Raw genomic sequence first — 57,671 nt, 5'->3', positions numbered from 1 at the left:
ATTGATTTTGATACACTGATTTTAGGGGTCTCGGTTGCCTCTCTTGAACACGTTGCCTCTGAGCTTTTAGCTGTAGATTACGCGCTTTCTCAACAAGCAACAAAAGTGCAAAGTGTGGCGACTCAGGCTTGCCAAGTATGGTTGAATAAAACCGACCCACAACTTGGCTTTACGCAAACTAATGCTGCTCATGAAGGGCCTATTTTAAGTGGCTTTGTAGAGCCGTTTGATACTTGGGCTGCAATGGGCAACTTGCTCGATAAAGAAGATTGGCCAAGTGACAACTCACCAGTTAATGTTGCCTATTTTTGCAGTGCGTTTAGCTGCGAAAACTACCCACCTGCCAGTGCACATCAATTCCCAGAGCAAATGAAAGCCGAAGTAAAATTGAATATGCATAATTTGTTTAGCTCAGATATGCGGCCACTTTGGCCTGAAGCCTATACTGATAACAAGTTTGATTGGCAGGTTTTTTACAGTGATCCGCATAGCATTTTACCTGTACTAGAGCAGCAATATTGGCGCGTAAATGTCGATCCCAGTGAGCGCTATGTCTTATCTGTGGTTGATTCGAGTAAATACCGCCTGGCTACAGATGGCAGTCAGTTTGTTAATTTGCGCATCACTGGCGACTGGATAAAAACCGGCGTTAATGCAGGCTGTGTTGAGGCTGCTGTGATGGCCGGTATGCAAACAGCGCGGGCAATATGTGGTTGGCCAAGCGAAATCAGCGGAGAGCATGCATTCGAAAAAGGTTAGTGTGAATAAAGTTGTAAAAAAGTATGCGTATAAGTCATGAAATTACATGATTTATATGCGACTTTAATCTATTGTTTGGTCTATACTTACCACTAAATTACAACAATTTAACAAGTTTCCCTCTTTTAAGGTCTAAAAGCCAATGAAGCGTCCTTTTCTTAAAGATCCTAAGTTTATGATGTTGTCGAGCACCAGCTTGGCGGCATGTGTAATGGCAAGCGCTGTTGCACAAGGAGCTGAGACTGAAAAAGACATGGAAGTTATTAGCGTTTATGCACAAAAGCGTCCTCAAGCAATTGAAGACGTAAGTGTGGCGGTAAGCCAAGTGAATGGCGAAATTTTAAAAGCTCAGCATTTTAAAGATTCAACTGAAATTGGTTTGTTTGCGCCAAACGTTAAAATTACCCAAAACGCTGCAGAGGGGACGCCTCCCGCTGTGAGTATCCGTGGGGTGGGGTTACTTGATTATAATACGGCGAATACTTCACCTGTTGCCATGTATCTTGACGGCGTTGCGGTGGGGTCTGCTAATAATCAAATTGTTAACTTGTACGATATTGAACAGCTCGATATTTTACGGGGCCCGCAGGGTACCTTGTTTGGTCGTAATTCTACCGGTGGTGCAATACTTATACGCTCAAATCGCCCTGAGTTTGATAGCTATGGCGCGTTGACATTAGGTGTTGCCAATAACAACGCCACCAGCGTTGATGGTATGTGGAACCAACAACTATCAGATTCTAGTGCATTGCGAATTGCGGTTAACTATCAAGACTACGAATACTCAACAAATAATATCTATGCAGACTCGCCAACAGCAGGCATGGAGCAAAAAAATGCCCGTGTGTCTTTTTTGTCTGAGTGGGATGACGTTGATCTTTACCTGCAAGCGCATATTGAAGATTGGGATGGTATTGCCCAGCCAGTTGGTAGTATTGGTATTGTCGCGAACCCTTTAACGGGTGAGCTGTGTTCACCAGCAGATGCGGGCTCAACACGCTGTTTTGATAACTTTGGTTTTAATGATGGCAGTGATGACTTCTTTGCTGTGAGTGTCAATAACGACTCACCTCATAAATCTGATGGCTACGGTTTTATCGCCGAAGTGAATTGGCATTTAAACGAGCAAAGTACATTCACTTCTCTCTCGAGCTTTAACGATTTAGAAAGAAGCCATGCTTTTAACTGCGATGGCTCGCCAGCTCGTTTGTGCGAAGGAGTATTAGGGCTAGATACCCAACTATTAAGCCAAGAATTCAGGTTATTAAACGAATTTGCTGATTACACACTCACCAGTGGTGTTTATTTTGCCGATGAGACGATTGAGCAAGATAATCTAAATGATATTTTGCGTGATTTCCGGGGTATTTTACCGACAAATTTAACCGCGACCTTTATCTACGATAACGAAATCAAGATGCAAAATTTGGCTGTATTTAGCCAAATTGAAGTGCCTGTCGCAGATAGATGGATGATCACAGCCGGTCTTAGATATGACTATGAGTCACTTGAATATGACTCAATCGCCACGTTAAATGCGGTGGTTGATGTGAATGACTTAGACGGAGTGCTTGTACCATTTTATCGCGTTACCGATGAGCAATCAGACAATGGCTTTACTGGTCAATTTGCCGTTAATTATCGCTATTCAGATGCAAGCAATCTTTATTATCGTTTTGCTAATGGTAGTAAAAGTGGTGGCTACAACGGCGGCTTTTTGTCATCTGAAGAACAAGCAATCTTAGCAAACTACGGTAAAGAGCGCTTAAATGCCCATGAAGTTGGCTTAAAGTCGTTCTGGCCTGGCAAGCAACTTAGAATGAGTTGGGCGGCGTTTTACTATGACTATAACGACCAACAAGTGTTTATGAACCAAGCGTCAGAAACACCGCAAATGCCTCCTGTGCAGTTGCTTGAAAATGTCGCTGATTCAACTATTTACGGTCTTGAAACTGAAATCAATTACCAAGCAACTAAGCAATTAGCCATGCTACTTTCAGTTGGCTATATCCCTCATGCTGAGTTTGAAGAATATGTTGACCCACTTGGCAATAGTATTACCGATAACCAACTACCATTTACTTCTAAATGGAATGTATCAGCGGGATTAAAATATGATACCAGCTTGGCGTCATATCCGTTATCGGCCAACATTATTTATGATTATCAGTCTGAGTTTTATTTTGATCAGAACATGAGCCCTTATGCCCGCCAAGACGGCTTTAGCATTGTTAATGCGCATCTAAAATATGATGTTGATAATTGGTCATTTACTTTATGGGGCAAAAATTTATTTGATACTGAATACAGTCAGTTAAAGTTCGATTTAAGTTCGTTCCTAGGCATGCTTGAAGACTTTAAAGGGGAAGGGCGTCGCTATGGCTTTGATGTTTCACTGCAGTTCTAGTCGTTGCCAACTCCACGATGGTACAGGGGTTTTGTGAATGCGGTTAAAGCTGTATTTAAGTACTCTGCTTTTTTTATTGCTATTGAGTGTTTCGGCTAATGCACAACAGACGTTTGTCTACACCGACGCTGTGGCTGAGCAAAACCTTCATGATGTTGGTGAAGTGTTTACGGCAAACGATAATATGTTTCCGCAATCGGTGGCTGCGATTGATGCTTGGCGAGCAAGCAAAAAACCGCAATCTCGAATAAGCTCGGTTGGCGGTAGTTATTGGTTAATTGTTGAAATTGAAAATTTAAGTGATATCGAAGATTTAGTGCTCTATCCGTATAACACCTTGGTTTCGAAAATAGAAAGCCGCATTTACGATATAACTGATCCAACTGCCCCGATACAGCACTTTGTAACCGGTGGGGTCGAGCCGAATCAATTTGCTTTTCACTATGGTAATCGCTTATCTCTTGAAAAAGGTAAGCACTATACGCTTATCACTTATTTTGAGAGTGACTACTTTTATACTCCCGCAAAGCTGGTATTAACGCCTTATCAAGATTATTTTCAAAACATAACCATTGAAAATATGATCATGATGCTTTGCTTTGGGGTGGGGATTGCACTTGGTTTATATAATTTATTAATTTACTTGGTTTCTCGTGATGTCACACACCTTTACTACGCGCTATTTACTGCATCCTGGGTGTTTGCTTGGAGCCATTTTTTCCATATTTCTGATCAGCTGTTTGGTTACTATAACCCTCATCTTCACTGGCTCGGCTTTGCCCTCACACCATTAACCAATATATTGTTTTACAACAACTTACTTAAACTCAAAGAAACATTTCCTAAACTGGCGCAATTATCACTCACGGTGGGTGTAATCGCCACTTTAGGTATTCCGTTTTGTATTTTATGGCCAAGCTTTGGTTTTTATTGGTCAACGTTAGTAACGGGTGTTGCTTTATGTTTAGGCTTATACATAGGTATTCGCTGTATGCTCATTGGCTTTAAGCCAGCACGCTATTTTGTGCTGGCTTACATTGCCATGATGCTACCGAATATGGTCGGTAATTTAACTAATTTAGGCTTGCTGCCAGCTACCTCCATTAATTTATATTTATTGGGTTTGATAGGCACAGCCATGGACGCCATGTTGCTGGCGTTTGCTGTGGCCGATAAGTTTAGGCTGCTTCACGATGACAACGTAGAGCTCAACAAGAATTTAGAAGAAAAAGTACATCTAAGAACTTTGGAGCTTGAAGAACTTGCCTCTGAGCTTCGCGATGCGAATGAAGCTAAAAGCCGCTTTTTAGCGAATATCAGTCATGAAATTCGCACCCCAATGACATCAATCATTGGCTATGCAGATGGCATTATGCTCGGGGATATTAAGCCTCATGAGCGCAACCATGGGATTGGCGTTATATTGCAAAATAGCCGCCATGTTCTTGGATTAATAAACGATATTCTCGATATGTCGAAGATTGAAGCCAACAAGCTAGAAATAGATTTAGTCGAAACAGACTTGTTTGCCACGATTGCCAATATTGAGTCACTTATTGGCAAGCAAATCCGTGATAAGGGCTTAAAGTTCAGTGTTGATTATCAGTTCCCGTTGCCAGACTACCTAATTACCGATCCGAGTCGTTTAAGGCAAATTTTATTAAACCTAACAACCAACGCCCTTAAGTTCACTCAAGTGGGGCGTATCACTTTAACGGTGAGCTGTCATAACGATAAGTTGTCGATAAGCGTAAAAGACACCGGTATTGGCATGACAGACAAAGAGCAACAAGCCCTGTTTAGTGCCTTTTATCAAGCGGATTCAAGTATTTCTAGGCAATATGGTGGCACGGGTCTTGGCCTTAATATTTCAAAGAGCCTTGCGCAGAAATTGGATGGGGATATCAGCGTTAAAAGTAATGTCGGCTCTGGCAGTGAGTTTATTTTCACCATGTCGGTGTATACCACAGATAACACACGTTGGCTTAATGATATGAGCGAAGTGAAGCTCGTTGAAACCTCACCGTTTAGTAAGCTTGATGCACCAGAGAACTTAAAGGGCAGAGTATTACTTGCCGAAGACCACCCAGACAACCGACGTTTAATTGCGCGAATATTAGAGCGTATGGGGCTGACAGTGACCACCGTTGAAAATGGTAAAGACGCAGTGCAAGCAACCCTCGAAGACAGCTTTGACCTTATTTTACTCGATATTCAAATGCCGATTATGGACGGTCAAGAAGCATTAAAAATGATGCAAGCAACGGGAGTGAGTGCGCCAATCATTGCACTGACAGCGAATACCATGAAGCATGAAATTGCCCGTTATATGAAGCAAGGCTTCAATGATTTAATCGCTAAACCAATTGATAGAAACGCGTTTAGCCATAAAATTGCCAGTTACTTAGATTGCGATGAGTTAGCCGATATCAAATTACCTGAAAAAGAGTTTCAGGCGCTTAAAGATGACTACATAAAAGGTCTTGAAGAACAATATAGAGAAATGCGCGGGCAATACAAAAAGATGGACATTGATGGCTTAAGCAGAAATGTTCATATGCTTAAAGGCGCTGCGAACATGTTCGAATGTGAAACGCTTTATGTTAAAGCGGTTGCCGTTGATGCTGCGCTTAAAAAAGATACCGTCACGCTCGATACGCAGCTTATTGCATCCTTATTTTGTGCCATGCAAGACGAGATAACCAAGGTAACGCATTGATTGCTTGAATAGCGGCTATTTCTTTGTAAGCACAGACAAATTAGCTATTTCTTGATATTAATATTATTAAAACACCTTGCTGGGAAGGCATGATGCAGTATCAACATATTTCAGTACCCTCGAATGGCGCGCAAATTACTATCGATAGAAAGGGTCAATGGCATATTCCTGATAACCCGGTTATTGCTTACATTGAAGGCGATGGTGTTGGTCAAGATATCAGCCCGGTGATGCGAGATATTGTTGATGCTGCAGTGAATCATGCTTATCAAGGCGATAAACAAATACATTGGATGGAAGTGTTCAATGGCGAAAAAGCAGCTGCGCTATACGATGGCGACTGGTTCCCGCAAGAAACCCTGCATGCGGTTAGGCAGTATAAAATTGCCATAAAAGGGCCATTAACAACCCCCCTCGGCGGTGGTTTTCGCTCTTTAAATGTAGCCCTTCGTCATGAGATGGATTTATTCGTTAACATGCGGCCTATTCGCAGTTATCCGCATTTACCATCCCCCTTAAAAGAGCCTGAAAAAACTCAAATCACAGTAATACGCGACAGCTCTGAAGATGTTTACTCAGGCATTGAGTGGCAGGCTGGCAGTATTGACAACGAGCGTATGCTTGATTTTCTGTGCCAAGAAATGGGTGTCACCCGACTTCGTTTTGATAACCAATGCGGTATTGGTATTAAAAATAGCTCGAAAGAGGCGGCAGAGCGACTAATGCGTTACGCTCTAAACTTTGCCCTCAAAGAGCACAGTGAATCACTGACTGTGGTGCACAAAGGTAATGTACTTAAATTTACCGATGGCGCCTTTAAACGCTGGGCATTTGCCCTAGCAGAGCAAGAGTTTAACGCTGTAGCGCATGAAAATGGTCGTTGGTTAGTGATCAAACGTGACGAGCAAGATGATTTAATTATCAAAGAAGTCATTGCCGATAACATGCTACAACAAGCGCTGCTCACCCCAGAGCAATTTGATGTGGTGGTAACAACCAATCAAAACGGCGATTACTTAGCTGATATGCTAACCGCACAAGTCGGTGGGGTAGGTATTATGCCTGCGGCAAACTTAAATAATGAAGTGGCCTTTTTTGAACCGACTCATGGCACATTTAATCGCATAGCCGGGGAAGACAGTGCAAATCCAACAAGCAGTATTTTAAGTGCGGTTATGATGCTACGCTTTATGGGCTGGCACGAAGCGGCGAATAAAATAGAAAAAGCCCTAGAGCAGACGCTTAGCGCAAATGAAATGACGTTTGATTTGGCTAACCTAGTAGCCGGTGCGACGATGCTTAGTTGCAGTGATTTTGCAACAAGCATCATCGCGCGAATAAGTAACTCAAATAATGAACCATATTAAGCGGCATTGGCGCTTTTAACTGCGTAGACACATGGTTTACCTGTTAACTGTGCTGCACGTTGGTAAATGTGCTCTGCACCAGGTTCGTTGCTTGTCATGCCTGTTAATGTATCCATTAACGCAACCACTAAAATAGCTGGTACTTGGCAGCAGTATTCATCTAACACTGCAGTTGTTGTTTGTGCATCAACATGACAATGCGGGTGAGTACGTACTGTGCTATACGCTTTTAACAGTGTCTCTGCTTGTAAAACATCATCATCTTGATGTTTGGTTTTACGGCATTGGCAACCAAACTCATCAACCATTGTTGCCAGTGTTTGGTAAATCTCATCGCAGGCTAAATCGCTTTTTTTACAAAGCTGCTGCTCGATGAATGAGTGTAATTGACCATTGATGTAAAGGCCGTCCTGTTGAGTGAATTGCGCTGAAGTTTCCATAATCATTTTCTCTTTGTTTATGTGCTTAACTTCACTCTAGCCCTTCACTCATTATTAATGAAATTGTTGTTTTCAATAACTGATATTGATTTTATCAATATTATACTGTTTTTAACGATCAGCTACGGTACTGGCAAAGGCAAGTAGCTCTCTACGCAGCCACTGATGCGGGTTTGCGTGATGTAGCAAAGGGCTCCATAACATTTTTACTTCAATAGGCACGATTTGAAATGGCACTGGACTTATTACCAAATCAGTGTGTTTTGCTAATAACATGGCTTGGCGACGGGGCAGTGTTGCTATGAGTTGAGGTGATTGGCAAAGTAGGCTCGCCACCATGTAATGGCGGGTGAATACGCGAATATTGCGGGTTTGTTCTAGTTGCCATAATGCCTCATCGACCCAGCCGAGTTTTTGGCTGCCTGATTTATTTGTTACTGCCGCTTCTACGCCCCAACCAGCCCGATTCACCCAAATGTGCTCTTGAGCAAGGTAGCCTTCGAGGTTTTGCTGTTGCAAGTAAGGGTTGTCTGGGTGTGTTAAGCAGCAGTAATTGTCTCGCCAGACACTGGCTTGGTGAAATGAGCGGGGCAGGCCGTTAAAGCGATTAATGGCAAGGTCGATGGTGCCTTTTTCCATATCTTGAAGGTTAACATCGCTTGGACTCAAAATATCAAAGTTAAGCCCCGGATTTTTTGCTAGCTGCTGGGTGATAAATGGCGCAATAAGGGTTGATTCAAGGTAGTCGTTTGCCATGATCCGAAACGTAATATTCGCGGTGCTCGGATCGAATACCTCACTTGGCTGAGTAATTTCTTCAGCCATTTTTAACAGTGATTCTATCTCAGGTTTAAGGCTGAGCGCTTTGGCGGTTGGCGTCATTGTGCCTGCGGCTCTCACTAATAATGGATCATCAAACAAATCTCGCAAACGCTTAAGGGCGTTACTCATTGCAGGTTGAGTCAAAGCTAGTTTATTGGCGGCTTTAGACACACTTTGTTCATCAATGAGGACATTTAAATACACCAGTAGGTTGAGGTCGACGTGCCTAATATTCATTTGATCAATCTTATTTATTATCTTTATTAATTACCTAAATTAAAGCGCGCTTGCTATTGTGTGTAAACAAGGCGACTAAAATAATCAGCATAAGCGATAAAAATAATGCCACAGCAAAATTCACATTTGGCTGTTAAATCACACAGCGAACAGTTAAATCAGGTCGTAGCGACTAAGCTTGCCCGTGCGGTGTATGCTGGCTTTGAGGCTATGTTTGCAGAGTTTTTAAATATTACCCTCGGTGCACAAAGTCGTTTTGAACAGCGCCAGTGGCATCAAGTTCAAGGGGCTATGAAATCGCGATTGCAAGTTTACGAAGGGCAAGTAAAAAAGGTAAGCCAAGCGGTAAAAATTATTGCTTATAGCGAAGTAGACGACCCAGCGCTTTGGTTATTAGCCAAACAAATATACGCAGAAATGGTGCAAAGCCATGAAAACCAGCCTATTGCTCATACCTTTTTTAACTCAACCTTCGGTGCAATTTGGGACTCACGAAAAATCCGCAATGTGCACTTGTTTGTACTAAAAGCACGATATCAACTGGGGCCAAGACCCTTTGATTCATTGGTTAGCCGCATTTCCCTGCAAAATGGCTTTGAAAGTGCGATTAGTAGCTTGATCAAGCGCCATGTATTTCGGTCACAATACGCTGATTTTACTGATGATGTTGCCATGTTACAGCGTACCTTGATTGCTGGAGCGAAACAACAATGCCCACAAGTTTATGAGCTGCTTGCTCTCAACGATGGCTATATTGAATACGCTAATTCATTGTTTTTCAGAAATAAAGCGTGCTACATCATAGGTCGTTGTATTGCTAAAAATGGCGATAACATGCCATTTGCGATTGCGCTATTAAACAGTGAAAAAGGTCTTCACATTGATGCTGTGATGATGGGAGCTGATCAACTCAGCTTGTTGTTTGGCTTTGCGCGTACTTATTTTATGGTCGACACTGACCAACCCGCCCGATATGTTGATTACCTCAGTGTTTTAATGCCTCATAAGCAACGTTTTGAGCTGTTTAATGCCATAGGCTTTATCAAACACGCGAAAACCGAGTTTTATCGTTATAAAGTTGATACCACCCGTAATAGCCCCGTTGACGATAAATACACACTTGCGCCGGGTACGCCGGGCATGGTGATGCTGGTATTTACCACCCCAGGCTCAGATTATGTGTACAAGGTAATAAAGGATAAATTTAGTGCGCCAAAAACGGCCACCAAACAACAAGTAATGGCTAAGTACGACTTTGTTAAACAAGCCGACCGAGTAGGACGGCTAGTTGATACCCACGAATTTCGTTATTTAGCGTTTGATTTAAGCCGATTTAGTGATGAGCTTATACAAATAATGCAGCAGCAAATTGGCGATAGCTTAGTGATCTCGGGTAATGCACTTATTTTGCGCCATGTTTATGTAGAGCGAAAAATGACGCCGCTTAATTTGTATATAAACGACTGTGATGAGCGAAAACTGCAGCAAGTAATGGTTGATTACGGTAAAGCGATAAAAGAGCTTGCGGGGGCTAATATTTTCCCCGGTGATATGCTGATGAAAAACTTTGGTGTAACCCGTTGGGGAAGAGTGGTGTTTTATGACTACGATGAAATTTGTCCGATGACAGAGTGTCAATTTAGAGAGCTGCCAAAAACCGATGACTCATTAGATGAGCTCAGCAGCGAAAGCTACTTTGATATCGCAGAAAACGACGTATTTCCGAGCCAGTTTAAAGTATTTTTTAGCGCTAATAAGCGAGCGTTTGATCACTTCAATGCTGCACATCAAGATATTTTCACTGCCACGATGTGGCAGCAATTACAAACTGCGATAAACGATGGGCAATTGCTTGATGTTTATCCTTATAAGCAGTCTTGGCGCTTTTCGTCGATGAGAGCTCAAATGAAAAAAACTCAACCTATAACTGTTTAATAGGAACATAGTGTTAGCGTATGCTATTGAAAAAATTGCTAAGGAACGCACTATGAAAAACACACTGTTATTATCGAGTTTATTTATTTCGTCTATGGTAAGCGCCAATCCGTTATTAGGTAGCTGGCAATTTGTTGAAGGCAAATATGCAACCAATGACGGCTATGTGACGGCAAAAGCGCCAGAAATTACCTCTGTTAAACTGATTACACCCAGTCATTTTAGCTATATCACCCAAAAGCAAGGCAACTTTCATTATGCTGGTGGCGGCAAATATGTTTTGCAAGACCAGCAATTTATCGAAACTTTTTCCTATGGTAATGTTCCTTCACTACTTGGTAAGACCATGGCATTTGATTACAAAATAAAAGGTGACTTGTGGCACCACACCTTGTATGAAAATGGCAAATTAGTCGAAGCTGAGATCTGGCAACGAATTAAATAGAAGGTGATATGCGTTATATTAAGCACGAAGACTCACAGTTACATTTTGCGCAAACAGATAAACCAGCCCTAAAAGATAACGAAGTTCTTATTGCTGTTGCAGCAATCGGCGTTAATCGGGCAGATTGTTTACAGCGACAAGGTAAATATCCTGCGCCCAAAGGTGACAGTGAAATTCTAGGGTTAGAATGCGCCGGTACCATTGTTGAGCAAGGCAGTGCAGTATCGGGAGATTGGCTTAATAAACGCGTTTTTGCCTTGTGTGCGGGCGGTGCTTACAGCGAGTATGTTGCCGTTGATGCTGCACAAGTAATGCCGTTACCAGATGAAATGACAATGGCCCAAGGCGCTGCTATCAGTGAAGTATACTTAACGGCTTTTTCTGCCTTATTTCAATTTGGTCAGCTCAAAGCGGGGCAGACGGCACTGATCCATGCGGGAGCTAGTGGTGTCGGTGGGGCGGCAATTCAAATGGCAAAACGCGCAGGCGCTCAAGTGGTGATCACCGCAGGTAGTGATGAAAAGTGTGAGCATGCCAAACAGCTTGGTGCAGATCACACCATTAATTATAAAACCACTGATTTTGTAGAGTACTTCAAAGCCAATAATTTACAGGCCAATACCATTGTTGATCCTGTCTCAGGAAGCTATTTAAATAAAAATGCTGCCGTTGCAGCAATGGATTGCCAAATTGTGATGTTAGCCTTTTTAGATGCGCGCTTTGCTGAGGTTGACTTTGCAAGGCTGCTTAGCAAACGTATTTCCTTTCATGCATCAACTTTGCGTAATCGTTCAATTGAGTTTAAACGTCATTTAAAAGAGCAGTTTATTTCGCGCTTTTATGATGACTTGGCCAACGGGCTGTTCGATTGCAATATCTATAAAACCTTAAATTGGCAAGAAGCGAATGAGGCTCACCGTATTTTAGATAACAACGAAAACTCGGGAAAAGTGGTGATGTTAGTTGAATAACATCAATTTGCCCATATTATTGGTTTTATTAGTAGTTAAAAGTAAAGGTTAATATGAACCCTATTATTGCAATGCTCAAAGAGCACAATGTAAGTGACGAGAAAGTGCGTGAGCTGTTTCAAGCGTTTATGGAAAACCCAATGATGGCAATGGGTCTAGTCCAACAGTTAGGTATCCCACCAGAAAAGCTTCAACAATTGATGGCATTAGTGATGACGCAGCCACACCTTATTAAAGAAGCGGCTGAATCAGTGGGTATCAGTGATGATGAAGTTGAGCAAGCCAAAGCGCAGTTCAAAAATCAGCAGTCATAAAATTAAATGATACGAATTTAAAAAAGGTTAGCTCTTTGGCTAACCTTTTTTGTTAATTACTGATACGAAAACACGTCGTCTAGTTTCTTATCAAACAGTTGAGCAATCTTAAAAGCCACCTCGAGCGAGGGTGAATATTTACCTTTTTCAATTGCTACTATAGTTTGCCTTGAAACGCCAACTGCCTCTGCCAATGCTTGCTGAGTCATTTCGTTGTGATGAAATCGAAGTTCCCGAATGGTATTACTGAGCTGTTTTGTCATCTAGCTGTCTCTTCGATATAAATACGCTTTGCTGGCAATAGTAATAATTTCACTGGCTAAAAAACCAATAATTAGAAAGTGCATAATATTATATAGATCAGAGACCTCAGGTAACAGCATGCGTCCAGATACGCGCTCAATTTGCGTCGCTAAAAATACACACATTAAGATAGTTGCAGAGCAGAACCAGTGACCAAGTTTGGTGCTTTTTAGCTCAATGAGCTTATCACGCTCATCATCCCCTAAGTCTGCTTCTTTGTGTTTAATGCCTGCAAGCACAGATTGCATAATGATCTCTAAGATCACCGCAACCACGACAACCTTATACAAATAAGACACCATAGTATCTTGGCTAAGATCACCTGCAGCTTGTAGTGAATTAATGCCTAACAGGTAATAGCTTAAAAGGCCTATGGTTACCACCAAGGTGCCCCAAATTGTCATTTCTTTGTAGCTCATTTTCTTCCACCCCATGTAAAAAATATTTGACTTGGTGTTAAGTAAACTACTCATTGCTCGGTATGTCAAATATTTTTAACACCATGTATGGTATTTTTATCATTGACGTATTTCGTTACATTTAGTTGAGAACTAATTCCTACCGCACAGACTCCTAATGAATCAAACAACAAATTAGGAACGAATATGAACTGGCTTTTAAAGGTATGGAAAAATAACCGCTCATTGATTTTATTTATCTGCTTGATGAGTGTGTTCAGAAGTGCAGTGGCTGATTGGTATGAAGTGCCAACAGGTTCTATGAATCCGACCATCATTGAAGGGGACCGTATTTTAACGGATAAAATGGCTTATGATCTGCGTGTGCCATTTAGTCATATTTCGCTAATGCGCACAGATGAGCCAAAAGCCGGTGATATTATTGTATTTGATTCTAAGGCTGCAAATAATCGCTTAATAAAGCGGGTTATTGGTGTGCCGGGCGATACAGTGACTTTAGTCGATAATAAATTGATCATTAACGGTAAAGCACTTGATTACGCATTAACTGATGATGAGCATGAGCAGCAAACACTGATTGAAAATCTTGCCGGTGTTCAGCACGCTATTGTGGTATCAAAAACGCCCTCGGTGATGCAGCATTTTGCCCCTGTCGTAATTCCAAAGGATATGTATCTAGCGATGGGTGATAACCGTGATAATAGTGCAGACTCACGAGTGATTGGTTTAGTGCCTCGCAGTGAGTTATTAGGCAAAGCTAAAAGAGTCATAGTGTCACTTGATTATGATGATTATTACTTACCTCGAAAAGAGCGAGTTTTACATGATTTGTACTTAGCACCCTAGATAAAAAAAGTACAAAATTGGCAATTTATAATTTTATGTTTCAATATTAACGACATAAAAATAATAAGCCAAAAGGTAAAGTATGATAAATGATAAGTTTGCGAGATTAATTCGATGTTATTTTTTACTCGTCTTTTCGATCAGTCTGGTTGCATGTGGTTCGAGCTCAAAAAACGAATCTACAAAAGTTGATGACACTAACAGCTCAACACCGGATACAGGTGTTGAGCTTGTCGATAACAGTGGTAGTGCTGACTATAAAATTATTATTTATGGCAATAGCCATAGTGCTAGATTAGGGGATTTGCTTGAACAGCTTATTTCCAGTGAGCTAACCAACGCTCAAGTTTCAACTCTTACCATCAGTGGTCGTTTTTTAGATGAAATAGTGAACACTTCGGGCAATATTGAAAAGCTACAGCAAGCCAATTGGAGCCATGCTATTTTTCAAGGTCAAAAGTATTCTCAGTCTGGCTCTGTTAATTATTCTACAAGTGAGGCTGAGCGTTTAATTGCCAGTGCAAAAGAGCTGGAAATTACACCTATTTTGTTTCCTGAGCATCCACAGCGAGGTGACAGCAAAGAAGGGGAGCTTGTCTATCAATTACATTTGTCGATTAGCGAAAAAGAGGCAAGTTGTGTTGCACCAATCGGCTTAGTTTGGGATAAAGCAATCGCTGCATTACCTGAGCTTAATTTTTACAGTGCAGATGGCAATCATGCTTCAGATGCAGGGCACTTACTGACCGCGATGACTTTTTATGAAGTCATAACAGGTGAGCTTGCAGATACCCTAGCTTACAATGCTGCTTTTGCTATTACCGAACAACAACACCAGCAGTTTGGGCAAATAATTACTCAAGTACTGACTGAGTATCCTGCATGCCCAAGCTCATAAGCTAACAACATTATCTAAAGCATTCATTAAATACAAAAAAACCGTTGTGTCTGAAACACAACGGTTTTTTATATTAACTTGCAATTGTGTAATTACATTACACGCATGCCAGGCTCTGAGCCTTCATCTGGGTTTAGAATATAAATTTCTTTACCGCCAGGGCCTGCAGCTAATACCATGCCTTCAGACATACCGAAACGCATCTTACGAGGCTTAAGGTTCGCTACCATTACCGTTAGCTTGCCTTCGATATCTTCTGGTGCATACGCCGATTTAATACCTGCGAATACTTGGCGCGTTTCGCCACCTAAATCTAAGGTTAGTTTTAATAGCTTATCTGCGCCTTCAACGTGTTCTGCTTTAGCAATTTTTGCTACGCGTAAATCAACTTTCGCAAAATCATCAAATTCGATTTCTGGGCTGATTGGCTCTTTTGCTAGTGGGCTGTTTGGATCAATCTTGTCTTTTTCAGCAACTAGGCTTTCTTTTGATTCTTCAATCATTTTATTTACTTTATCCATTTCAACACGCTGCATTAGCGGTTTGAACTTATTAATTGCGTGACCAACAAGCGCAGTTTGCGCGCCTTGCCATGTTAAATCGTCGTTTAAGAAAGCTTCAACGTTTGCAGCCATACCTGGAAGAACAGGTTTTAAGTAAGTGATAAGTACACGGAACATATTTAAGCCAAGTGAACAAACATCGTGTGTTTCTTGTTGTTTTGTTTCGTCTTTAATCAATACCCAAGGCGCTTTAGCGTCGATAAATTGGTTTGCTTTATCAGCAAGTGCCATGATTTCACGAATTGCACGGCTGTAATCACGGTTTTCATAGTGATTTGCGATGCTTGCAGAAGCTGCTTGGAACTCACCTAATAGTGCTTCGTCCATTACGGTGTCGCTAAGCTTACCGTCAAACTTCTTGGTGATGAAACTTGCACAACGGCTTGCGATATTAACTACTTTACCTACTAAGTCAGAGTTAACACGTAGTGCAAAGTCTTCAAGGTTTAAATCAAGGTCAGTAATACCGTTGTTTAATTTTGCCGCGTAGTAATAACGAAGATATTCAGGATCTAGGTTATCAAGGTAAGTACGCGCCTTAACAAAGGTGCCTTTTGATTTAGACATCTTCGCGCCATTCACAGTCACAAAACCATGGGCAAATACGTTTGTTGGCTTTCTGAATTTTGCGCCATCTAACATTGCCGGCCAGAATAGACTGTGGAAATAGATGATGTCTTTACCAATGAAGTGGTAAAGCTCTGCATCTGAGTCTTCGCTCCAAAATGCATCAAAATCAATCCCTTTTTTATCACACAGGTTTTTAAAGCTCGCCATGTAGCCAATAGGTGCGTCTAACCACACGTAGAAGTATTTACCTGGTGCACCTGGGATTTCAAAACCAAAGTAAGGTGCGTCACGGCTGATATCCCACTGCTGTAGGCCATCTGCAAACCATTCATCAAGCTTGTTCGCCATTTCTTGTTGAATCGTGCCTGAGTGTAACCACTCTTTAAGCATGTCTTCAAAAGCAGGTAGGTCGAAGAAGTAATGCTCCGAATCTTTTAAGATTGGCTCAGCACCCGACATAACAGAGCGTGGGTTGATAAGTTCAGTTGGGCTGTAAGTTGCACCACAAGAATCACAGCTGTCACCGTTTTGATCTTCTGACTTACACGTTGGGCAAGTACCCGTTACAAAGCGGTCTGGTAAGAAGATACCTTTCTCTGGGTCGAAAAGTTGAGAAATAGTATGTTTTTTAATGTGACCCGCTTCATTCAAACGGTTGTAGATTAACTCGCTGAAATGACGGTTTTCTTCACTGTGCGTGCTGTGATAGTTATCAAATTCAATGTTGAAATCAGCAAAATCGCGTTGACGTTCAACACTCACGTTTTTAACCATCTCTTCTGGCGTGATCCCTTGCTTTTGCGCATTAAGCATAATTGGTGTGCCGTGAGCATCATCCGCGCAAACGTAATAGGTTTCATGACCTTGTTGTTTTTGGAAACGCGCCCAAATATCAGTTTGGATATATTCTAGTAAATGACCTAAGTGAGTCGGGCCATTGGCATAAGGTAATGCGCTAGTAATCAGGATCTTTCGCTGTGCCATAATCATTCCGAATTGAGATTAGTTCGATGCAAATATGCTCGAATATCATTATTTAATTCATTGTGAGTTGCTCATAGACAACTCAAAGCAATGATATTATCTAATTGTCTGGTTTTAATGCCTTGAATGTTACATAATTCCGCAGCACTTTTCATCAAAGAAACGCTAATTTATTGCTATGTTTGGACTGTCAAAACTATTCTCAAGTAAATCGGCTGAAAAAGCACCTATCATTGCAGCCTTAGCCGCCTACCGTAGTAGCGCATTTGCCATTGGTATTGAGCAAGATTGGCTCGAAGAGCTTAATCAAAACAGCGATAAAAGCTGGCAGGTAAAACTAAGCCTACCTTTTGCTGGCGTGGGCGAAATCACTGAGATTGAAAAATTTGTCGCTGATAAACTATCAGTGCCTGTGTCAATTAGTGCTAAAGTGAAATTACCTAGCACATATAGTTTTAAGCAAATTAAACATATTGTGCTCGTTGCTTCAGGTAAGGGCGGCGTAGGAAAGTCAACTACGGCGGTGAATCTTGCCTCGGCTTTAGAACAAGAGGGTGCCAAAGTGGGTATTCTCGATGCTGATATTTATGGCCCGTCTATTCCATTGCTTCTAGGTCTACAAGGGGCAGAGCCGAAAACAGCAGATAATAAAAATTTACTTCCTTTTGAAGCGCATAACCTCAAGGCGCAATCGATCGGCTTTTTAGTGCCAAGTGATGACGCGACCGTTTGGCGCGGACCAATGGCATCGGGAGCACTTAATCAGTTAATGAACGAAACCGCTTGGGGTGAGCTTGATTATCTAATTGTTGATATGCCTCCAGGTACGGGCGATATTCAATTAACCATGAGCCAAAAAGTGCCAGCCAGTGGTGCAGTGATCATTACCACGCCTCAAGATTTAGCGCTAGCCGATGCGCAAAAGGGCATTGCTATGTTCAATAAAGTGAACGTACCTGTGCTTGGTTTAATTGAAAACATGAGCTACTTCTTATGTGGTCACTGTGGTAAGCCTAATCATGTATTTGGTAAAGATGGTGCCGTAAAATTAGCACATCGTCATGGTGTACCAGTGCTGGCTAATATTCCGCTGGCCATTGAAATTCGTGAAAGCTCGGAGCAGGGCGATTTAATTGCCACAGACAACGAGGCTCAAATAAGTGAAACCTACAAAACTGCAGCACGCGTGCTTGCTAGTAGCTTGTATTATCAACAGGCGCACACAAGCGCAGTTGAAATTGTCATTACTGAAGATTGATTGTTGCAAAGATTTTGTTAGTGGGTTTTTCTTGTTAACAAAATCCAGATTGATTATTTTGTACTAAATTTTTCTATCTAACCCCACTTTTAGTCGCATATAGCCTGCATTTTCGTGAAATATGTCGAAAAACAAAGTTGCAGCAAATGTTAATATTTTATTGACGTTTTAATAACCGTGACATACTCTAATGAAAGCGCTTACATTGTTAGGTCTTTTTATTTGTCTGTCAATGTAAGCGCTTACAATTGACTGATTAAAACTATACTCTATATATATCAGTTGAGTACTAACAAACACATAATGTTAGGGTTCAATGCAATGAACAAATTCAAAACACACTTAACACAACTAGCAATGGCGCTTTCTGTAGCGACTTTAGCTGGCTGCGGTGGCTCTGCCACAGATACAAAAATAGATACTGTCGATCCAACTGAACCAGTTTCAGATTGGGTGATGGTTTGGGAAGATAACTTTGACGGCGATGCCATTGATGACAACAAATGGAATTTCGAAATAGACTGTGCAGGTGGCGGTAATAACGAAAAACAATGTTATACCGACAGTGAAGAAAACGCCTTTGTTGCAGACGGTATTCTTAATATCGTTGCATTGCCTGCAGAAGACGGTGCTGCAAAGCCTTATACATCTGCACGTATCAATACTCGCTACAAAGCCGATTTTAAATATGGCCGTTTTGAAGTAAGAGCAAAACTACCTAGCGGTCAAGGTTCTTGGCCTGCGTTTTGGATGATGCCAACCGACGAAGTTTACGGTGAGTGGCCTCGTTCAGGTGAAATCGACATTTTAGAATCAGTGAATTTAAAAGTCGAAAATGATGATGGCTTAGAGTCAAATATCTACGGCACGTTACATTATGGTCAAGCGTGGCCAAATAACGACAGTAGTGGTCAAGCGTACACCTTCGCGCAAGATTCAAATCCAGCCGATGATTTTCATACTTATGCTATTGAATGGCAAGAGGGTGAAATTCGTTGGTACGTAGATGATTATTTATATGCAACACAGCGCCAGTCAGAATTACTTTATAACGCTGACGGTGAAGCACTGGCTCTTAAACATAAGGGTTGGTACACAGAGTACTTTGATCAAACAACTGGTGAGTTAACAACTTTCTGGGACGCTGCGCCATTTAACCAAGAGTTTTATTTAATCTTAAACTTTGCTGTTGGCGGTGATTGGCCTGAAAATGTTAATGCCCTTGGTATTGATGCAACTGCATTCGAAAATGGTCAAACTTTTGAAGTTGACTATGTACGTGTTTATGAATGTGCTCAAGATCCAGACACAGGTAAAGGCTGTGAAACAGTTCGCCCAGGTTATGACAATTTAGAAGATGCACTAGTGCAAGGCGCAGCTCCTGCTCCAACGCCACCAAGTGATGGCACTGTTACGCCGCTGACTATTTTTGATAGCAGTTTTAACCCTAACTGGCCTGCATGGGACTGTTGTGGTGGCACAACGCCAGGATTAGTTGAAGATGAAGACCGTGGTAATGTGGTTGAATTTAGTGTGGGTGCGGAACCTACTGTAAATGGCTTTATTAGCCGTGATGCCTTTATTACCGATGAAAACGGTGAAGCGTCACCTTATGATGCCAGTGCAATGTTAGAAGACGGCTATGTGACTTTTGATATGCAAGTAACGTCTTTACCATCAACGCCAGACGCACCTTGGTTATTTAAAATCGAAAGTGATGAAGGCGCGACAGCCGTTGAGCTAAACCTAAGTGCAAGTACAGAAGGTGTTAGCCCAGTTGCCGGTGAATGGCAAACTTATACCTTCCCACTGCAAACATTAGCTGATGCGGGCTTAAACGTATCACTGATTGATGTAATCATGATTTTCCCTGCATGGGGTCAAGGTGAGGGTGCTGTTTACCGTGTTGATAATGTTGAAATTACCAATGGCGGCACAACAACATTACCTTCATTAACTTTATTCACTGATGAAACTAATCTTGATTGGCCGCTATGGGATTGTTGTGGTGGTTCAACACCTGTTGAAGTAGTCGACGACGAAGAGCATGGTGTTACTGCAGAGTTCTCTATTGGTGCAACTCCTACGGTAATGGGCTTTATTAACCGTACTTCATCTGGTGGCAGTGGTACGCAGTTTGACGCATCAGCATTGGTTGATGACGGCATGCTGCAGTTTGAGATGAAGATCACCTCTTTATCATCAACACCAGATGCGCCTTGGCTATTAAAAGTTGAGTCTAATGAAGGTGCAACAGCAGTAGAAGTTAACCTTAACACAAGCTCAGAAGGTGTTGACCCTGTTGCTGGTGAATGGCAAACATACACGTTCCCAATCAGTACTTTATTAAACGCAGGTTTAGATGTAAGTGCTATTGATGTAATCATGATTTTCCCTGCTTGGGGTCAAGGTGAAGGTGCAGTTTACCGTGTCGACAATGCTCGCATTTATGCACCAGAGCAAGAATCGGCAGCATCAGAGCTGACGCTGTTTGCCGAAAACGTGGCTGATCAGTGGAGCATTTGGGATTGTTGTGCTGGTAGCACGCCAACAGTCGAAACTGACGATGAAACTCATGGCTCTGTGGCAGAGTTTCAAATTGGTTCTACCGCTACGGTAATGGGGTTTTTAGCTGATGATGGCGTGAGCTTTGATGCATCACACTTATTATCTGAAGGTGTGGTTCGTTTTGAGATGAAGATAGTTTCAAACGCCAGCGACCAAGATGCTCAGTGGTTATTCAAAATTGAATCAAACGATGCAGGTCAAGCTGTGGAGCTTGCGTTGAGTGCAAGCCAAGAAGGTGTCGAGCCTGTGGTTGGTGAGTGGCAAACCTATACTTATACACTTGCCGATTTACTAAGTGCAGGTCTTGATATTAGTGCAATCGACGTTGTTATGGTGTTCCCGTCATGGGGTATGGGTGAAGGTGCGGTTTACCGTATTGATAATGCAGTTATTGCAAACCCGTAATTAAGATTGGCAACAAGTGATGGGTGCTGATTACAGCACCCAGTATCCATGACAACATATTGCAAAAGCAGGTATATCATGAAAAGCACAAAATTTATTAAAACACCTCTTGCAGCGTCAGTTGCGATGATTTTAACCGCAGGGCTAGGCACTATGTCGGCTTATGCACAGGATGAGCAAGAGAAAGCTGATAACGATATTGAAGTTATCGAAATTAAAGGTATTCGTGGCAGTATGATCCGCGCCATGGATATGAAACGTGATGCAACAGGTGTTGTTGATGCGATTTCAGCAGAAGAGATGGGTAAATTCCCAGATACTAACTTAGCTGAATCATTACAGCGTATTACCGGTGTATCAGTGAGCCGTTCAAACGGCGAAGGTAGCGAAATTACGGTACGTGGTTTTGGCCCTGAGTTTAACCTAGTAATGTTGAATGGCCGTCAAATGCCAGGCACGGGTTATACACGTTCATACGCCCTTGAGAATATTGCCGCTGATGGTGTAAGTGCACTTGAAGTAGCGAAATCAGGTCAAGCTGATGTTCCAAGTGGTGGTCTAGGCGCTACTGTAAATATTATTACAACTCGCCCATTAAATAGCCCAGGCGAAAAGTTTAGCTCGTCTATTAAAGCTATTCATGACTCGTCAAATGAAAAAGGTGATGATGTAACGCCAGAGTTTTCAGCGATGTACAGCAATACCTATGCTGATGATACATTTGGTTTTGCGGCATCATTCTCTCATCAAGAACGTGATTTTCAACAGCAAAGTGCCAATATTCAAGGTTGGCAGGCCAATGTTGACTTACCAACTCTTGATGAAGGTGACTACATTGACCCACGTGCAGTAGATAGCGAAGGCAACCGTGTCGGTAATCATTTCTTCCCGAAAGACATGAACTACAGTATTGCTGATGTTGAACGTGAGCGTACTAATGGCCAAGTAACTTTACAGTACTCGCCAATTGAAAGCTTTACTGCAACGGTTGATTACACAGCAAGTCGTGCAATCACCGGTGTTGAAACTGCAGGTTGGGGTATTTGGAATGAGTTTGGCAGTAACATCAATAGTTATGAGCTTGATGAAAATGGCACAGCGCTTTATGCCGATATCAGTGGTAATGATGGTTCATTCACCGCAAGCCGTGCCACTACAGAAGTTAAAGCACGTTCAATTGGTTTAAACCTAGAATGGCAAATCAATGACCAGTGGGAAGTTGAGTTCGATTATCATGATTCGAAAAACGAAACAGATAACGGCGCAGATGATGGCTTAGGTTCTGATGGTCAAATCATTCTTGGCTCTGACCAGTTACAGAGCAAAGTATATGACTATCGCACTGGTGAGGTTCCGCATGCCTACGTTAATTGGAACAATGGTACTACAGTACTAGACCCAAGTGAGATAGATTCAAACTTCAGTCAGTTTATTTACTCACCAGGTGAGTCTAATGTTGAGCAAGCTCAGCTTCATGCAACCTGGTTCAATGAAAGCTTTGAAATTCCGCTTGTTAAAGTGAAATTCGGTGCTGCAAATACTAAGCAAACTATGGGTGGATTTACCGCTTGGAGTGGCTTACGTGGGGGCCCTGGTTTTAACCCTTCATTCACCGAAATCTTCCCAGATGGCATGTTCACTTATAATGATACAGGCGACATGCTAGACCAGTTCGCTGGTGGTGGTAGTGCCCTTGAGCCTAATTATTACTACACCTATAGCTTTGAAGAAGCGTTAGCTCGTCAACTTGCTTATTTAAATGAAGACTTATTGGGCGATAATCAATACTCAATTGACCCATTTTATGATGGTATCGACAGTGAAAGCTACGTAGAAGAGAAAACGCAAAGCTTTTATGTGAATAGCTTATGGGAGTTCGATGTAGCTAATTACTTCATACAGATTAACGCAGGTCTTCGTTATGAAGAAACTGATGTGACCAGTACGGTTCGTCAACGTGTTGAAAGTCAAGTTAATTGGGTAAGTGCATCTGAGTGGATCATGCAGTACGAAACTGGCGGTACAGATAACTTTTATCAAGAAGAAGGTAACTACGATATTTGGTTGCCGAACATTGACGTAAAAGTTGAAATTACAGACGAGCTTGTTGGTCGTGTTTCGTGGGGTAAAACCATGGCACGTGCGCCGCTGGGTAATTTGGCTGGTGGTCGTAGCTTAACGGGTAGCCCTAAACCAGGTTCGCGTACAGGTAGCCAAGGTAATACTAACCTATTGCCATTTGAATCAACTAACCTCGATTTATCACTTGAGTACTACTACGGCGAAGGCAGTTATGCGTCAGTTGGTTACTTCAAAAAAGACGTAGATAACTTTATTCAAACGCAAATCACTGAAACAACCATTGAAGGTCTATACGATATCTTAAATGGTCCTCGTTACCTTGAAGCTGTGGCATCTGTAGAAGCACGTGGCGAGCAGGCAACGAGTGACGCTGTGTTCAATGAAATGCTGGCATTAGGTTATGGTAATGCGGACGGTGCCATTGAGCCAACGAGTTCAGATCCACTGATGGTATGGAATATTTCTCAGCCACAAAATACTGATAGCAAATCAGTTGATGGCTTTGAACTTGCTGTTCAACACTTATTTGGTGAAAGTGGCTTTGGTTTAGGTGTCAACGCAACATTTGTAGATGGTGATGTTGAATTTGATGTAGCAAGTTTAACTCAGCAAGCTCCACTATCGGGTTTAAGTGATTCAGCGAACTTCCAAGCCTTCTATGATAAAGATGGCTTATCAGTAAAAGTGACTTACGCATGGCGTGACTCATACTTAATTGGTGTTGGTCAAGCGCAAGGTTCATCTGATGCGCCCCCACAATTTGGCGATACCTACGGTCAATGGGACTTAAGTGTTAACTACGACATCAACGAAAACATGACTGTTTTCTTTGAAGGTATAAACCTTAACAACGAAACTGAGCGTGGCTACGGTCGTTACGAAGAGCAGTTCTTATTTGCTCGTCAATACGGACCACGTTACACAATCGGTGCCCGTTATAGCTTTTAATATGTGATCCCCAAAGGAACAAAAGCCGCTCAATGAGCGGCTTTTTTTATTAAAAAACGTGATTTTCAAAATGTGAAAATAAATAACGGGTTTAGAATGGTTTCTTGCGATAAAAGAAGTAACCCGAAAAATAGCAAAAAATAGCAATGCCAGGATTAATTAATAAATTAGGCATGAACACAATATCGGTTTCACCGAAACAGTAGAAGTAAAAGGCTATAGTGAGTAATGAAGGTAGCGGGAAAAAGAACGTTTCGTTAGCAACTAAGCCCACCACCGACCAGCTAGTTAAAAGTAGTGAACCGACAAAAACGAGAAAGCCATGCCATAAATCGTGCTTTTTAGCGTAGTTTTTGGCTATTAAAATTGCGACAACGCATGCTGGCAATGTTATTACGGATAAAATAACGTAATCCATAACAACTTATCCTCATTCTCCTTATAGACGGGGCATTAAAACAAAACTCAGTACTTCAGATAAATCAGAAAACACTGATCTTATTACCTGAGATGGCTTATCTTATTTTGTTGAGAATTATTCGCGCAACACGCTGATGATTTGTGTAATATATGGCACACTATAGCCACCCCATTTGGCTTTACTGATACACACTCGATTTTTGTTGTGTTTCAACTAGAGCTTAGCGTGTTTTTTCAACTTAAAATCATATGTTTAAGTTGTATTAGGTAGAATAATAAATGAGATTATCAGATACCCATATTCAGCAGTATATTGACGAAGGCCGCATTGTTATTGAGCCTACACCGAGTAAAGAAATGATTTCAGGTGTGACGGTAGACTTGCGGTTGGGCAACAAGTTTCGAGTTTTCCAAGATCATACCGCAGCCTATGTTGACTTAAGTGGTCCAAAAGATCAGTTAAATAAGGCGATGGAATCAATCATGAGTGATGAGATTGTGCTTGCTGAAGAAGAAGCATTTTTCCTCCACCCAGGTGAACTGGCACTGGCTATCACCCATGAAAAAGTCACATTACCAGCAGATATTGTTGGTTGGTTAGATGGTCGTTCATCGTTAGCACGTCTTGGTTTGATGGTTCATGTTACAGCACATCGTATTGATCCGGGCTGGTCTGGTAATATCGTGTTAGAGTTTTATAACTCAGGCAAATTGCCATTGGCTTTACGCCCAATGATGAAAATTGGTGCCATGAGCTTTGAAACCATGACAAGCCCTGCAGAAAACCCATACAACGTTCGTAAAGACGCAAAATATAAAGATCAAAATTCGGCGGTTGCAAGTCGTATCAGTGATGATAATAAATAATTAGAGTTTGTGTGGCTTTCGGGCCACATAACATTTTGTTACTGAACTTTTTACCTAATTAAAGCCTGCATAATTGGCAATTTAAGCGTATTCCTCCCATACTTTTAGCTGGTGTTTAAAGCACGGAGCTAAAATGCACTTTATTGGCAAGCAAGTCCATCGGGTTATAAAAAAATTGCTCGTATTTCTGTGTTGTGTGTTGTTACACAGCGTAAGTACTTTTGCTGCCAGTGATAGTGCATCAGTTTGGCTGCTTGACTCCGCTGAGCCACTTGCCAAATTAAGTGAATCCTTGGAACAATCACTACAAAATGCTAAAAAGCTGAATGCACTCGAAAGCAGTTCTATTCGCCTTGCCCCGCAAACATCTCATTGGTTAATAATCGATTTATTCCAACTACCCGACAATAATAATTACGTTGTTTATCTTGGTGAGCCTAATTTAACCTGGGCTAAATTTTATCTTTTAGATGAAAACTATCAGGCTACCAATAATCAGCGACTCGCTTCACTCGAAAGCTTATCAAATGTTCGACCGCACTGGTTAATAGAGCATAGCCAGGGCCATCGCTGGGCATTGGTTAACTTTGAGCACGATAGGGCACTGACGATAGAAGTTGGGGTGGTTTCAGCCAAAATATTTGAAACCAATTTACATCAAATAATTTTAAGCTATGGCGCAATTTTAGGCGTGCTAGTTTTATGTATGTTTGTATGTGCTGTCTATTTTTTTGTATCGCAGCAACCAAAATACTTAGTGTTGGATGCGTACTTCGTGTTGGTTTGTATCGGATTTTTGATTGATAACGGGTTAATAAACTATCTTGTTGATGGTTTAGACTGGGAAGCAAAATGGCCTGTTAATGAGTTTGCATTATGTTTTATAAGCTATTTTTTATATCACTTTCTAGCGATCCATACCTATAAAGTTACGTTTAAAAAGGCTTGGCAAGCTATGATGGTTTGTTTACTCAGCGCAGCCGTGTTGTCATCACTATTGCCTCAGTTTAATCGTCAGTGGCTTTTTATAGTCAGCTGTTTGGGCTTTTTGTGCTTTGCTTCTGTAATCTTTTATAGTTTGATTAAGCGTAAAAACAACCGTACTCACCTGCGTGTTTTTATGCTTTTAACTATTGTTATTCAAGTGCTGAGTCTATTTATCTGGAATGGCTTTGGCATTGGTTACCATGGTGTTCATAACACCATCTTACTTATGGCATCACTTGCGATATGTTCCGTACTGTTATTAAAAGATCGCCAGCAAATCTCAGCGTTTAGCTACTCCATGTTACATGATGCAGATACTAAGCTACCAAATAAGCAGTTTTTACTCGCGCAAATGGTGAAGAAAGTATCGCAGAAACAACACTTTTCAGTTTTATTATTTAAACCTCATGTACTTTCAAATGCCCGCTCTACATTTGGTTTTGAGCAAGCCAATATTTGTATCAATGAAAGATTAAGTATCTTAAATACTCAGCTACAGAGTATGAGTGCACTAAAGCTTGAAATTCAAGCAAGCAGAAGCGCGTGGCTTGCTCACGTTGATGACAGTACGTTTGGCTGTTTAATTATGGGCGAGCTTGAGCTAAGTCACATAGAGCAGTTTGCATGTTTGATCCATGGGGTCTTTGAAGAAGGGCTCACCCATGAAGATATTAATTTAGTTGATAGTGTTGATATTGGGGTTGCCTATTACCCGATGCATGGCAATACCGCGAAACAAATCTTGCAATGTGCGATACAAGCTATGTCTGAAAAGCGTTTACAAGGTGAACGTTGGCGCATGTTCGATTCAGAAACTGCACGCCTTTCTGAGCAAAGGTTATCGATTGCTGCTGCACTTAAAATTGCGATTGATGAGAACCAACTCAGCTTACACTTTCAGCCGCAGATATGTTTGAAAACAGGCAAAGTAGTGGGCTGTGAAGCATTGCTGCGATGGCAGCATCCTGTATTTGGTGCAGTAAGCCCAGATGTATTTATTCCAATTGCAGAGTCAGCAGGGGTGATCAATCAGCTTACAGAGTGGGTCGTTGAAAGGGGCATTGAATGGCAAGCGAAGTTTTGCAAACTGATACCCGATCACGTTATTTCTATTAATATTTCAGCAAAAGATTTATTAAATAAAGACTTACCCGTGCTTTTAATCACTATTTTAAATGAGCAAAAAGTGCGTGCCGAATCTGTGATGCTGGAGCTTACAGAATCTGCAACTTTGGAGGAAAGTAAAAAGATCAAAGCGACACTTGATGACTATCGTTTAATCGGTTTAAAGCTAGCAATTGATGATTTTGGTACCGGCTACTCATCGCTTGCTTATCTGAGCCAGCTAGGCTTTGATGAGGTGAAAATAGATAAACAATTTGTGTTAAACCTGCCATTTTCAGTGAACGATCAGAGTATTTGCCGGGCAACCTGTGACATCGCCACTACTTTGGGTGCACATGTTGTTGCTGAGGGTATTGAAGATGAGCAAAGCCTAGCAATGCTGCAAAGTTATGGCTGCCAATTTGGACAAGGGTATTATTTTTCAAAACCGCTTTGTGCAGATGATTACTTAACTTGGATAAGCGAGGTGCAGAAAGTTGAAATTAGCCTTGATGCAACAGCGAACCTAACTGATTAAAGTAATTCAGCAGTGCTGAAAAGCAGCGCATTGTATGCTGCTCATCTGGGTAGATTAAGCCACTTGTCGATAACCCACTCACTAAAAAGCTATTTTTTATATCAGGGTGCATGGCAATACACTTTTCAAAACAGCGAGCCGCTAGTTCTTCAGGCATACTCATATAAAGTTGCTTTACTTGCCTATCAAAAGCGATAGATTGCTTCACGAACGCATTTGGATTTTCACCTGAGGTGTCTAAAAATACCTGATGGTAAAACTCATTTAAGTGTTGATTAAGTGGATGACTCAAATCTGGTGACTGTTCGAGCCACAGTGCTGAGCAAAATTGCATACTCTTTCTGCTCTTAAATAAATGCTGACAAATATGGTGATCAAACGCATGAAACCATTCATGTGCCAGAGCGCCACCACCGGCATTTTTTGCTAGCGCAAGGGTTTGACTGTGAGCATTATAATGAGCCTGCACACCTTTTTGGCCACCATGACCAAAGGCAAAATTAAGCTTTCCCCTAAGGCCTATTGCCGTTGGGGGTAAAGTCAGTATTTGCGCTAGATCAGCTAAGGCATCGTAAATTAAATTCGCCGCTAATAGCCGCTCTTGCTTATTAACCCAATTGCCAACCACCATGGTACGAAAACCAAAGGTATCGCGAATATCGTCAAAATCGACCTGATCATCAAAGCGATAATCTGGTCCCTGACGGTGAAAACCGGCACTAAGCCGTTTTGATACACGCATTATAAATAGCGTGCCTTAACATCATCTGGCATATGTTGGGTTTGCTTATCGACCAGTGCTGCTAATAATCTGTATAGCGGTGTTACATCAAGGCCTTCAATCAGTTTAAGGCTATGAGCCACTGCTTCTAAAGTTGATAAGCTATCTGCGCGTGGTGCTTTACGAATGACGTATTTGTTTTGTGGTATTTGCTTAAAACTCACAGCCTGAAACCCCTGAAGGCTTGGAGTTAATTGCAGCATTTTGTAGGCTTTTTTCCACGTACCATCAATCACAATTAAATGAGTTAAAGACTGTTTGAAAGCATCTGTAGTGGCAGTGTGTTCATCTAAACATAATGCATTATCAGCAGGATAGAGTACCGCAGTTGTTGCTTTTGGCAATGTTGCGAGCTGTAAAAAGTCTTGTTCTGACTCACCTGCAATGATTTGGCAGTTATCTAAGCCTAAATTCAGTAAATTAGCGGTGTTCTTAGTAACTTTTTCCTCACTAGGGTGGCGTAATATAATGATTTTTAGTTTATTATTGATTATGCTTATTGAATCACATAAACAGGTTTTAACTGAAAAGCCACAATGTGAGCACAATTCTCTAGCCATACGAACTCAGGTGTAAATCAAAACTATACCTAGTATACATGAGCTTAACTCGCAAAGCAGGTTTGCTTTTTAGCTATGAACGGCTAAAGTTGCGATTTATATAATTACGTTTTTGATTAAGGGATAAAGATGACGACAATCACAATTGATGAGAGTGCACTGGAAGGGATGGAATCACTTTTAGGTGACCAATTTGCCGACACCTTGACCTTTTGTTGTAGTGAATTTCAGCGTTTAGGCTCTGAAGTACTTGCAAATCTTGGTTCAGATAACGAAGCAGCTGCAAGGCATGCACACAGTTTAAAATCAAATGCAGCTCAATTTGGTGCTGCAAGTTTATCATCGCTTGCGCAAGAAATTGAACTGACCTTGAACCAAGGTGATGTAGCCACTGCACAAGAAAAATCACAAACCCTTGATGAACAAGTTTCAGGTTCTGTAGAAAAATTACAAGTTTGGTTCGCTACTCGCTAAAAACTTGAATTTATTTCAGTTATAACCGCAATAATCCTCTGGCGTGGTGGCCCCTTACTGGGTTAGTCTTAAGGCTAATTAGTAGAGGTAACCATGTCACAAATCAAAAAGAGTCACAAACTAGACGGTGTCTGTTATGACATACGTGGGCCTGTGCTTGCACAAGCTCGAAAAATGGAAGACGAAGGGCAAAAAGTATTAAAGCTAAACATTGGCAACCCAGCTGCCTTTGGCTTTGATATGCCTGAAGATATGCACAAAGATATCATTCGTAACTTATATTCAGCCCAAGGCTACTGTGACTCTAAAGGCCTCTACTCAGCCCGTGTGGCTGTCTATCAACACTATCAGCAACGCGGATTATTTAATCTTGATGTCGATAATATTTATATCGGCAATGGGGTCAGCGAATTAATTCAAATGACCACACAAGCATTACTTGATAATGACGATGAAGTGCTTATTCCTGCACCGGATTATCCGCTATGGACTGCATCGGTTAAATTAGCAGGAGGTAACCCTGTGCATTATCTATGTGATGAAGAACAAGATTGGTTCCCTGATATTGCTGATATTAAATCGAAGATCACCTCAAAGACCAAAGCGTTGGTGCTTATAAACCCGAATAACCCAACAGGGGCGGTGTATAGTGATGATCTGTTGATGGAACTTATCAATATTGCTCGCGAGCACAAGTTATTGTTACTGAGCGATGAAATTTACGAGAAAATCTTGTATGACGGTGTCAGCCACAGCTCGATTGGTGCGCTGTGTGATGATGTGCCAATTATCACCTTTAATGGCCTAGCAAAAACGTACCGCGCTGCGGGATTGCGTATGGGCTGGATGGTGTTAAGCGGTCGTACTAGCATGATGGACGACTTAAGCCGTGGCCTAGATATGCTGGCATCAATGCGCTTATGTGCCAATGTGCCTGCTCAGTATGCTATTCAACAAGCTTTAGGCGGTGTGCAGTCAATCGATAACTTGATAAACCCTGGTGGTCGATTGTATGTGCAGCGTGATATTGCATGGCGTGGCTTAAATGCCATTGATGGTATTAGCTGTAAAAAGCCTAAAGGGGCGCTTTACGCTTTTGCGAAAGTGGATACGGCGCACTTTAACATTAAAGATGATGAGCGCATGATTTTAGATTTACTCAAAGCTGAGAAAATCTTATTAGTGCATGGTCGCGCATTTAATTGGCCTGATCCTGATCATTTCAGATTGGTATTTTTACCAAACAAAGATGATTTAACAGAAGCCATGAGCAAGATGCAGCGATTCTTTGCTGATTATCGACAAAGCTAAATAAAGCGAGCCGAGGCTCGCTTTTTTAATAAGCTTTATCAACACGCACCGTGTTATCGGTGAGGTACACCAAACGTACTTTATCACCTTGGTTGAACAGCATTTGGTTGTCTTTATCTTGCACAACCATAAATTGTTCGCCGCTTTCTACTTTGATCATCAATTCAACGAGCTGATACTGTATAACGCGACTGTTTTGTTGGCGGTTGTGGGCAACAGAGCCACCAATCATTGAGCCTAAAATGGTTGCTACAGTACGGCCACTGCCGCCACCAAACTGGTTACCGATAACGCCGCCAATAAGCGCACCACCAAACGTTTCCCAGCCGTTGGTTTTATCTCGGACCAGTTCTTGTTCAGTAATGGTTCGCACTGACTGTACTGAGCCAAACAACACCTGTTGTACAGGTACTGCTTTGTTACGCTGATAGTCAGCATAACTTGGCGAGCTCAGTAATAAACAGCTTGCTAGGATTGCTACTAGGTATTTCATAACCCCTCCTGACTACCAGCCAAAAGTTGATTTCTCACGTGTTTTACGGATTTCAGTTTCATCAGCCCACTCAACTAGGCCGCTTTTTAAATCCATTAAACGCATAGTGAATTTATAATACACATCAGCCTTGTCAGCATTTGATTTAACAATGCTCGATAAGTTGCCGTATAACATATATTGCGCACCCACTTGCTGGCCAAAAGCAATAGCGGTATTTGGGTTTACAAGTGGGTCAACGTTTTGGAAGTTAAGTTGTTCGCGCACAGCTTCAACGCGGGTCATATCAACAAAGCGGAACTTACCACTGCGTAATAACTGTGTTGAGATTGAATCAGTAATTGATTCAGTATCAATGTGCTCGCTCGTTTTGTTTTTAATACGCTCAACAAACACGATAGGGCGGGTATTTGCTGTCATGGTACCAACCACAGGTGAAGCAAGTAACGAGTCTGTCATTTGGCTTGCTACTTTTTGTAAATCCGTTGAACCAAAGTTGATATCTGTGGTTTCTACGGCTTGCGCATCACCATAGCTAACAACGGCTTTGTTAGCACAACCAGACAGCAACAAAGCGCTTGTTATTGCAACGGCCGCAGCCGACTTAACAGAAAGTAATTTCATTGTAGTATCCTTAATCTTCAAATTCTTGTGCTTCTGTTGACACTTCACGCACTGCAAGCGAGAAGGTGACAGCATTTGCTGTCGGGGCTAGGCCCGGTAATTGGGTCTTAGCAAATCCAAATAATGTAATAGGTTGCCAAGGTGAGTGGTTGCCGCGAATAACAAAACCATCAGCGTCATACCAAGTAAATTGATACTGTAAGTATTGAGACTTTTTATACTGGCTTGCCAGTGTCACAACAACATCCGTTAAGCCATTTGTTTGGCGTGTTTTTACATCTGTAATGGCTAATTTCTTGCCAAGTTCAGGGTTATTAACAATCAGTTGTTGGTTATACTGTTGTGATGCCTGCTCAACACCAATGCCAGAAGTGGTAGGGCGTGAGGAGCAAGCCGCAACAAGTAAAATGGTTAATAGTGGCACTAAGTATTTCATCATTGCTCCTAGAGTTGTACAACATGTGTGTCGTAGTAGTTATTTATAGAGGTTAGAAAAATCAAGGTTAACCCTTGCTTACTAACCGTAAAGTCTATTTCGCCATGCCCTGGCACGGTTAAAGCGTGCTGACCTGCTGGCATCGCGTGCTGCGCAATACTCAGTTGACTAGGTAAAGTCGACCAGCTTCGCGTATCAGCCTGCTCTGATGCAATGTTATAAATATTCGCTAAAATATTACCGACATCGCCGCCGCTTCTTGCCAATTCTGCACGCATCTTTTCTTTCGCAACCAAACGCATAATTTGGCGGGTTATTCTGCCAGCACTTTGATCTTTTAACGTCTTTGCTGCCAACGCTTCAAGCCTAACAATGGGCGTCAGTGGCAAATTTTCACCACCAAGACTCACGGTTTTATCACTGCCCGCATAGGGCGCATCGCGATAAACTGGCATCGCAATACTGTAAAAGCGTGCATCACCACGGGAGGTATAAATGGGTAACCGTAAATGAAACTCTTGCCTTGCTGGTATCAAACCTTGCTCTGCAATTACAATTACTTGGCCCGTGTTTGCTTGAGTCTGCTTTAGCTTGCCAAAGCGCTTGCTAAATTCTTCAAAGTCCTGATCAAACCCTTGTTTTTTGGCAAGGCGTAACACTGTCTGCTGTAAGTAGCTATTTTCGCTATTTATTTCGAGTGCTTTCTTATAATCGATATAGGCATCATCAAACAGTTTATCCGCCTCATAAAGTAGGCCAGACAAATAAAACGTAAAGGCATTTTGAAAGCCATTTTTAACATTGCCAATTAACTCGGCCATATCAGGGTAGCCTTCGGCTGCCTGTTCTGCTTGTTCATCAAGTACAGCTTGGTTGTCTTTTAGTGCATCTTCTTGCACTTTATTAGCACGCCTAACTTCAACTAATGCAGATTCAAGTTGTTTATCAAAAACATAACTCAGTGCTTTGTAGCTATGCAGCATGGTCATTTCATAAGCTGCTGGCTCATAACCAATCACTGAGTCATTGGTTAATAATGAATTTGTTTGCTCAAGGCCTGCACTTAGTTGTACTTTGGCTGCTTGACGCTTTTTTTCCATATTTTGATAAACAGCTTCAAAGGTCTCATTGGCCTCGGAATTTTGTTTAGCCAAAAACTCAAGACGGGCCGTTTCAAGCTGATTCAATAAATAGTTACTATGGCCTCGGCTGTTACTTGGCAAAAGCTGCTGAGCACTTGCTATGTTATTTTGAGAAACAGCTTGGCGCACAGGTCTTAGCTGCGTCGCATAATCTTGGAATAGATCAGTAATACCTATGGTACTGCAACCAGATAACAGTAAAGCAGCTCCAATAAATAAACGTCGATGCACTGAACACTCCTTTTAAACAATGTACTGAGATTAGCATACGCGGCTTAACCTTCTATGATAAATTATGTAAAAAATCGTAAGTTAATTGTCTAATTTTAGGTCTTATCTTTTTTAAAACCAAAAGGATAACTCATTTGTTGAGCACCATACTGTATACCTTAATTGCACTTTGTGCGTTTGCAGCCAACTCTTTGCTGTGCCGAATGGCATTACAAAGTGGTGATATAGATCCGTTAAGTTTTACTGCCATTCGCTTAGCAAGTGGAGCGTTTATGTTACTAGGCTTACTTTTATGGCAAACAAAGCTAAAGCAAACAAAATCACAATCAGCTAAACCTTTAACCGATAAAGGTAACAATATCAGTGCCCTTAGTTTATTTGTTTACGCGCTGTGCTTTTCAGTTGCCTATGTTGATCTAAACACAGGCACAGGCGCACTTATCTTATTTTCGGCAGTACAATTAACCATGATAGGCCATAGTGTTTTAAATAAAGAGCCACTCAGTAAAGTACAGTGGGGGGCTTTGTTTGTCGCTTTTGCGGGTTTTATTTACTTAATGCTGCCCTCAGCCACAGTGCCTTCTTTCATGCCAGCAATGCTCATGGCGTTAAGTGGCGTGGCATGGGGTGTTTACAGTATTCGCGGAAAATCATGCAGCTCACCGTTGCAAGCAACCAGCTTTAACTTTCTAAGAAGTTTAATACTTGTGCCAATTTTAGTGATTTTAGCTATGGTTGATTGGCAAGGTATTACTGCGAGTGGGGTTTATTTGGCGATAGCTTCAGGAGCGCTTGCATCTGGGCTTGGCTATAGCATTTGGTACATTGCACTACCTAGGCTTAAAAGTAGCCAAGCAGGGGTGGTGCAGCTAACCGTGCCTGTGCTTGCCACATTAGCTGGGGTGATGGTTTTAGATGAGCAATTAACAGCGCGTTTAGTTGTAGCCAGCGCCTTAATTCTTGGCGCTGTACTGGTATTTTTAATGGCTAAAATTAGGGCGTATTAATATTTAACACGTAGCGTTCATACAGGGTGTTAAGTTCAGCTAGTATCGCTTGCTTGCCGCTAAGCTCATTTTGTTCGATACAGTGCTGTAATGTTTCAACTGACAGATACTGCATCATCTTTGCAGATACACCAATATGACTAATATGCCAAGGCTCAGGGGCAACCCCACCTTTGTACTCTTGGTAAGGGCGATAAAAACCATACTTTTCTAGGTTATCGTCAAGCCATGCAGCAAGCTTGGCAAAGGGCCCTGTGGGTGAATACTCATCAGGCGTTAATTGCAGCTCGTAATCATCGTCAATCGGGCGGGTATCGTAAATGTCGAGGTCGGTACCAAAGTGGTGCCTGCTTGCCCCCGGAAGTGCTGAGTAAAGCATAATAGCGTGGCACTTTTCAGTATCACTTAGGCTTTCTAAATCTACCGTTTGTTGCTTTAGGGTGTAAACCGGTCGAAGGCCCTGAAATTTAGCATTCCAAATAGCACTTTGACGATGAAAATCGCGAAAGCTTGAGGCAATTGTCAGATCAATACCTGCTTCTTTTGCTCCTTGCTGCAGAGCTAAAAAATCATCGACAATATCACGATGCAAGCGATGATTTTGTAGCTCAACTAAATGTGAGCTACTTAACCCCGTGGCACATTGTTTAAGCTCGGTTTGGTTCATGTAAGCAGTTGCTCTAAAATGACTTCGTAAATATCAGCTAGTTGAATTAAATCATCCGTGCTAACACATTCATCTACTTTATGAATGGTTTCATTACGTGGACCAAGCTCAATGACTTTGGCACCCGTTTGCGCAATAAAACGGCCATCAGAAGTACCGCCGGTGGTTTCAAGCGCGGTGTCGCGTCCAGTCACCTGCTTAATAGCATGCACGGTGGCATCAACTAACGGACCATGATCGGTTAAAAACGGCAGTCCATTAACAATCCAATTTAGCTCGTAATTCAGGTTGTGTTTCTCAACAATTTCTACGACTCGCTGTTGTAGTTCTTGGTGAGTCACTTCAGTGCTAAAGCGAAAGTTAAATTGAATTTCAAGCTCACCTGGGATCACATTTCCGGCACCGGTGCCGGCGTTAATATTCGAAACCTGAAAACTCGTTGCAGGGAAAAACTCGTTACCTTGATCCCACTCGGTTTGACTCAGCTCAGTTAACGCAGGAGCAGCTAAATGAATTGGGTTTTGCGCTAGATGCGGGTAAGCAACATGGCCTTGCACACCTTTCACGGTTAAAAAGCCAGTTAATGAACCGCGACGACCATTTTTTACCACATCTCCAAGTACATCACGTGAAGATGGTTCGCCAACTAGGCATAAATCAATCTTCTCACCACGTGCTTCAAGAGTATCGATAACACGGGTTGTGCCGTTGATAAACGGGCCTTCTTCATCAGAAGTAATTAAAAACGAAATTGACCCTTTGTGATCTGGGTGCTTAGCCACAAAACGCTCTGTGGCAACTACCATGGCAGCTAAAGAGCCTTTCATATCGGCTGCACCGCGGCCATGTAACATGCCGTCTTTTACCAGTGCAGAAAAAGGCGGGTGCTGCCAATTTTTTGCAGGGCCTGTTGGTACAACATCTGTGTGACCTGCAAAACAAAAATGCGGTGACGCATCTCCCTTACGAGCCCAAGTATTCAAGGTATCAGTGAAAAACAGTGATTCAATATTAAAGCCTAGTTTTTCAAGGCGTTCGTTCATTAACGCTTGGCAACCAGCATCTTCAGGCGTTACTGATTCACGCTGAATAAGCGCTTGAGCAAGTTCAATAACAGGGTGAGTCATTAGGCAAAAATCTCATCGTATTGAGCTGCTTTAAAACCTAAGTGGTATTGGCCGTTATGCACAAGTACCGGGCGCTTGATCATCGCTGGTTGCTCAACCAGTAATGCTAATGCAGATTCTTTATCTAGGTTTTGCTTTTGCTCATCAGATAATTGGCGATAAGTTGTGCCGCGTTTATTAACTAAATCTTGCCAATCAATATGCGCTGCAAATTCGTTAACTAGCTCAGCACTAATGCCGTCTTTACGGTAATCATGGAAAGTAAACTCTTGATTGTTATCAGTTAAATATTTCTTGGCTTTTTTGATTGTATCGCAATTGCTGATACCGTACATGATAGTCATAAATTCTACTTTTTAGTTACAGTGAGTAATGTGTCTACCCCAGCAGTGACCTGAGATAGTGAATAATATAGGGGTCCAAGGTGTTGGCTATTGAGAACGCACAGTGTGCCAAGCATAGGGCTGCTCAGCTCGCGTAAATCAAAATAGGCTAATCGTTCACCTTTGCTAATTTTACTGCCGTTTAATTTAGCAATATTGGTGTGGTTGATATGTTCTTCAACCGATGAAAACGATAAGTTTAATAAAACTTTTAAACCGTTTTTTGCCTGTAAAATGTATTCTTTACCGGCATTTTTAACTTGTAATAGGGTGCCATCGAATGGCGCGATGATGTTGTGGCTAGTTAGTTCAACACTAATCCCTGGGCCAAGGGTGGCAAAACGAAAAAATGGCTCAGGGTGTTCGCTAATGCTTTTTACACGCCCAGTAAATGGGCTTTTAATGGCCATGCAGCGTGCTTTTCTGAGGCTGCGTTCGGGTAAGTATTGAACTTCGTTAGTCATGGCTTATTTAACATCACCTAGCACATGGTAACCGTCTTTTTTCAGGGCTGTAATAGCTTTGGCCATACTTTGCTTTTTCACCAATACATAATCTGTATCGTAGGTTGATAAAGCAAAAATCGAGATCGACGCTTTTGCTAACACGCCAGAAATATTCGCCATAATACCAGTTAACGAAAAACCAAGTGGGCCAATAACTTCAAGTGCTTGCCAGTCGGTTTCTTGATCAAGACTGTCGAGCTGAAAACTACTAGGGCAAACAATAGACAGCTCATCAGCCGTTTTTGCAATAAAGAAAATAGCTTGTTGGAGTAAGGCAGGATCAATCGTCGCATCGACATCTAAACTATGAATGGTAAGTTCTTCACTATGAAGTTGTAACGTTTGTTTTGACATCTGCGATCCTATCTTTGAAGCCTTTGAATTTATAGTATAGGTAAACAAAGTTAAGATAAAGCGCAATAATTTTGATTGCTGAGGTTTTACTCAATATCGCTGTTGAGGTTGTCCACAGAATCTGTGGATAAATATGGGAATAGGTCAGTATAAAGAAGTTAATAGGCTAATTTATAAGGGTTTTATAAATTAGCCTAAATTTTGAAGGGTTAATTTTCTAAGCTTTCAACTTGCTTAGCTTGAATCGCTGTAAGGGCAATGGTGTAAACAATATCGTCTACTAATGCACCACGACTCAAGTCATTTACCGGCTTACGCATACCTTGAAGCATTGGGCCAATACTAATTAAATCGGCACTACGTTGTACGGCTTTATAGGTTGTATTACCCGTATTTAAATCAGGGAATACAAACACTGTTGCTTTACCTGCAACCGGGCTGTCTGGTGCTTTCTTAAGTGCTACGTTTTCCATAATTGCAGCGTCGTACTGAAGCGGGCCATCAATTACTAAATCAGGGCGCTTTTGCTGGGCAAGCTTAGTGGCTTCACGCACTTTTTCTACGTCAGCGCCTGAACCCGAAGTACCCGTACTGTAGCTGATCATTGCAACACGAGGTTCAATACCAAACGCAGCCGCTGAATCCGCTGATTGAATCGCGATATCGGCCAGTTGCTCTGCCGTTGGATCAGGGTTGATAGCACAGTCACCGTATACCAGAACTTGATCAGGTAACAACATAAAGAACACTGATGATACCAACGATGAACCCGGTGCAGTTTTAATTAACTGTAGCGGTGGGCGAATCGTATTCGCTGTAGTGTTAACAGCACCCGACACAAGGCCATCTACTTTGCCTTGCTCAAGCATCATAGTACCAAGCACCACGTTATCCAGTAATTGCTCTTGGGCAACCACTTCTGTTAAGCCTTTGTTTTTACGAATTTCTACCATAGGCGCAACGTAATCGTTGATCACATCACTTGGCTCAACAATGGTTACGTTATCGTTAAGCTCAACACCTTGTTGCTCAGCAATTCGTAAAATCTCTTCTTTGTCACCAAGTAGGATTGTTTTTGCAATGCCACGTTGACCACAAATTGCTGCGGCTTTAATCGTGCGCGGCTCATTACCTTCAGGTAAAACAACCGTTTTCTTCGCTTGACGGGCTTTATCTGTTAGTAAGAAGCGAAACGCTGGCGGAGACATTTTACGAGTTCGGCCAACACTTTGTGCCAGGCTGTCTAACCAGTCAGAGTCAATGTTACTAGCGTTGTGATCTTTTACTTTATCGATACGTTGGTCATCATCGCACGGTACTTCCATATTGAAGTTGTGCAGTAATAAAGACGTGCGCCACGTATCTTCTTGTGTTGCCAGGATTGGTAGGCCGGTATTCATAGCTTGTTCGCACAATTTCATAATGCGATCTTCAGGTTTAAAGCCACCGGTTAATAAAATAGCCCCAAGTTTGGTACCATTCATGGCTGATAAACAAGCGGCAACGAGTACATCAGAGCGATCGCCCGGAGTAACTAGTAATGCACCCGGGGTAAAGTGGCTTAAAATATTCGATACAGTGCGAGCACAGAAAGTAACGCGACGTAAACGACGATGAGCCATGTCGCCTTCGTTAATAACTTCGGCCTTTAGGTATTCACATAAATCACGCACACGTGGCGCTACTAGGTCGAAATCCCACGGGATTGAACCTAATAACTTAAATGGGTGTTTTCTGAAAATAGGCAGTGATGCTAAACGGTTTAATTCGTTTTCAAGTTGCTCAGGCTCATGGGCTTCAACAAGGTCTGCACGGGCGCGACCTTCGTCATCTAAAGGTGCATTAACTTTATTGAAAATACAACCTAGCACGCGAGGGTGGTTAACACCGCCATAGTTGCCTGAGGCAATTTCTAAACGGTCTTCAATTTGGTCGTTGCTATCGTTACTAGGTGTTAAAACAAAAACAATATCAGCACCCAGTGTTTGCGCGATTTCACGGTTTACACGGCCAGCATAAGGCTGACGACGTGTTGGAACCATACCTTCGATAATAGCAATTTCGTCTTCTTTAATGGTGCTTTCAAAGCGCTCTACGATTTCTTCTAGTAAATCGTCGCCTTTACCATCACCAATCATTTGCTCTGCATAGCTAAGCTCAAATGGTGTCGGCGGATTAATTGGCGAGCCATGGGTGACAATTTGCGTCGACTTTTCAGGACCTGTATCGCCAGAGCGTGGCTGTGCAATTGGCTTGAAAAAGTTCACTTTAAGCGCTTTTTGCTCAAGTGCACGCACTAAACCAACAGAAACAGATGTTAAACCAACCCCAGTTGAAATAGGGATCAACATAATTCTACGTGCCATATACTTAACCCTCCTTTGCAATGCGGGCTGCATCGTTAGCAATAACCCATTCTTCGTTAGTCGGGATCACAAACGCTTTAGCATGCGCTTGGCCTTTTGAAATTAAGCCTTCTTTACCAAAACGTGCCGCTAAGTTTGCAGCTTCGTCACACTCAAGGCCTAAAAAGCCTAATTGAGTGATTACTTTGTCACGAATGATGTCTGAGTTTTCACCAATACCACCGGTGAAAATAAGTGCATCAAGGCGTTGTACAGGTACTAAGAATGCGGCGATTTGCTTTGCTAAGCGGTAGCAGAAAATATCGAGTGCAAGGTTCGCCTGCGGGTGACCTTCAACAGCGGCTTCTTCAATAGTGCGACAGTCATTTGATAATTCACTAATACCTAACAAACCACTTTGCTTATTAAGTAAATCATCAATTTCTTGCACTGAATAATTTAGTTGCTGAGTTAAAAACGTGAATAAACCAGGGTCGATACTACCACTGCGGGTACCCATCACTAAGCCTTCAAGCGGTGTAAGGCCCATACTGGTATCAACACTCTTACCATCTTTAATCGCACATACCGAACAACCATTACCTAAATGTGCACTGATCACATTGGTTTGCTCGCGCTCTTTGCCGAGCATTTTTGCCGCTTCACCTGCAACATAATAATGGCTCGTGCCATGGAACCCATAACGTCTTACGCCGTGCTCTTTATAAAGCGAGTAAGGTAGGGCGTATAAGTAAGCAATATTTGGCATGCTTTGGTGAAATGCCGTATCAAATACAGCAATTTGTGGCAGCGCTGAGAACGCTTGCTGTGCAGTGCGAATGCCCAGTAAGTTGGCTGGGTTATGAAGTGGAGCAAGTGCGGCTGTTTTTTCGATAGCTGCAAGTACATCATCGTCAATAAGCACAGATTCGGTGAAATGCTCACCACCGTGGACAACACGATGACCCACAGCAATTAAATTATCTGCAAGGCCTAGCTCATTAACTAGCTTCACAAGCTCAGCAATTGCTGCATCGTGGGCTTGGCCCTTTGCAAGCTCAATAAGTTGTTTTTCACCATTATATTTATATTTGATTGAAGGCGTGTCTGAGCCAAGGCGCTCAGCTAAACCAGAAATAACTTCGTCAGAAGTGGCGGCATTTAAAATGGCAAATTTTAAACTTGAACTACCACAGTTCAGTACTAAAACATGTTGTGGTGAGCAAAGGGGCGTCGACATAGCTAGGTCCTAAAAGTACGATATCAGTCAGTGTATATTAAGGCTTGATAATTAGAATTCTTTGCCAGTATAGTAAATAAGTATTTTGTTGCTACACTTAACAAAGCTAGGCTGTAATTATACTAAAGTCTGGTTGACTTAAGCCGATAACATTTTATCTCATTTAGACTTTAAACGTTAGTCTCCTAACCATTAATTTGGTATTAAAACTAGGACAGGTTTTGCAGGGATTGTATCCGGGAGTGTGTTAGACTCGGTTGTGAAACAAGTTGAAAACCCTAGGAGTGATGATGCAAAAAGGTGTCATGTCACAAGTGCAAACAGGTCGTCAGTACGCTAAAAAATGGCCGATGCGACAAGAGCTCGCTCCATTGTTTGCCGAATTTAGAGTGATCAAGGCCACTGATCTGGCAATTACAGTGATGCCAATATTGGCAATGCTGACCGTTTTTATGCAAGTGAATTACTTAGGTAGTGATTATTTTCCGCAAGCTATCACTATCGCGATATTCTTTTTATCACTACCACTTCAAGGTTTGTTGTGGCTAGGCCGCCGTGCAGAAACCCGTTTAGAACCAGCAATGTTAAGCTGGTATACCGAGTTGCACAGTAAAATGAAGGCGCATGGTTATCAGTCACAATTAACGACTGAAAAACCACGCTACACTGATTTAGCTCAATTATTAAAAGACATGTTCGAAAAAATGGACAAAGCCTTCACTAAAGAACACTTCTAATCGCGAACAAACTGGCTCACATAAAACGATAACGTTACTTTTTGTGGGCCTTGTTGCTCTATCTGCTGCCAATGCTCTGGGCGAAACTTCCACGCAAATGGCGTCATCATAATTAAATGTTTAACCTCATCGACAGACAACAGTACCTGTTGCTCTAACAAGTTTATCGACTCTTTGCTGAAACCTGCTGGTGGTTCTATTTCTGTATGCGGTTTCACATCAGCATAAATAAACGCTTTTAACTCTTTAAGGTGCCAAGGGCCAGGGCTTGCAACAATTAAACTAGCTTGCGGTTTGGCAAGGCGAGCAAGTTCTTGTGCAAATAAAGGGGCAAACACACTAACAAGCACATCAGCCTGCGCATCTGCAAAAGGGGCTTGGCTAATCGACGCGACACTAAAATGCGCATTTTCGTAACGCTTAGCGGCGTATTTTACCGCGGGCTTAGAAATATCGACACCATATACATCGGCACTCGACTGCGCTGCAATTGCTTGAGTGTAAAAGCCTTCACCACAGCCTAAATCAATCACTGAACTTGGTTCGAGAGATGCCACTAGCTCTGCTAAAGCTTGCTGTAAAAACAAATAGTGTCCGGCACTTAAAAAAGCGCGGCGAGCTTGCACCATTTCAAGATTATCGCCTGGTTGTTTAGATTTTTTATTTTGCACGGGAAGTAAATTGACATAACCCTCTTTGGCGATATCAAAACTGTGGTTGTTGTCACAACGGTAAGTTTTGTCGTTTAGAGTAAGTTCAAGTTTGCAAAGCGGGCAGTGATAGTGAAGACTCATGAGTCTAAATAGTCCTTATCATAAAAGGTTTTAACCCAATGAGGGCGATATGTGATCATCAAGGTAATGGCCATGCCATTGAGCATTGCTTCAGGAAACCAAATTATGGCACACAGGATCAGATAGTTTTCTGAAATCTCAATAAAACTGTAATCACCAAGCAAGTAATAAAACACACCGCTGGTAAGTATTTTAATACAGGCGATAACAGCAGCGGTTAAAAACGCGCATAAAAAGATATAAATAAAAAAGTGTCTCGGCAGGTAGCTATAGCAAAGCACAAAACACGAATAGCTCAATGTAATTGGTAAAAAAGCAGTAAACAATAAATGCACTGGCAGTATTGATACTGGCAACTGAGCGACTAATACCAAGAGTAAACTTGCAAGAAGGCTTGCAAAAATAGCCAGTCGCCAACCTAAAATTAGGGTCACTGCAGTGACCCCTAAAATATGCAATTCGAGGCCTGGCAATATCCCCGCTTTAATGCGCCACAGTACAGCAAGTACTAAAGCACATGCGAGCACACCAACTTGTCTTATTGGCGTTGCCAATAATTGAGATGCACTTTGCTTATCAAAGCTGAGCCAAAGTATTAGAGCCACACAGCTCCACAAAGGGAGCTGCCATTGCAGTGTGTCTATCATGCGTTAAATGTTGACCAAATTGGCGCATGATCAGATGGTTTTTCGATACCACGTAATTCGTAATCGATACCAGACTCAACACAACGCTCGGCAAGTGCTGGAGTTGCTAAGATCACATCAATACGCAGACCGCGGTTGTCATCAAAACCTTTTGAGCGGTAATCAAACCACGAGTATTGCTCGGTTTTTTCTGGGTAAAGTTCACGGAAGGTATCTTTAAAGCCCCAGTTTAATAAAGTGCTTAACCATTCACGCTCTTCAGGTTGGAACGAACACTTACCTGTTTTTAACCAGCGCTTACGGTTTGGTTCACCAATACCAATGTCGAGATCGGTCGGTGAAATATTAATGTCGCCCATCACAATAACATCTTGCTCTGGCGTGTGGTTATCTTCTAAGTGAGTCATTAAATCTTTATAGAATTGACGCTTATAAGGGAATTTGGTTTCGTGGGCAATATTATCGCCTTGCGGGAAGTAGCCATTCATCACCGTTAGGTCACGACCATTTTCTTGTGTCACGGTAACACTGATCATACGACGCTGTGATTCGTCGGTATCGGTTGCAAAGCCTTTAACTACTGATTTCGGCTCTTGTTTACATAACATAGCCACGCCGTAATGCGCTTTTTGACCGTGAAAATAAACGTGATAACCCATTTTTTGCACATCTTCGAGAGGGAAGGCCTCATCATGTACTTTGATTTCTTGTAAGCCAATAATATCTGGTTGATGTTTATCAATTACGGCTTGCAATTGGTGTAAACGAGCGCGCAGGCCGTTAATGTTAAATGAGATTACCTTCATGGTGCACCTATTATTTTTGTTTCAGTGTTTAGCGCAATTCTATCATCAAACTAGGGCTTATTCATGAGCTAATTACGAAAATCAAATTGGGTAAATGTTGATCAATTGCTGCTTAATTTAAAAACATTGTTAACTCACTATTAATTATTAAATTAAATAAATAATTCAGTTGATCTACTGATTTTTGTTTATATAATGCGCGCAAACCATCCGTTCATATTATGTACTATTTAAAGGTAAACCATGAAAAAACAATTAGTGATGCTTTCTCTTGCATGTATCTCATTTGGCTCATTAGCAAGCAACCCGCACTACTTTTCAGCTGATAACCGTATTGAATCAAAGTTATGTAGCTTAAGTGCGAACGAAGGGTTTACCGCTGCACGTAAAGAAGCAGCAAAGCATGGCATTTCAATGTCACGTTTTTCAAAAAGCATTTTATGTAACGGCACTGACATCCGTGAAATTGCTAAAAAAGCACAATCACAAGAAGCAGCAAAAGCAGCTGTTGAAGTGTTTGCTAAAAATGAGCAAAAAGAAACTCAACTTTGCATCACTGCACTTAAAAAAGGTTTAACACCTGTGCGTGAAAAAATTGGTAACTTAAATACGTTAAAATGTAATGGCGAAGCAGTAACAGACTTCGTTAAGCGTTACCAAAACGCAGCTATCTAATAGCGGCATTTTTGTTATTTGTAAAAAGCGCTCTTCGGAGCGCTTTTTTTATGAAAAAATTACAGCACTCTATGAAAAGCTTGCTAAATCATAGGCTTAACCCCAACTTAACCAGGCTGTAAGTGCTTGATTTTAGCCAATAAGGCATTTTGGCATTCAATTTGTAACAGTCGAAGTGAATCTAATCGACTACAAGGAAATGTCTTATGAACAAGTTAACTTTAGCATCAACAATTTTAGCAGCTTTAAGCCTTTCAGCATGTTCTGCAAGTAATTCGTTAGCAAAAATCGACAGCGATTTTGGCAGCCTAGATAATGACAATGATGGTTATATCTCTAAGGTAGAAGCTGACGATGATGCAATTTGGGATCATTTTTCAAATATCGATACCAATATGGATGAGCAAATCAGCCGTACTGAATTTAATGCATACATGCAATTAAATACGGGCAAGGTAGCAACTGATAGTGAGGTATCTGAATCAGCATTTAAAGCTGAAATCGCTAAATTTGACCCAATCGAAAATGACTTTAAATCGTTAGATAACGACAAAAATGGTTATGTTTCTATTGAAGAAGCCGATGACGACGATATCGCAAATCACTTTGGCTATATGGATAGTAACAAAGATAAGCGTGTAAGCCGCACTGAGTTTGTTAATTACATTAGCAAATATGGTAGCGACGTTGCCGAAGATGATGCCCTTGAAATGGTTAAAAATAGCTAATTTCAACATTCATTCATAAATATCCCCCAAAGCCAGTGTTTTACACTGGCTTTTTTACAATAATTTTTCCAACCTTGGCCGACTTCTGTCATAATAGAGCGTTAGTGATTTAAAATGACCTTTAGTAGCAATGGCCACAAAACGTATCAGTGATGAACAGTTAGTCGAAATCATAGAAGCCGCGATTTTTGTTGCTGGAAAACCTGTGTCTAAACGTCATTTAAAAGAGACAGTATTAGCTGATTTAAGCGTTTCTATGCCGCGCATTAATAATGCAATTGAACAAATTCAAACGCATTATCAAACCCGAGGCATTAAGCTTGTTGCAGTAGGCAGCGGTTACAGGTTTCAAGCCTGCGCTAGTTTAGCGCCTTGGCTGGCAAACTTATGGCAAGAGCGCGCACCTAAATACTCACGAGCACTACTAGAAACTTTATCCTTGATTGCCTATAGACAACCCATTACCCGTGGTGAAATTGAACAAGTGCGGGGGGTCGCTGTTGGCTCAGGAATAATTAAAACCTTATTAGAAAGAGAGTGGGTTAGAGTTGTTGGCCATAAAGAGGTGCCCGGGCGCCCAGCGTTATATGCCACAACATCCGCTTTCTTAGATTATTTTTCATTAGCTGGTTTAGATGAATTACCGCCGTTGCCTGAACTTCAGGAGAGTAAAATCAACCAGTTATTGAGCGATCCTTCTGTGAGAGAACTATCTGAATGAGTAATGTAGAAACTGAAAAGTTACAAAAAGTATTAGCCCGTGCTGGCGTGGGTTCACGTCGTGAAATGGAAAAATACATCGATGCCAATCGTGTGAGCGTGAATGGTAAAGTGGCACGTTTAGGCGACCGTGTTGAAGCAACCGATGTAATTCGAGTTGACGGTCACGTAGTAAAAATTGAAGACAAAGCAGACCGTATTTGTCGTGTACTTATGTATAACAAGCCAGAAGGCGAGTTATGTACACGTAAAGACCCTGAAGGCCGTCGTACGGTATTTGATCGTCTACCACGTGTTGATGGCGAACGTTGGATTGCAGTTGGCCGACTAGATATTAATACCGCTGGTTTAATGCTGTTTACTAACGATGGTGAACTTGCTAACCGTTTAATGCACCCAAGCTACGAAGTAGAGCGTGAGTACTCAGCTCGTGTGTTTGGTGAAGTGACTAACGAAACGCTACGCAATTTAACAAAAGGAGTTGAGCTTGAAGATGGTCCTGCAAAATTCTTAAACATCAAACCTATGGGTGGTGAAGGTATCAACCGTTGGTTCAATGTGACTTTAACAGAAGGTCGTAACCGCGAAGTACGTCGTTTATGGCAATCACAAGATGTTGAAGTATCGCGTCTTATCCGTATTCGTTACGGTAAGTTAGAGCTTGATAAGCGCTTGCCACAAGGTGGTTGGGCTGAGCTTGATTTAGACACGGTTAACTATTTACGTAAAACAGTACAACTAGGCCGCGAAACGCAAACTAAGCTGTCGGTTATTCCTGAAAAGCGTAAAGACAAGCGTGCTAAAATTAACCAAATCCGTAAGGCGGTTAAAAAGCACAATCAACGCGCTAAACAAACTAAGCGTCGTTAAAAACTATTTTCAAACTTGTTTGCAAGTAGAACACTTCACACTTGCAAACAGGCATAAAAAAAGCAGCGATATCGCTGCTTTTTTTGTTTCACAATGCTAATTAAGCATTTTCAACAGCTGTACGTGGGTCAACATATTCCATGTTGAAAGCTTCAGCTACTTCTTTATAAGTAACTTTACCTTTGATCACGTTTAAGCCTTTTAAGAAGTTTGCATCGTCAAGAAGCGCTTTCTTGTAGCCTTTGTTAGCAAGGTTGATGATGAATGGTAATGTCGCGTTGTTAAGTGCAAACGTAGAAGTACGTGGAACAGCACCTGGCATGTTAGCAACACAGTAGTGAACAACGTCATCAACGATGTAAGTAGGATCAGCGTGAGTTGTTGCTTTAGAAGTTGCGATACAACCACCTTGGTCGATTGCAACGTCAACGATTGCAGAACCAGGCTTCATTGCTTTGATGTGCTCAGCTGTCACTAGTTTAGGCGCCGCTGCACCTGGGATTAGTACGCCACCGATCACAAGGTCAGCTTCTAGTACGTGTTTTTCTAGTGCGTCAGCAGTAGAGTAGATAGCTTTAACTTTATTACCGAACTGTGCGTCTAATGCACGTAGTACGTCGATGTTACGGTCAAGAACAACAACGTCAGCACCTAGGCCAACAGCCATTTGCGCTGCGCTACGACCAACCATGCCGCCGCCGATAACAACAACTTTAGCAGGCTCAACACCTGGTACACCACCAAGTAACATACCACGGCCGTGGTTTGATTTTTCAAGCGCTTGTGCACCAGCTTGGATAGACATACGACCAGCAACTTCACTCATAGGAGCAAGAAGAGGTAAACCGCCACGTGAATCAGTTACTGTTTCGTAAGCGATACACACTGCGCCACTTTTAACTAGGTCTTCAGTTTGTGGAAGATCCGGTGCTAAGTGAAGGTAAGTAAATAGAATTTGGTCTTCGCGTAACATTGCACGCTCAACAGCTTGTGGCTCTTTTACTTTAACGATCATTTCAGCTTTAGCAAAAACGTCTGCTGCTGTTGGTAAAATTTCAGCACCAGCTGCAACATAATCTTCGTTAGTGAAGCCAATGCCCATACCAGCATCAGTTTCAACAAACACTTGGTGGCCATGGTTTACTAGTTCACGAACACTCGCAGGAACCATACCTACACGGTATTCATGGTTTTTGATTTCTTTAGGTACACCAATAATCATAGTTTTTCGCCTTAATAGAACGGGATAAAATTTTTGACTATTATATTCATGACCAGCCAGTGTGTCTCACCTTTTTTAAGTGTCATTCTAGTGATATAATCTAAAAATACATTTTAAACAGTGCAAAACTCTGGTTTGGCTTATGCATCAATTACTCGACAGAATAGACCGTAAAATTTTAATGGAATTACAGCTCGATGGTCGGATCTCTAACGTAGAGCTGGCAAGGCGTGTAGGGCTAAGTGCCACCCCTTGTTTGGAGCGGGTAAAAAAGCTCGAAAGAGAGGGGTATATACTCGGATATAAAGCAGTAGTGGATCCTGCTAAACTTGGCCAAGGTTTGTCGGTTTATGTAGAAGTAACCATCACTAAAACCTCACCAGATGTTTTCGAAGAGTTTAATGCTGCAGTTAAAAAGCACGACGAAATAATCGAGTGCCATCTAGTATCGGGTAATTTCGACTTTCTATTAAAAACACGTGTAAATGATATGTCGGAATATCGCAATGTACTGGGTGATATTCTACTAAAACTACCAAATGTCAGTGAAAGCCGAACTTATGTGGTAATGGAAGAAGTAAAAGGTGAAGAAGGGGTCATTATTCGCCCATATATTGCCTAAACTGTTAAAATACATATTGAGTAACAAAAACTTGTTCATTATCAGTCCATCAAGGCTAAGATAAAGTGCATCAAACGGCATTTCCTGCTAAGGTATTTCACTGCTAATCGATCAGTAAAGAATAATAAGGAATAGGGAGCTATGCGCCTAAATGGTGTTCAAAGACTGTTAGAAACGGGGCTAATCATCAGCACCTTTGCTGCAGTATTTATTTTATGTGCATTAATCAGTTTTGATCCTGCGGACCCTTCATGGTCGCAAACCGGTGAATTTGTTAATGTTAAGAATATTACCGGCACAGCGGGAGCTTGGGTTGCAGATATCCTATTACTCACTTTTGGCTGGCTTGCTTATTTAGTGCCTGTTGCTATTCAATTGTTCGGTTATTTATTGTTTAAACAGCCACACCGTATTTTCCAGCTTGATTACACCACGCTTGCCTTACGTGTTATTGGTTTTGCGCTGTTTATTACTTCAGCAACTGCCATCAGCAGCATAAATTTTGATGATATTTATAACTTCTCATCTGGTGGGGTAGTGGGAGATGTTATTGCGACAGCAATGATGCCTACCTTTAATTTTACCGGCACCTCCATTTTACTACTGTGTTTTTTCTTTGCTGGTTTAACCCTATTAACCGGTATTTCGTGGGTGCAATTTGTCGATTTTGTCGGCAAGTGGGTGATGAAAGCATTCTACTTTTTACGTGAGCAATTTTCTGCTTGGCTACATCGTGAAAAAGAAGCTGTTAAAGATATCGCCACTACAGAGCCTGACGCTAACTTTGTAGAGCCAGAAAACGAGCCAGCAATTAGCTTTAATGATGCGGATGAAGAAGAACCAAAGCCTGTTAAGGCTAAGCAAAAGCCTGCTGAAAAAGCCGATGATGACTTTAAAGGCTTCGATGAGCTAGACGATATTCTTGACCAAGAAATTGGTTTTAGTGCCCTTGATGATGAATCATTCGATACCGTATCGGCACTGAATGCGCTTGATCAGAGCCCAGTTGTTGAGCCAGAAAAACCTGTCACAACGGTTGTTTCGCCTGCGCGCCCTATGCCTAAGCCAAAGCCTGCATACGAGCCGCCGCCAACGGCAAAAGAAAAGTTTGAAGCTTTGCTTGAAGAGCAGCCGCCTACAAACCCGTTACCATCACTTGATTTATTAGACCGCCCAGATAAAGCGAAAAACCCATTATCTCAAGAAGAGCTTGATGGTATTTCGCGTCTAGTTGAAACCAAATTACTTGATTTTAACATTCAAGCTGCGGTTGTGGGTGTTTACCCAGGTCCGGTTGTAACGCGTTTTGAGCTTGATTTAGCGCCGGGTATTAAAGTAGCTAAAATCACTGGCCTAGCGAAAGATTTAGCACGTTCACTGTCTGCTGTAAGCGTACGTGTGGTAGAAGTTATTCCGGGTAAAACCTATGTAGGTTTAGAACTACCAAACAAACACCGTGAAATAGTGCGTTTAAGCGAAGTTATTAATGCGCCTAAGTTCGAATCAAATCCATCACCACTGACTATGGTGTTAGGTAAAGACATTGCTGGCGAGCCGGTATGCGCTGACCTTGGCAAAATGCCACATTTACTTGTTGCGGGTACCACAGGTTCAGGTAAGTCAGTGGGCGTTAATGTAATGATATTAAGCTTACTGTACAAATCGGGCCCTGATGATGTTCGTATGATCATGATCGACCCGAAAATGCTTGAACTTTCTGTGTACGAAGGCATCCCACATTTATTATGTGAAGTTGTTACCGACATGAAAGAAGCAGCCAATGCATTGCGTTGGTGTGTAGGCGAAATGGAACGTCGTTATAAGCTTATGTCGGCACTTGGTGTGCGTAATTTAAAAGGTTACAACCAGAAAGTGTTGGATGCCAAAGAAGCGGGTCAACCGATTCTAGATCCACTGTTTAAAGACACCGACGGCATGGCCGATGGCCCTGAAGAGCTAGATAAACTACCAAGTATTGTGGTGGTTATTGACGAATTTGCCGACATGATGATGATCGTGGGTAAAAAAGTGGAAGAGCTGATTGCACGTATCGCGCAAAAAGCCCGTGCTGCAGGCATTCACTTAGTGCTAGCAACACAGCGCCCATCGGTTGACGTAATTACCGGTTTGATTAAAGCGAATATTCCAACCCGTATGGCGTTCCAAGTTTCAAGTAAAATTGACTCGCGTACCATTTTAGATCAGCAAGGTGCTGAAAACTTACTTGGTATGGGTGACATGCTTTACTTACCGCCGGGTACCAGTGTACCAGTGCGTGTGCATGGCGCGTTTGTTGACGACCATGAAGTACATGCGGTTGTAGACGATTGGAAAAAACGTGGCAAACCAAATTATATTGATGAAATTTTAAGTGGCGATGCCACAGAAGAAATTTTACTACCAGGAGAAACCAGTGAAGACGGTGATGAAGAGTCAGATCCGCTTTACGATGAAGCTGTATCATTTGTAATTGAAACCGGCAAAGTGTCGGTATCGAGTGTACAGCGTAAGCTTCGTGTAGGGTATAACCGCGCAGCACGCTTAGTTGAACAAATGGAAACATCAGGCATTGTTAGCGCACCAGGACACAACGGTGCCCGCGAAGTCTTAGTGCCAAATGGTGGAGCAAATTAATGAAAAAAATTAAATACCTAGCCCTAATTATGGGTTGTTTATTAAGCGGTCAAAGTTTTGCAGACGACAGTGAAGCGTTGCAACAACAACTGGCTGCAATTAAAAGTTTTAAAGCTGAGTTTTCACAGCAAGTGACCGATTCGCAAGGCGAAGCTATTATGCAAGGTGAAGGGAATATTGCCCTTCAGCAACCTATGATGATCCGCTGGCAGCAACAAAGCCCAGACGATACCTTGTTTGTATCAAATGGCGACAAAACGTATTACTTCGACAGCTTTGCTGAGCAAGTAACGATTATGAATACCCACAGCCTGATTGATTCAACTCCGTTTGTATTGTTGACTTCAAAAGATCCAGAGCAATGGGCTAAATACCAAGTTGTGGCAACCGATGCAGGTTTCAGCGTCACGCCAAATAAAGGCGTTGAGAGCCAAGTTGAAAAGTTAGACATTCGCTTTAATGCTCAAGAGCAAGGTCTAGCATCACTGACAGTATTAGATACCTCTGGTCAACAGTCTTTATTTACCTTTAAAGATGCTAAAGTAAACGAAGCACTTGCAACTCAAACCTTTGAGTTTACTATTCCTGAAGGCGTTGAAGTTGACGACCAAAGCCAAGGTGATTAAGGCTTGAGTAATCTCGGATTTAATTTTGGTCCTGATGTGCGCCCACTTGCGGCGCGCATGCGACCCGAAACACTCAATGACTACATAGGTCAGCAGCACCTTTTAAGCCCCGATAAACCTCTTTACCAAGCGATTCTTGCAGGTCGATGCCACAGCCTCATTTTGTGGGGGCCGCCAGGCGTTGGTAAAACCACCTTAGCGCAGATTATTGCAAATCATGCCGATGCCAGTCTTATTCAAATGTCGGCAGTCACAGCGGGTGTAAAAGACATTCGTGAGGCCGTAAGCGAAGCAAAAGCAAACCTTGCCGGGCGAGGGCAACGAACCTTATTGTTTGTTGACGAAGTGCATCGCTTTAATAAATCTCAGCAAGATGCATTTTTACCACATATCGAAGACGGTACTTTTATTTTTGTTGGCGCGACCACCGAAAACCCATCATTTGCACTTAATAACGCGATATTGTCTCGTGCCCGTGTATATGTATTAAAAGCACTTGAGCAAGCCGATTTATTTAACGTAATTGAGCGCGCCTTACGTGAAGACGTAGAGCTCAGCCAAAAACACATTGAAATTGCCGAAAACGCTAAACAAGCGCTTTGCCAAGCAAGTGATGGCGATGCGCGTAAAGTGCTTAACCTGTTAGAACAAGCGGTTGATTTAACAACTGAGCAGCAGGGCAAATACCTTGTTGATCAACATGTTTTAAGCCAAGTTCTACCAACTCACTTAGCCAAGTACGACAAAGGCGGCGATGAGTTTTACGACTTGATTTCAGCGTTTCATAAGTCTGTACGGGGTAGTTCACCTGATGGCGCTTTATATTGGTACTGCCGTATTTTAGCCGGTGGCGGCGACCCGCTTTATGTGGCTAGGCGTTTATTAGCGATTGCTACAGAAGATATTGGCAATGCAGATCCGCGAGCAATGGAAGTGGCACTCAACGCGTGGGATATTTTTCAACGTGTTGGCCCCAGTGAAGGTGAGCGCGCTATTGCACAAGCCACCATTTATTTAGCCAGTGCTCCGAAAAGTAACGCTGTGTATATGGCGTTTAATCAAGCTATGCAAGATGCTAAAAATGAGCCGAGCCATCCGGTGCCAGAGCATCTACGCAATGCACCAACTAGCTTAATGAAAGATTTGGGTTATGGCGCTGAATATCGTTATGCACACAATGAAGAAGGTGCGTTTGCAGCAGGCGAAAAGTATTTTCCTGAGGCAATTCATGATCGCCAGTATTACTTTCCAACCGATCGCGGGCTTGAACAAAAAATAAAACAAAAGCTGGACTATTTAACTCAGCGTAACGAGCAAAGTGATATTAAACGTTATGAATAGTTTGAAACTTTACATGATGATTGCAATGGGTGGCGCTTCAGGGGCATGTTTACGCTATTTTCTTAGCGAAACCATGCTAAAACTGCTCGGTAGGGGATTCCCTTTTGGCACGTTGACAGTTAATATTCTTGGTTCATTGTTAATGGGCATTTTATACGGCTTGATTGAAAAAGAAATAATCGCTGTTAGCCCCGCTAAAACCTTAATTGGTATTGGCTTTTTAGGTGCATTGACCACCTTTTCAACATTCTCAATGGATTCGTTGTTGCTCTTGCAACAAGGTCACTTTTTTAAAATGGCCCTCAATATCACCTTAAACGTGGTGGTGTGTATATTTATGGCTTGGCTGGGCCTTCAGCTGGTAATGCAAAAAGGTTAAAAATCGAACATGTTAGATTCTAAATATTTACGTCAAGATATCGAACAAGCGGCTGCACGTTTAGCATCACGCGGTTACGAACTTGATACTGCAGCGGTAACTGCACTTGAAGAAAAACGCAAAACATTACAAGTAAAAACGCAAGAACTTCAAAGCGAGCGTAATGCAAGTTCAAAAGCTATCGGCCAAGCAAAAGCGAAAGGCGAGCACGAAAAAGCACAACAGCTGCTTGATTCAGTCAGTAATCTTGGCGACCAACTAGACAGCGTTAAAGCAGAGCAAGACGCAGTACTTGAAGAGCTTAAGCAAATTGCGCTTGCTATTCCAAACCTACCTGATGAGTCTGTTCCAGTAGGTGAAGACGAAGATCAAAACGTTGAAATTTCAACCTGGGGTACGCCTAAGTCATACGACTTTGAAGTAAAAGATCACGTTGATGTTGGTCAAGACGTAAACGGCCTAGATTTTGAAATGGGCGTTAAAATCAGTGGCGCACGTTTTACTGTTATGCGCGGTCAAGTTGCACGTATGCACCGTGCTCTTACGCAGTTCATGCTTGATACGCACACAGAGAAAAACGGTTATACAGAAATGTATGTGCCTTACCTAGTTAATAGCGCAAGCTTATACGGCACTAGCCAATTACCTAAGTTTGCTGGTGACTTATTCCACACCTTAGGTTTAGTGGATGACGACGGTCAGCAACAACCAGGTTTTAGCTTAATTCCTACAGCTGAAGTACCACTTACGAACAGTGCTCGTGACGAAATTTACGACGAAAGCGACTTACCAATTCGTTTAACCGCACATACACCTTGTTTCCGTAGTGAAGCAGGTAGCTATGGCCGTGATACACGTGGTCTTATTCGTCAGCACCAATTCGACAAAGTTGAATTAGTACAACTAGTAAAACCAGAAGATTCAATGCAAGCGCTAGAAGAGCTAACAGGTCACGCTGAACAAATCTTACAAGCATTAGAACTTCCATACCGTAAAGTAATTTTATGTACGGGTGATATGGGCTTTGGCGCAGCTAAAACTTACGATTTAGAAGTATGGTTACCTGCACAAAACACCTATCGTGAAATTTCATCATGTTCAAACATGGTTGATTTCCAAGCACGTCGTATGCAAGCGCGTTTCCGTCGTCAAGGTGAGAAAAAGCCAGAGCTACTTCATACATTAAATGGTTCAGGTTTAGCAGTTGGTCGTACACTGGTAGCAATCTTAGAGAACCATCAACAAGCAGACGGCTCGATTGTTGTACCAGAAGTATTACGCCCTTACATGGGTGGCTTAGAAGTTATTAAATAATTATATTGATATTAAGTTTAAAGGCCGCATCGGGAAACCTTGCGGCCTTTTTGTTGCCTAAAATCTATTAAAATATAAAGTGGATCTAAACCTGAACAATTAACGTATTCAATGCATTAAGTTAATAGTGTGAAGCAATATGAGTAATAAACAAAAGTCTGTGCCAACATCACGATTTTCACGCGCTGCTCGGCTTGGCTCTTTAGCTGGTAAAGTCGCAGGTAATATGTTGTTTGAAGGCACAAAAGCTTGGGCGACGGGCAAGCAAACATCACGACAAGAGTTACTGTTACAGCCAAAAAATATTCAGCGCTTTGCAGAGCAGCTTGCAAATCTGCGTGGGGCTGCAATGAAATTGGGGCAGCTGTTATCCATGGATAGTGGTGAATTACTCACTCCTGAGCTATCTGCAATTTTAGCAAGACTGCGTGCAGAAGCGACGCCCATGCCACAAAAGCAGCTTGTTAAAGTAATGCGAGAGCATTGGGGTGATGCGTGGCTAGAGCAATTATCGCACTTTGAACTCAGACCATTTGCTGCGGCATCAATAGGGCAAGTGCATATTGCTTATCGAGAATCGGGCGAAAAGTTAGCAGTTAAAGTGCAATACCCAGGTATTGCAAAAGGCATTGCCAGTGATGTTGATAACTTAGCTTACCTTCTGAAACTCAGTGGCTTATTACCCAAAGAGGTAGAAATACAGCCTCTTATCGATGAAGCAAAACAACAGCTTATAAACGAAGCTGACTACGAATTAGAAGCTAATTATTTAAAACGCTACAGCGAGTGTTTAAAAGGCGATGACAATTACCTTATTCCAGCTGTGGTAGATTCGCTTAGTTCTTCTCAAGTTTTAGTCATGAGCTTTGTTGAAGGGCAAGAGCTAGATGAGCTGGCAAGCACCGAGCAAGCGCTACGTAATAAAGCGGTTGAACAGTTACTTAGCCTATTTTTACGTGAATTATTTAGCTTTAAACTAGTTCAAACAGATCCAAACTTTGCCAATTATCAATATCAAATCGACAATCAATGCCTAGTGCTTTTAGATTTTGGCGCTACCCGCGAACTACCTCAGCAAATTAGTGATGGTTATTTACAGTTATTATCTTCCGCGATTAGTAACGACATAGCAGGCGTTGCAACAGCAGCACAGCAAATTGGCTATTTTCAACAAGGGCTTGCTCAAGAATATATAGATAATGTCGTCGATATATTTCTACTCGCCTGCGAACCACTGCGCCACCAAGGTGAGTATGATTTTGCAAATAGTGACTTACCAAAACGCATAAAAGAACTCGGCCTTAAAATGAGCACCGCCTCAGAGCATTGGCACGCACCCCCTGTAGATGCCTTATTTGTTCACAGAAAACTCGCAGGACTCTATTTAATTGCTGCGAAGCTAGGTGCAAAAGTGAATGTGAACAGTATTTTTAAGGAGTTTGAAGTACAGAGGGATAATTAATTGAACGGGAGTTTGGAGTGAAGAAAAATGGTCTGAATAGCAGGATTTGAACCTGCGACCCCTGACACCCCATGATTAGCCTATTTTATATAACGTTTTGATTGATATAGTTTTAATGGTTTTTCATTAGGGCAAGACAGCTTTATTTGGTAGTGTTTAGAAATCTGTGTCATTTCAGTAATATTAAGAAAACAGGAGTGACACATGACTCAATCTTTCGACTTCAACAAAGCATTA

53 protein-coding genes (1 of these 53 running past the window's edge) are annotated in these 57,671 nt (G+C 41.9%); 30 read left to right on the top strand and 23 right to left on the bottom strand.

The features are described 5' to 3' along the window. The 4 genes from AN394_RS07440 to icd form a co-directional block, all read left to right on the top strand. Positions 1 to 759 carry the end of an NAD(P)-binding protein gene (locus AN394_RS07440; protein WP_055021140.1) on the top strand. Its footprint begins 1,473 nt before the window's first position, so only the last 759 of its 2,232 coding nucleotides appear in the window; its start codon lies off the left edge, out of view; the stop codon is at positions 757 to 759. Positions 760 to 901: 142 nt separating this feature from the next. Beyond that, on the top strand, positions 902 to 3,166 hold the full coding sequence (locus tag AN394_RS07435) for a TonB-dependent receptor (protein ID WP_235576246.1): 2,265 nt from the start codon (positions 902 to 904) through the stop codon (positions 3,164 to 3,166). Between the two features lie 37 nt (positions 3,167 to 3,203). After that, positions 3,204 to 5,885: a 7TM diverse intracellular signaling domain-containing protein gene (locus AN394_RS07430; protein ID WP_055021139.1), complete on the top strand. Its 2,682-nt coding sequence runs from the start codon at positions 3,204 to 3,206 to the stop codon at positions 5,883 to 5,885. Positions 5,886 to 5,977: 92 nt separating this feature from the next. Continuing rightward, positions 5,978 to 7,252, top strand: coding sequence for an NADP-dependent isocitrate dehydrogenase (gene icd, locus AN394_RS07425; RefSeq protein ID WP_055021138.1), 1,275 nt, complete (start codon positions 5,978 to 5,980; stop codon positions 7,250 to 7,252). Here the strand turns inward: icd and AN394_RS07420 are convergent. Then, complete coding sequence (locus AN394_RS07420) at positions 7,249 to 7,692, bottom strand: hypothetical protein (RefSeq protein ID WP_054561244.1); 444 nt, start codon at positions 7,690 to 7,692, stop codon at positions 7,249 to 7,251. The two genes, icd and AN394_RS07420, sit on opposite strands and share 4 nt — an antisense overlap. Positions 7,693 to 7,803: 111 nt before the next feature. Further along, positions 7,804 to 8,751, bottom strand: coding sequence for a LysR family transcriptional regulator (locus tag AN394_RS07415; RefSeq protein ID WP_055021137.1), 948 nt, complete (start codon positions 8,749 to 8,751; stop codon positions 7,804 to 7,806). Between the two features lie 105 nt (positions 8,752 to 8,856). Between AN394_RS07415 and aceK the strand changes: the two genes are divergently transcribed. The 4 genes from aceK to AN394_RS07395 are packed head-to-tail and all read left to right on the top strand — an operon-like array spanning position 8,857 to position 12,416. Beyond that, on the top strand, positions 8,857 to 10,686 hold the full coding sequence (aceK, locus tag AN394_RS07410) for a bifunctional isocitrate dehydrogenase kinase/phosphatase (protein WP_055021136.1): 1,830 nt from the start codon (positions 8,857 to 8,859) through the stop codon (positions 10,684 to 10,686). A 52-nt stretch (positions 10,687 to 10,738) separates the two neighbouring features. Continuing rightward, complete coding sequence (locus AN394_RS07405) at positions 10,739 to 11,131, top strand: hypothetical protein (RefSeq protein ID WP_054561986.1); 393 nt, start codon at positions 10,739 to 10,741, stop codon at positions 11,129 to 11,131. An 8-nt stretch (positions 11,132 to 11,139) separates the two neighbouring features. Further along, positions 11,140 to 12,102: a zinc-binding dehydrogenase gene (locus AN394_RS07400; protein WP_054561247.1), complete on the top strand. Its 963-nt coding sequence runs from the start codon at positions 11,140 to 11,142 to the stop codon at positions 12,100 to 12,102. A gap of 53 nt (positions 12,103 to 12,155) precedes the next feature. Further along, positions 12,156 to 12,416 (top strand): DUF2999 family protein, encoded by a 261-nt coding sequence (locus tag AN394_RS07395; RefSeq protein WP_054561248.1) that lies wholly within the window; start codon positions 12,156 to 12,158, stop codon positions 12,414 to 12,416. 56 nt (positions 12,417 to 12,472) lie between these two features. Here AN394_RS07395 and AN394_RS07390 read toward each other — a convergent pair whose 3' ends face one another. Together AN394_RS07390 and AN394_RS07385 are read right to left on the bottom strand one after the other, a co-directional pair. Beyond that, entirely contained in the window at positions 12,473 to 12,679 is a 207-nt protein-coding gene (locus AN394_RS07390) for a helix-turn-helix transcriptional regulator (protein ID WP_054552938.1), read from the bottom strand. Then, entirely contained in the window at positions 12,680 to 13,138 is a 459-nt protein-coding gene (locus AN394_RS07385; protein ID WP_054561249.1) for a hypothetical protein, read from the bottom strand. It lies immediately after the preceding gene. A gap of 186 nt (positions 13,139 to 13,324) precedes the next feature. Here AN394_RS07385 and lepB point away from each other — a divergent pair, with 186 nt between their 5' ends. Both lepB and AN394_RS07375 read left to right on the top strand, forming a co-directional pair. Continuing rightward, positions 13,325 to 13,984, top strand: coding sequence for a signal peptidase I (lepB, locus tag AN394_RS07380; RefSeq protein ID WP_055021135.1), 660 nt, complete (start codon positions 13,325 to 13,327; stop codon positions 13,982 to 13,984). An 82-nt stretch (positions 13,985 to 14,066) separates the two neighbouring features. Next, positions 14,067 to 14,882: a hypothetical protein gene (locus AN394_RS07375; RefSeq protein ID WP_055021134.1), complete on the top strand. Its 816-nt coding sequence runs from the start codon at positions 14,067 to 14,069 to the stop codon at positions 14,880 to 14,882. Positions 14,883 to 14,974: 92 nt separating this feature from the next. On the opposite strand, the gene metG is transcribed toward AN394_RS07375, so the two are convergent. Then, positions 14,975 to 16,999: a methionine--tRNA ligase gene (gene metG / locus AN394_RS07370; protein ID WP_055021133.1), complete on the bottom strand. Its 2,025-nt coding sequence runs from the start codon at positions 16,997 to 16,999 to the stop codon at positions 14,975 to 14,977. 178 nt (positions 17,000 to 17,177) lie between these two features. On the opposite strand from metG, the gene apbC reads away from it, so the two are divergent. The 3 genes from apbC (at position 17,178) to AN394_RS07355 (ending at position 24,260) form a co-directional block, all read left to right on the top strand. Then, complete coding sequence (gene apbC, locus AN394_RS07365; protein WP_054561253.1) at positions 17,178 to 18,257, top strand: iron-sulfur cluster carrier protein ApbC; 1,080 nt, start codon at positions 17,178 to 17,180, stop codon at positions 18,255 to 18,257. A 321-nt stretch (positions 18,258 to 18,578) separates the two neighbouring features. After that, the gene (locus tag AN394_RS07360; protein WP_055021161.1) at positions 18,579 to 21,230 is read left to right on the top strand and encodes a glycoside hydrolase family 16 protein; all 2,652 of its coding nucleotides are present in this window, start codon (positions 18,579 to 18,581) and stop codon (positions 21,228 to 21,230) included. A 78-nt stretch (positions 21,231 to 21,308) separates the two neighbouring features. Then, positions 21,309 to 24,260, top strand: coding sequence for a TonB-dependent receptor (locus tag AN394_RS07355; RefSeq protein WP_054561254.1), 2,952 nt, complete (start codon positions 21,309 to 21,311; stop codon positions 24,258 to 24,260). Between the two features lie 91 nt (positions 24,261 to 24,351). Here the strand turns inward: AN394_RS07355 and AN394_RS07350 are convergent, their stop codons facing one another. Beyond that, entirely contained in the window at positions 24,352 to 24,678 is a 327-nt protein-coding gene (locus tag AN394_RS07350; protein ID WP_055021132.1) for a hypothetical protein, read from the bottom strand. Between the two features lie 281 nt (positions 24,679 to 24,959). Here AN394_RS07350 and dcd point away from each other — a divergent pair, with 281 nt between their 5' ends. After that, complete coding sequence (gene dcd, locus AN394_RS07345; protein WP_055021131.1) at positions 24,960 to 25,547, top strand: dCTP deaminase; 588 nt, start codon at positions 24,960 to 24,962, stop codon at positions 25,545 to 25,547. 133 nt (positions 25,548 to 25,680) lie between these two features. Then, complete coding sequence (locus tag AN394_RS07340; RefSeq protein WP_055021130.1) at positions 25,681 to 28,176, top strand: EAL domain-containing protein; 2,496 nt, start codon at positions 25,681 to 25,683, stop codon at positions 28,174 to 28,176. On the opposite strand, the gene AN394_RS07335 is transcribed toward AN394_RS07340, so the two are convergent. Both AN394_RS07335 and AN394_RS07330 read right to left on the bottom strand, forming a co-directional pair. Then, on the bottom strand, positions 28,142 to 28,918 hold the full coding sequence (locus tag AN394_RS07335) for a CLCA_X family protein (protein WP_055021129.1): 777 nt from the start codon (positions 28,916 to 28,918) through the stop codon (positions 28,142 to 28,144). The two genes, AN394_RS07340 and AN394_RS07335, sit on opposite strands and share 35 nt — an antisense overlap. Next, entirely contained in the window at positions 28,918 to 29,517 is a 600-nt protein-coding gene (locus AN394_RS07330) for a tRNA-uridine aminocarboxypropyltransferase (RefSeq protein WP_054561259.1), read from the bottom strand. Before AN394_RS07330 ends, AN394_RS07335 begins: the two co-directional genes overlap by 1 nt. Positions 29,518 to 29,646: 129 nt before the next feature. Between AN394_RS07330 and AN394_RS07325 the strand changes: the two genes are divergently transcribed. Continuing rightward, entirely contained in the window at positions 29,647 to 29,991 is a 345-nt protein-coding gene (locus AN394_RS07325; RefSeq protein WP_055021128.1) for an Hpt domain-containing protein, read from the top strand. 93 nt (positions 29,992 to 30,084) lie between these two features. After that, entirely contained in the window at positions 30,085 to 31,302 is a 1,218-nt protein-coding gene (locus AN394_RS07320) for a pyridoxal phosphate-dependent aminotransferase (RefSeq protein ID WP_054552951.1), read from the top strand. Between the two features lie 25 nt (positions 31,303 to 31,327). Here AN394_RS07320 and AN394_RS07315 read toward each other — a convergent pair whose 3' ends face one another. The 4 genes from AN394_RS07315 to AN394_RS07300 are packed head-to-tail and all read right to left on the bottom strand — an operon-like array spanning position 31,328 to position 34,228. Further along, entirely contained in the window at positions 31,328 to 31,795 is a 468-nt protein-coding gene (locus AN394_RS07315) for a glycine zipper 2TM domain-containing protein (RefSeq protein ID WP_055021127.1), read from the bottom strand. A gap of 12 nt (positions 31,796 to 31,807) precedes the next feature. Next, positions 31,808 to 32,419 (bottom strand): penicillin-binding protein activator LpoB, encoded by a 612-nt coding sequence (gene lpoB, locus AN394_RS07310; RefSeq protein ID WP_055021126.1) that lies wholly within the window; start codon positions 32,417 to 32,419, stop codon positions 31,808 to 31,810. Positions 32,420 to 32,429: 10 nt separating this feature from the next. Continuing rightward, positions 32,430 to 32,855: a YcfL family protein gene (locus AN394_RS07305; RefSeq protein WP_054552954.1), complete on the bottom strand. Its 426-nt coding sequence runs from the start codon at positions 32,853 to 32,855 to the stop codon at positions 32,430 to 32,432. 8 nt (positions 32,856 to 32,863) lie between these two features. Further along, the gene (locus AN394_RS07300; protein ID WP_055021125.1) at positions 32,864 to 34,228 is read right to left on the bottom strand and encodes a COG3014 family protein; all 1,365 of its coding nucleotides are present in this window, start codon (positions 34,226 to 34,228) and stop codon (positions 32,864 to 32,866) included. Positions 34,229 to 34,365: 137 nt separating this feature from the next. Between AN394_RS07300 and AN394_RS07295 the strand changes: the two genes are divergently transcribed. Beyond that, positions 34,366 to 35,235, top strand: a complete 870-nt coding sequence (locus tag AN394_RS07295) for a DMT family transporter (RefSeq protein ID WP_055021160.1) — start codon at positions 34,366 to 34,368, stop codon at positions 35,233 to 35,235. On the opposite strand, the gene AN394_RS07290 is transcribed toward AN394_RS07295, so the two are convergent. From AN394_RS07290 to AN394_RS07260, 7 genes are all read right to left on the bottom strand, one after another. Next, positions 35,222 to 35,902, bottom strand: coding sequence for a M15 family metallopeptidase (locus AN394_RS07290; RefSeq protein WP_055021124.1), 681 nt, complete (start codon positions 35,900 to 35,902; stop codon positions 35,222 to 35,224). The two genes, AN394_RS07295 and AN394_RS07290, sit on opposite strands and share 14 nt — an antisense overlap. Then, positions 35,899 to 37,029, bottom strand: a complete 1,131-nt coding sequence (gene dapE / locus AN394_RS07285; protein ID WP_055021123.1) for a succinyl-diaminopimelate desuccinylase — start codon at positions 37,027 to 37,029, stop codon at positions 35,899 to 35,901. The genes AN394_RS07290 and dapE overlap by 4 nt, the downstream gene beginning before the upstream one ends. Beyond that, the gene (locus AN394_RS07280) at positions 37,029 to 37,373 is read right to left on the bottom strand and encodes an ArsC family reductase (protein WP_054561266.1); all 345 of its coding nucleotides are present in this window, start codon (positions 37,371 to 37,373) and stop codon (positions 37,029 to 37,031) included. The genes dapE and AN394_RS07280 overlap by 1 nt, the downstream gene beginning before the upstream one ends. Positions 37,374 to 37,378: 5 nt before the next feature. Continuing rightward, positions 37,379 to 37,876, bottom strand: a complete 498-nt coding sequence (locus AN394_RS07275; protein WP_054561267.1) for a PTS glucose transporter subunit IIA — start codon at positions 37,874 to 37,876, stop codon at positions 37,379 to 37,381. 3 nt (positions 37,877 to 37,879) lie between these two features. After that, entirely contained in the window at positions 37,880 to 38,272 is a 393-nt protein-coding gene (locus AN394_RS07270) for an ACT domain-containing protein (RefSeq protein WP_054552960.1), read from the bottom strand. Between the two features lie 209 nt (positions 38,273 to 38,481). Beyond that, positions 38,482 to 40,638, bottom strand: coding sequence for a phosphate acetyltransferase (gene pta, locus AN394_RS07265; RefSeq protein ID WP_054561268.1), 2,157 nt, complete (start codon positions 40,636 to 40,638; stop codon positions 38,482 to 38,484). A 4-nt stretch (positions 40,639 to 40,642) separates the two neighbouring features. Next, complete coding sequence (locus AN394_RS07260; RefSeq protein ID WP_055021122.1) at positions 40,643 to 41,857, bottom strand: acetate kinase; 1,215 nt, start codon at positions 41,855 to 41,857, stop codon at positions 40,643 to 40,645. A 290-nt stretch (positions 41,858 to 42,147) separates the two neighbouring features. Here AN394_RS07260 and yfbV point away from each other — a divergent pair, with 290 nt between their 5' ends. Continuing rightward, a complete protein-coding gene (gene yfbV / locus AN394_RS07255; RefSeq protein WP_055021121.1) occupies positions 42,148 to 42,594 on the top strand; it encodes a terminus macrodomain insulation protein YfbV in 447 nt (148 codons plus the stop codon). On the opposite strand, the gene AN394_RS07250 is transcribed toward yfbV, so the two are convergent. The 3 genes from AN394_RS07250 to xthA are packed head-to-tail and all read right to left on the bottom strand — an operon-like array spanning position 42,591 to position 44,841. Further along, on the bottom strand, positions 42,591 to 43,388 hold the full coding sequence (locus AN394_RS07250; RefSeq protein WP_055021120.1) for a putative RNA methyltransferase: 798 nt from the start codon (positions 43,386 to 43,388) through the stop codon (positions 42,591 to 42,593). The two genes, yfbV and AN394_RS07250, sit on opposite strands and share 4 nt — an antisense overlap. Further along, a complete protein-coding gene (locus tag AN394_RS07245; protein WP_055021119.1) occupies positions 43,385 to 44,035 on the bottom strand; it encodes an energy-coupling factor ABC transporter permease in 651 nt (216 codons plus the stop codon). Before AN394_RS07245 ends, AN394_RS07250 begins: the two co-directional genes overlap by 4 nt. Beyond that, positions 44,032 to 44,841 (bottom strand): exodeoxyribonuclease III, encoded by an 810-nt coding sequence (gene xthA, locus AN394_RS07240; RefSeq protein ID WP_054552965.1) that lies wholly within the window; start codon positions 44,839 to 44,841, stop codon positions 44,032 to 44,034. Before xthA ends, AN394_RS07245 begins: the two co-directional genes overlap by 4 nt. Before the next feature lie 243 nt (positions 44,842 to 45,084). Here xthA and AN394_RS07235 point away from each other — a divergent pair, with 243 nt between their 5' ends. The 4 genes from AN394_RS07235 to rluB all read left to right on the top strand — a co-directional run bounded on the left by AN394_RS07235 (position 45,085) and on the right by rluB (position 47,834). After that, complete coding sequence (locus AN394_RS07235) at positions 45,085 to 45,516, top strand: hypothetical protein (protein WP_054561271.1); 432 nt, start codon at positions 45,085 to 45,087, stop codon at positions 45,514 to 45,516. 206 nt (positions 45,517 to 45,722) lie between these two features. Next, positions 45,723 to 46,244 carry an EF-hand domain-containing protein gene (locus AN394_RS07230; RefSeq protein WP_054561272.1) on the top strand — a complete coding sequence of 174 codons (522 nt, stop codon included), beginning with the start codon at positions 45,723 to 45,725 and terminating at the stop codon, positions 46,242 to 46,244. A 130-nt stretch (positions 46,245 to 46,374) separates the two neighbouring features. Continuing rightward, on the top strand, positions 46,375 to 46,965 hold the full coding sequence (gene scpB / locus AN394_RS07225) for an SMC-Scp complex subunit ScpB (protein ID WP_054552968.1): 591 nt from the start codon (positions 46,375 to 46,377) through the stop codon (positions 46,963 to 46,965). Next, complete coding sequence (rluB, locus tag AN394_RS07220) at positions 46,962 to 47,834, top strand: 23S rRNA pseudouridine(2605) synthase RluB (protein WP_054561273.1); 873 nt, start codon at positions 46,962 to 46,964, stop codon at positions 47,832 to 47,834. The genes scpB and rluB overlap by 4 nt, the downstream gene beginning before the upstream one ends. Positions 47,835 to 47,934: 100 nt before the next feature. Here the strand turns inward: rluB and ald are convergent, their stop codons facing one another. Beyond that, entirely contained in the window at positions 47,935 to 49,056 is a 1,122-nt protein-coding gene (gene ald, locus AN394_RS07215; protein ID WP_054561274.1) for an alanine dehydrogenase, read from the bottom strand. 142 nt (positions 49,057 to 49,198) lie between these two features. Here ald and lrp point away from each other — a divergent pair, with 142 nt between their 5' ends. From lrp to AN394_RS07180, 7 genes are all read left to right on the top strand, one after another. After that, positions 49,199 to 49,678, top strand: a complete 480-nt coding sequence (gene lrp, locus AN394_RS07210; protein WP_054552971.1) for a leucine-responsive transcriptional regulator Lrp — start codon at positions 49,199 to 49,201, stop codon at positions 49,676 to 49,678. Positions 49,679 to 49,819: 141 nt separating this feature from the next. Then, positions 49,820 to 52,312, top strand: coding sequence for a DNA translocase FtsK (locus AN394_RS07205; protein ID WP_054561275.1), 2,493 nt, complete (start codon positions 49,820 to 49,822; stop codon positions 52,310 to 52,312). Continuing rightward, complete coding sequence (gene lolA, locus AN394_RS07200) at positions 52,312 to 52,938, top strand: outer membrane lipoprotein chaperone LolA (protein ID WP_054561276.1); 627 nt, start codon at positions 52,312 to 52,314, stop codon at positions 52,936 to 52,938. Before AN394_RS07205 ends, lolA begins: the two co-directional genes overlap by 1 nt. Before the next feature lie 3 nt (positions 52,939 to 52,941). Then, positions 52,942 to 54,279, top strand: a complete 1,338-nt coding sequence (locus AN394_RS07195) for a replication-associated recombination protein A (protein ID WP_054561277.1) — start codon at positions 52,942 to 52,944, stop codon at positions 54,277 to 54,279. Beyond that, the gene (gene crcB / locus AN394_RS07190; RefSeq protein ID WP_082389253.1) at positions 54,272 to 54,658 is read left to right on the top strand and encodes a fluoride efflux transporter CrcB; all 387 of its coding nucleotides are present in this window, start codon (positions 54,272 to 54,274) and stop codon (positions 54,656 to 54,658) included. Before AN394_RS07195 ends, crcB begins: the two co-directional genes overlap by 8 nt. Positions 54,659 to 54,667: 9 nt before the next feature. Continuing rightward, positions 54,668 to 55,972: a serine--tRNA ligase gene (gene serS, locus AN394_RS07185; RefSeq protein ID WP_055021118.1), complete on the top strand. Its 1,305-nt coding sequence runs from the start codon at positions 54,668 to 54,670 to the stop codon at positions 55,970 to 55,972. Positions 55,973 to 56,111: 139 nt separating this feature from the next. Then, positions 56,112 to 57,434 carry an AarF/ABC1/UbiB kinase family protein gene (locus AN394_RS07180; RefSeq protein WP_055021117.1) on the top strand — a complete coding sequence of 441 codons (1,323 nt, stop codon included), beginning with the start codon at positions 56,112 to 56,114 and terminating at the stop codon, positions 57,432 to 57,434. The last annotated feature ends 237 nt before the right edge of the window (positions 57,435 to 57,671 follow it).

This window comes from Pseudoalteromonas sp. P1-26 (genome assembly GCF_001401795.1).
Lineage (GTDB): Bacteria > Pseudomonadota > Gammaproteobacteria > Enterobacterales > Alteromonadaceae > Pseudoalteromonas.
This window is presented reverse-complemented; position numbering and strand designations above follow the sequence as displayed.

What these genes read in the sequence shown, in the direction of transcription:
- AN394_RS07330 (WP_054561259.1), bottom strand. Translation starts at nt 29,517, where the DNA reads ATGGCTAGAGAATTGTGCTCACATTGTGGCTTTTCAGTTAAAACCTGT.
- AN394_RS07270 (WP_054552960.1), bottom strand. Translation starts at nt 38,272, where the DNA reads ATGTCAAAACAAACGTTACAACTTCATAGTGAAGAACTTACCATTCAT.
- AN394_RS07375 (WP_055021134.1), top strand. Translation starts at nt 14,067, where the DNA reads ATGATAAATGATAAGTTTGCGAGATTAATTCGATGTTATTTTTTACTC.
- serS (WP_055021118.1), top strand. Translation starts at nt 54,668, where the DNA reads ATGTTAGATTCTAAATATTTACGTCAAGATATCGAACAAGCGGCTGCA.
- AN394_RS07280 (WP_054561266.1), bottom strand. Translation starts at nt 37,373, where the DNA reads ATGACTATCATGTACGGTATCAGCAATTGCGATACAATCAAAAAAGCC.
- AN394_RS07340 (WP_055021130.1), top strand. Translation starts at nt 25,681, where the DNA reads ATGCACTTTATTGGCAAGCAAGTCCATCGGGTTATAAAAAAATTGCTC.
- AN394_RS07290 (WP_055021124.1), bottom strand. Translation starts at nt 35,902, where the DNA reads ATGAACCAAACCGAGCTTAAACAATGTGCCACGGGGTTAAGTAGCTCA.
- AN394_RS07305 (WP_054552954.1), bottom strand. Translation starts at nt 32,855, where the DNA reads ATGAAATACTTAGTGCCACTATTAACCATTTTACTTGTTGCGGCTTGC.
- AN394_RS07435 (WP_235576246.1), top strand. Translation starts at nt 902, where the DNA reads ATGAAGCGTCCTTTTCTTAAAGATCCTAAGTTTATGATGTTGTCGAGC.
- apbC (WP_054561253.1), top strand. Translation starts at nt 17,178, where the DNA reads ATGTTTGGACTGTCAAAACTATTCTCAAGTAAATCGGCTGAAAAAGCA.
- pta (WP_054561268.1), bottom strand. Translation starts at nt 40,638, where the DNA reads ATGGCACGTAGAATTATGTTGATCCCTATTTCAACTGGGGTTGGTTTA.
- AN394_RS07245 (WP_055021119.1), bottom strand. Translation starts at nt 44,035, where the DNA reads ATGATAGACACACTGCAATGGCAGCTCCCTTTGTGGAGCTGTGTGGCT.
- AN394_RS07400 (WP_054561247.1), top strand. Translation starts at nt 11,140, where the DNA reads ATGCGTTATATTAAGCACGAAGACTCACAGTTACATTTTGCGCAAACA.
- aceK (WP_055021136.1), top strand. Translation starts at nt 8,857, where the DNA reads ATGCCACAGCAAAATTCACATTTGGCTGTTAAATCACACAGCGAACAG.
- lepB (WP_055021135.1), top strand. Translation starts at nt 13,325, where the DNA reads ATGAACTGGCTTTTAAAGGTATGGAAAAATAACCGCTCATTGATTTTA.
- AN394_RS07430 (WP_055021139.1), top strand. Translation starts at nt 3,204, where the DNA reads ATGCGGTTAAAGCTGTATTTAAGTACTCTGCTTTTTTTATTGCTATTG.
- AN394_RS07250 (WP_055021120.1), bottom strand. Translation starts at nt 43,388, where the DNA reads ATGAGTCTTCACTATCACTGCCCGCTTTGCAAACTTGAACTTACTCTA.
- AN394_RS07180 (WP_055021117.1), top strand. Translation starts at nt 56,112, where the DNA reads ATGAGTAATAAACAAAAGTCTGTGCCAACATCACGATTTTCACGCGCT.
- AN394_RS07385 (WP_054561249.1), bottom strand. Translation starts at nt 13,138, where the DNA reads ATGAGCTACAAAGAAATGACAATTTGGGGCACCTTGGTGGTAACCATA.
- scpB (WP_054552968.1), top strand. Translation starts at nt 46,375, where the DNA reads ATGGCCACAAAACGTATCAGTGATGAACAGTTAGTCGAAATCATAGAA.
- AN394_RS07390 (WP_054552938.1), bottom strand. Translation starts at nt 12,679, where the DNA reads ATGACAAAACAGCTCAGTAATACCATTCGGGAACTTCGATTTCATCAC.
- AN394_RS07355 (WP_054561254.1), top strand. Translation starts at nt 21,309, where the DNA reads ATGAAAAGCACAAAATTTATTAAAACACCTCTTGCAGCGTCAGTTGCG.
- lpoB (WP_055021126.1), bottom strand. Translation starts at nt 32,419, where the DNA reads ATGAAATTACTTTCTGTTAAGTCGGCTGCGGCCGTTGCAATAACAAGC.
- AN394_RS07315 (WP_055021127.1), bottom strand. Translation starts at nt 31,795, where the DNA reads ATGAAATACCTAGTAGCAATCCTAGCAAGCTGTTTATTACTGAGCTCG.
- lolA (WP_054561276.1), top strand. Translation starts at nt 52,312, where the DNA reads ATGAAAAAAATTAAATACCTAGCCCTAATTATGGGTTGTTTATTAAGC.
- dcd (WP_055021131.1), top strand. Translation starts at nt 24,960, where the DNA reads ATGAGATTATCAGATACCCATATTCAGCAGTATATTGACGAAGGCCGC.
- AN394_RS07420 (WP_054561244.1), bottom strand. Translation starts at nt 7,692, where the DNA reads ATGGAAACTTCAGCGCAATTCACTCAACAGGACGGCCTTTACATCAAT.
- lrp (WP_054552971.1), top strand. Translation starts at nt 49,199, where the DNA reads ATGCATCAATTACTCGACAGAATAGACCGTAAAATTTTAATGGAATTA.
- AN394_RS07350 (WP_055021132.1), bottom strand. Translation starts at nt 24,678, where the DNA reads ATGGATTACGTTATTTTATCCGTAATAACATTGCCAGCATGCGTTGTC.
- AN394_RS07325 (WP_055021128.1), top strand. Translation starts at nt 29,647, where the DNA reads ATGACGACAATCACAATTGATGAGAGTGCACTGGAAGGGATGGAATCA.
- AN394_RS07205 (WP_054561275.1), top strand. Translation starts at nt 49,820, where the DNA reads ATGCGCCTAAATGGTGTTCAAAGACTGTTAGAAACGGGGCTAATCATC.
- AN394_RS07405 (WP_054561986.1), top strand. Translation starts at nt 10,739, where the DNA reads ATGAAAAACACACTGTTATTATCGAGTTTATTTATTTCGTCTATGGTA.
- AN394_RS07235 (WP_054561271.1), top strand. Translation starts at nt 45,085, where the DNA reads ATGAAAAAACAATTAGTGATGCTTTCTCTTGCATGTATCTCATTTGGC.
- AN394_RS07395 (WP_054561248.1), top strand. Translation starts at nt 12,156, where the DNA reads ATGAACCCTATTATTGCAATGCTCAAAGAGCACAATGTAAGTGACGAG.
- AN394_RS07230 (WP_054561272.1), top strand. Translation starts at nt 45,723, where the DNA reads ATGAACAAGTTAACTTTAGCATCAACAATTTTAGCAGCTTTAAGCCTT.
- rluB (WP_054561273.1), top strand. Translation starts at nt 46,962, where the DNA reads ATGAGTAATGTAGAAACTGAAAAGTTACAAAAAGTATTAGCCCGTGCT.
- crcB (WP_082389253.1), top strand. Translation starts at nt 54,272, where the DNA reads ATGAATAGTTTGAAACTTTACATGATGATTGCAATGGGTGGCGCTTCA.
- AN394_RS07360 (WP_055021161.1), top strand. Translation starts at nt 18,579, where the DNA reads ATGAACAAATTCAAAACACACTTAACACAACTAGCAATGGCGCTTTCT.
- dapE (WP_055021123.1), bottom strand. Translation starts at nt 37,029, where the DNA reads ATGACTCACCCTGTTATTGAACTTGCTCAAGCGCTTATTCAGCGTGAA.
- AN394_RS07275 (WP_054561267.1), bottom strand. Translation starts at nt 37,876, where the DNA reads ATGACTAACGAAGTTCAATACTTACCCGAACGCAGCCTCAGAAAAGCA.
- metG (WP_055021133.1), bottom strand. Translation starts at nt 16,999, where the DNA reads ATGGCACAGCGAAAGATCCTGATTACTAGCGCATTACCTTATGCCAAT.
- AN394_RS07320 (WP_054552951.1), top strand. Translation starts at nt 30,085, where the DNA reads ATGTCACAAATCAAAAAGAGTCACAAACTAGACGGTGTCTGTTATGAC.
- ald (WP_054561274.1), bottom strand. Translation starts at nt 49,056, where the DNA reads ATGATTATTGGTGTACCTAAAGAAATCAAAAACCATGAATACCGTGTA.
- icd (WP_055021138.1), top strand. Translation starts at nt 5,978, where the DNA reads ATGCAGTATCAACATATTTCAGTACCCTCGAATGGCGCGCAAATTACT.
- AN394_RS07415 (WP_055021137.1), bottom strand. Translation starts at nt 8,751, where the DNA reads ATGAATATTAGGCACGTCGACCTCAACCTACTGGTGTATTTAAATGTC.
- xthA (WP_054552965.1), bottom strand. Translation starts at nt 44,841, where the DNA reads ATGAAGGTAATCTCATTTAACATTAACGGCCTGCGCGCTCGTTTACAC.
- AN394_RS07260 (WP_055021122.1), bottom strand. Translation starts at nt 41,857, where the DNA reads ATGTCGACGCCCCTTTGCTCACCACAACATGTTTTAGTACTGAACTGT.
- yfbV (WP_055021121.1), top strand. Translation starts at nt 42,148, where the DNA reads ATGCAAAAAGGTGTCATGTCACAAGTGCAAACAGGTCGTCAGTACGCT.
- AN394_RS07335 (WP_055021129.1), bottom strand. Translation starts at nt 28,918, where the DNA reads ATGCGTGTATCAAAACGGCTTAGTGCCGGTTTTCACCGTCAGGGACCA.